The organism is Streptococcus porcorum (genome assembly GCF_053203725.1).
The window spans coordinates 1-57,671 of the sequence record NZ_JBRUDG010000007.1 but is presented as its reverse complement, the minus strand read 5'-3'; the positions used below and the strand labels follow the sequence as shown (position 1 = coordinate 57,671).

The following is a 57,671-nucleotide window of genomic DNA, read 5'->3' as shown; positions in this document are numbered from 1 at the left end:
ATAATAGCAGCTCGGTCTTCTTCCATCATCGGTCTCACAATGCCTTTATCCATAATCCACGGACATAAATCAACTAACTCTTTTGGTGAACCTTTGCTAATAGCTAAATAAGATGTTGATTGAAAAGATCGACTTAGTTGATGAATTGTAGTCATTCGTTTACGACTAGAATCAAAAGGTAACTCCCTGATACGTTTTGCCCAATTCTCATTATCTAAGAGAGACAGACCCGCTTTTTTAGCTAAAACAATAAGACAAGCCTCTGTTGGATCCCCCAGTACACTGTATCTTGAGTGTTGTTCATCAGGTTCTATCACTTTAGCATTGCTACACAATGCTGCAAAACGAACGAGGTACTCTAAGGTTGAATCTTGTGACAATTCTACTATGTCATTAGAGGTCTTTATACTCCCTTCTGGAGTATAACCTAAACCTGTCACTTGATATTCTTGGCGTCTAGTCCAAACATGATTTACAGTCATCTCATTTTGTGTTAAAGTGCCTGTTTTATCAGAGCAAATGACAGATGTTGCTCCCAGAGTTTCAACAGATGATAATTTTTTTTACAAGTGCATGGTCTTTTGCCATTCTCTGAACAGCCATTGCAAGAGATAGGGTAACAGTTGGAAGTAAGCCTTCTGGAATAAAAGCAACTACCATCCCTAAAGCAAAAATGAAAGCTTGGGCTAAAGGTTCTTTCACAAAAACAACAGCTGCTACAAAAAAGAATAGACCTATAGAAACAGCAATCATGGAAATCTGTTTGGTTAAATGATCCAACTCTTTTTGCAAAGGACTTTTTTCATCTGACATAGACTGTGTCAGATGAGCAATTTTGCCAAATTCTGTTGCCATCCCAATTTGACTCACCACCACTTTACCACTACCATTTGAGACACTAGTTCCTGCAAAAACCATATTGTTAAACTCTATTGGAGTGATGTGGTTATCTAAGATAGGTGTCGTCATTTTACGAACAGGGTTAGATTCTCCCGTTAAAGCTGATTGATTAACTTGTAGATCTGTCTCAAATACTACACGCCCATCTGCAGAGATTTTATCACCTTCTTCAATCAGCATGATATCTCCCGGAACAAGCTCCTCAGCCAGTATCTGATCTTCTCTTCCATCTCTCAGAACACGCACATAGGATGGAAGCATTTTTTTCAATGCTTCTGTAGCTCTGCTTGCACGATATTCTTGAAAAAAAGAAAATAAACCATTAATCACATTCACTGACCATATCGCAATTCCTAACTGGGGTGTCTCTGTCAGAAAAGCAACTAAGCCTCCTGCCCAAAGTAAAATCGCCATCATACTAGTAAAATTCTTAATAAAAGTTAACCAAACCGCCTCGTTCTTACTCTCGTTTAGACGATTCGGTCCATAAGTATTTTGCCTAGATTTTACCTCTGCTTGAGTTAAACCCTCTTTGTGACTAGACATAAAAGAATAGACATCTTCAGCGGAGCATTTTTCAATGCCTCGGCTAGGTATTTTCCATCCATTAGCCATTTTTCCTCACCCCGATTTCATTCCATTGAGGACTGGATTATTTATGCCTTTATTATACTCCTTTTAAAAAAAGCTAGCACATTAAACATTGTAAAAAACTAAATTTTTTTACAATAAAAATTGATAGATTTAATCTATATAGTCTTAACTACCCCTGCCTACTTTTATGTATTGGATTCGTAAGGAAATGACAAATTAATAAAATCATACCTAAGCCTATGCTGAGAAAAGCAAAATAAGAAAAAGTTGCGCCAGGCTGTTCACTAAACTGACCAAGTAACTGATCAACAATAGCAGATATCCCCCCGCCTAAATTACATCCAAGTAGAACTAGCGTTGTTGCTGTTATCAACTGATTCCTTGGAATACGCTCTGATATCACTTGAAATACCCTGATTACCCCCAAACAATAAGTAAATCCCGTTATCATAGCCCCTAAGGTTAAATCCCATATAGAATTAGACTGCCACAATAAGGCTAAACCTGTTCCTAGTATTACTAAAACAATTGGTAGCAGATAATTTTTCAGTAATTCCTGGAGCTTATTAAATATCATGCCCGCAAAAATTCCCATCAACATCATTGAGCTTAAAACTAAGCTTGAATCCGTGCTAGTTCCAAAATCTAATTGACTTACGACTTGCGGTATGCGTAATGTAATGACACTATTTATCAAAATAACTAAACCTGCATAGGTTGACATGGCAATAATATAAAGTATTTGTTTAAAAGATAGAGATTTTTTCTCTAGCTGATCCTCCTTTTGATGTTTTTTCTTAAGAGGTGGAACAAATAGTAAATAAAGTAACAAAATAAAAAATCCTATACTATAGACAAGATAAGCCTGCGACCAAGATTGAACCATAAGCTGTCCCACAAAAAATGTTAAACTGGCTGACCCCAACACTTCTGTAGAAGCTCTCATACCAAGCATTTTAATCTTTTCTTTTCCACTATAACGTTCACTAATGATATTAATCGCATGAGCATTAATAAGACCTATACCAATTCCTAAAAAGATCCTTCCTACAAATACTAGATGATATGAACGTGTTAGCACAGGTATACTTCCCCCAACCGAAAGTAACAGTAAACCTAAAATAATAGTTTGATGTTGAGATAAGAACTTACTAATAAAGGGGGTAAGAAGCAAAACCCCTATTACAGCAAAAGAAGGCACTGAAAATAAAAAACTAACCTGACCTGCTGTATAGCCCAATCCTTGATAATACTCTATCATCTTAGGAAGAGCAGGTGAAACTGCAAAGGTGGAAACTAACATAAACGATAAGGAGAGAAGGCTAATCTTCTCTAGCAATTGTTTCATACAAACTCCTAAACTTGTTTTTTCTACTATATTCAGTATAATCAATAGTAGAAACATCACCTATGACATCTGTCACATTTGAGGAGATAACATGAAAGAAATTGAAAAACTATTAAAAGAGTTTCAAGTAGAAACCTTGTTTCCTAAACACTACTTTCCTCACCTTATCCTAAAAGAATTTTCCAAATCCGACTACCTCTGTCATCAAGATGAAGAGCTAACCACTATTTCTTACGTCTTAACAGGACGCATTAAAATCGTTAAAAAGTTAGCAAATGGAAAAGACTATATCTTGGATATCAAAAACCCTCCAACCATTATCGGAGATATTGAACTTCTAACCAACCAAACAGCCTCCTCATCTGTCATCGCTGAAACTAAGGGACTCATGCTCTCTCTTTCATTAAATCAACAAAAAGAGGTCCTTTTATCAGATCCAAGCTTTCTATTGAGATTAGCTAGGGGCCTAGCTAACGCCTTACATGAGCAAAATACCAAAACTTCTACCAACCTCTCTTACACCTTAAAAGAGCGTTTGGCCAGCTATATTCTCACACTTGAGGAAGACAAACCCTTTACTCTACCACTAGCCACCCTAGCAGATTCTTTTGGTGTTAGCTACCGCCATCTTCTGAGAGTTTTAAAAGAACTCATTACCGACGGGGCACTTCGTAAGGAAAACAATCGCTACCGCATCAACGACCGAAAACGCTTAGAAAAATGGCAAATCCATGCTTAGTGGCTCACCCTTTCTTTATCCCCTATTTTGTGATAAACTGAATAAGAAATGAACAAGGAGAAACACATGTCTGTTATAAAAAAACTTACCAAAGCTAGTCATCTTATCGATATGAATGATATCATCCGTGAAGGCAATCCAACACTTCGTGCGGTGGCAAAAGAAGTGAGCCTACCACTTAGTGATGAGGATATCATTTTAGGTGAAAAAATGATGCAATTTTTAAAACATTCTCAAGATCCTGTTATGGCTGAAAAGATGGGATTACGTGGAGGAGTTGGCTTGGCGGCTCCTCAGCTAGATATTTCTAAACGCATTATCGCTGTTTTAGTCCCTAACCTAGAAGATGAAGAGGGAAATCCTCCTGCTGAGGCTTACAGCTTACAGGAAATCATGTATAATCCTAAGATTGTCTCGCATTCTGTTCAAAATGCTGCGCTTTCAGATGGAGAAGGTTGCTTATCTGTTGATCGCCCCGTTGAGGGTTACGTCATCCGCCATTCACGTGTGACCGTGGAGTATGTTGATAAAAATGGTGAAAAACAACGCATTAAATTAAAAGGTTATAACTCAATTGTGGTCCAACATGAAATCGATCATATCAATGGTATCATGTTCTACGATCGTATCAATGAAAAAGAACCTTTCAAAGTTGAAGATGGTCTGCTTTTAATTGACTAAATAAAGGAGCGTCATGACACAATTAGATCTTCTAAATCTCATAGCATCTAATCCTGATTTCATGACTATTTTAAACATCATCGAATCTCTTCAACTTAAGGACTGCTGGCTAGCAGCTGGTAGCATTCGAAATGCTATTTGGAACCATCTCGATCAAAGCCCCCTCTTTGATCAAGAAACAGATTTGGATGTTGTCTTTTTTGACCCTGATCTATCTTATGAGGATACCTTATGTCTTGAGCAAAACCTCATCAAGCGCTATCCTCACTACCATTGGGAATTAAAAAATCAGGTCTATATGCATCACCATAACCCTAACACCAAGCCCTATACTAGTGCTCGTGATGCTATTTCAAAATATCCTGAAAAAGCAACTGCCCTAGCACTACGCCTGACAGCTGGTCAATTGGAACTTTTTGCCCCTTATGGGTTAGAGGATGTTACACACTTTATTTTAAGTCCTACTCCTCACTTTAGCCAAGATTCTGAACGCCTAGCCTTATTTAACAAACGGCTTCAAAAGAAAGATTGGCAGAAAAAATGGCCTAAACTAACGATAATAAATAGCGATTAGAAAAATCTAATCGCTATTTTTATGTAAAACCAGCCTTGTCTTAATCCCATCAACATCGACAAAAGCCACTTTGTGGCTGGACAAGTGAAGATCAAGACCAGCTACTTGAGCTCTTTTAATCACCTCGTGAAAATGGGAGAAATCACTATAATAAATAGTATAGTAAGCTAATCCTGGCATCCCTTCCTCACGCTTGGTTAGATTTTTCCCTCCCCATTCATTGACGGCAAGGTGGTGGTGGTAGTTACCAGAAGCCAACCAAGAGGCAGATGGAACGGTGAAATTATCTCTGACAGCTAGAACTTCTTGGTAAAATTTGCTAGAAGCAGCGCTTTCTCGGACAGATAGATGGACATGGCCCATACGACTACCAGCAGGCATCTGATAGGCTGCGTCAGCTTTTTTCCCTAAAGCATAAATCGTTTCAGCATCCATTGGCTCAGATTTTCCAACAATTTGACCGTCAGCTCGAACATCCCATGCATCTTGTGGCAGGTCACGGTAAACTTCGATGCCATTGCCTTCGGTGTCGGCTAGGTAAATGGCTTCGCTGTAACCGTGGTCGCTGGCGCCTTGGAGGGGAATCTTATTGTCGATAAAGTGACGGAAAATGGTGCCCAAGTCCTCACGGCTAGGTAGGACAATAGCCAAGTGGTAGAGACCGTAGCTTTGGCTAACTTCGCCTTTCTGCTCGGTCTGAATCAGGCGGACAAGGGTGGTTTTTCCAACACCAAGGTCAATCTGGTTGGGGCTTTGGGAGAGAACTTGGAGACCCAAGACTTGTTGGTAAAACAGGCTTTGGAGTTCTAAATTACGGACATTGAGGGCAACATGGCCCAGTTCAAATTGGGAATTATACATGGAAATACCTGACTTTCTTAATTAAATAAAATGTATAAACATCATGAATTATTCATATACTTATTATAGAAGTTACATCTTAAAAAACAAGTACTTAATTTTAGTAAAGCTAGTATCTTTTATGAAGTATTGTGCTAAGATAGGTAATTTGAACGAATATTTTTAACTGAAATACATTCTGTCTGATATTTTCATCAACTGAATAGGTTGCAAGCTACTTGGAAGTTCTTTTCTAAGTCATCTACTGTGCGAACTTGGTGAATCAGATTAAAGAAGTTTCCGTCTTTTTCAAGTAACAAGGTTGGGAAAGAGGTTACCCCCATTTCATAAGCCTTGATAAAGTCTGGATGTAGATTTTCTGCTTGTTTCAAGGCACTTGACAAGCCTTCCATAGCTTTTTGGGGTAACTGATAAGTGTCGAGGATGCTGGCATAACTACCTGCTTGACTGAGGTCTAACCCATCTTCAAAAAACAATGCTTGAATATCTAATGTCAGCTGAGCAAGCTGGTGTGGTTCAACATAGTTTTTCAAAACGGAGTAAGCCCTAGCCGGACCAAGGGAATCCATGGTAAAGTCCTTACTCTTAAACAATTGATTATAAGCTTCACCAAAAGTCATTTGGTAATAGGTTTCGATTTGTTTGTTGATGGTCTGTGCTTGCTTAAAATCAGCCATTTTCTTTTTATTATCTCCGACAAACAAGCCTCCGTTAATGACTTCTATCTCTAGGTCAGGATGGTGTTGCATAAATCTTGTGAAAATGTGGTTAAAGCCGTAGGTCCAACCGCAGTAAGCATCGATGATGTAGTATAGTTTCATATTAAACTTCTTTCCTTATTTTTAATATACAACTAGTATAGTCGATACATTGTTTTTTACAAGTACGATTTTTTTGAAAAGCCAGTATCTTTTTCTAAAGAATTGTTTCATATCAAGGCAAAATTTAGTTTAATTTTTCAAACAAAAAAACTAGAACCTAAGTTCTAGTTGCACCTTATTCTCCTTTTAGATTGGATAGCACGGCTTCAACTGGGACTACTTGCGCAAAGGCATTGCCCCATACTGTTTCATAGTGTTTACGGATGGTTGGTGCAGATATTGTTTCTGTGTCAAAGGTATTAGTCAACCCTTCTGGCACAATGATCTTATAACCATGCTCAAAGGCTACACGAAGAGTGGTGTCCACGCAGTATTCTGTCTGCATTCCAGTGATTAGCAGTTGCTCAATGCCTTGCTGATCCAGATAGTTTTTGAGGTCTGTGTCCTTAAAGCTACTTGCAAATGTTTTATCAATGATCTTTTCATCATTTTGTGGTGCAATCCGATGGTGAACTTGCCATTCAGGTGTACCATTTTTCATATTGTCATCATTGTGACGGACATAGATGACTTCAATGCTTGCTTCACGCGTTTGATGGATAAAAGTCTCAAGTTGATTTAAATAATCTTGAGCCTGATAAGGATTGAGTCCAATTAGAAATTCTTGCACATCAATAACCATAAGGGCAGTTTTAGGGGGGTTATTTGCCATATCTTTTCTCCATTCTTCTTTTCTGCTTTTGCAGTTTATGGTATTATTGTAACAGGTACAACAACTAATACAAATACGTTTTTTTAGACTAGTCACTATCTTTTTGGATAGTATCACGTTAAATAAAGGAGAAATGATGCCAACATTTACATCTCATACCGTGCCAGAGTGTCCTTATGTGGCGACTCAAAGTGTTTTATCAGGGAAATGGAGTATGCTACTTTTGCACCACATCGAAGAAGGACCGATTCGTTTTAATGAATTGCACCGTCGATTAACAGGGATTTCCCAAGCAACCTTGACCAAGCAATTACGTCAATTAGAAGACGATGGCTTAATTACGCGTAAGGTCTATGCGCAAGTTCCACCAAAAGTGGAGTATGAATTAAGCGAGATTGGTCAAGAATTTAAGCTAGTTCTTCAACAAATTGAAAGCTTTGGAGACAAATATATCAACTTTGTTAAATCTAAACAAGATTAACCCCCTAGACTGACAAATAAACTAACAGGTACTATTTTTATGATCAGAAAACTTCCAGGATTTTTATCTTGTCTTCTCTTAGCTCTCCCAGCTTGGATGTTAGGTCAGGTTTTTCCTTTGATAGGAGGGCCTGTTTTTGCGATTTTTATTGGAATGGGAGCTAGCCCTTTTCTAACAAAACAGGATCAGCTAAAAGAGGGCATCGCTTTTTCTTCTAAAATCATTTTGCAATTAGCAGTGGTTTTATTAGGATTTGGACTCAATCTTCAACATATTTTAACAGTTGGTATCAGCTCACTCCCCATTATTTTGACAACTATTCTCACTGCCTTAGGTGTCGCTTATCTCTTTTTTAAAACCAATAAAATCAACTCCCACCTTGCCACACTCATTGGAGTCGGCTCATCTATTTGTGGAGGGTCTGCCATTGCTGCAACGGCTCCTGTCATTGAAGCAGATGAAGAAGAGGTGGCTCAAGCTATTTCTGTCATCTTCCTTTTTAACATCTTGGCCGCTCTGCTTTTTCCAAGTCTTGGGCAAGCCCTAAACCTCTCTCACGAAGGGTTTGCCATCTTTGCTGGAACAGCTGTCAATGATACCTCATCTGTCACAGCCACAGCTAGCGCTTGGGATAGCCTTCATCATAGTCACACTTTGGAAGCTGCCACTATTGTCAAACTAACACGAACTCTTGCCATTATCCCTATCACCTTTGGATTGGCCTTGTTAAAACAAAGAAAAAATCAAGGCTACCAAGGAAAATTTCAGCTCAAGAAAGCATTTCCGAATTTTCTTCTCTATTTTATCTTAGCTTCTCTCACAACCAGTTTATTAAGTGCCCTGGGTTTTGAGTTAACACTTTTTGATTCCCTCAAGACCCTCTCTAAATTTTTTATTGTTGTTGCTATGGTGGCCATTGGAGTGAAAACCAATTTCCCCAAACTTCTTAAAACGGGGTCAACAGCTATCATTCTTGGCGCTTTTTGCTGGCTAGCTATAATCTGTATGGATCTTTTGATCCAATGGTTACTAGGGATTTGGTAAATCAAAAAAACTAGGTCGTCCACCTAGTTTTTTTAATAAGAGAAGATTATGCTTCAATCAATGCTGATGCTTGTTTTTCTAAGCTTTCAATCACATCAGCTGACAATGTCAACTCACCTGTTGCCCAAGCTTCATCATTAACACGGCTAGCGGTAAAGTCACCGACCACTTGAGTACGGATAAATGGAAGAAGGGCTTGATAAGCTGCAAACAATTGATCATGTCCACCATTAGCTACAGAGGATACTGTAACAATTTTATCTTGAAGTGCTGATGCTCCTGTTGTATCTGAAAGATCAAGAGCGCGGCTCAACCAGTCTAATAAGTTTTTCACAACACCTGGAATAGCAAAGTTGTAGATTGGAGAGAAGATCCAAATCGCATCTGCTTCTACCACTGCATCACGCGCTGCTTGAACAGCTGGTAAAACAGGTGTTTCTAAATCTTGGTTAAACAAAGGCACTTCCTTATAGTTCAAATAGCTCACTTGCGCTTTTCCTGCCAAAGCTTTTTCAGCTTCTTTTGCCATTTGGTGGTTGAATGATCCCTCACGAAGTGAACCAACGATAAATAATACTTTTTTCATCTGTTTGTCTCTCATTTCTTTTTATAATATTACTATATAGTAGTATTATAGCTCGAATAAGGTTTTGTAAACTATTTTGCCTCAGATTTTTTAAATTTTTTTAAAATCGTAATCAGACTTGACTTTTCCTCATCTGTCAAATGAGCAAAAACTTGATTAACACTGGCAATATGCTGAGGTAAAATAGCCTCAATCAAATCTCGACCAGTCTCTGTCAATCCTACAACAGACGCCCTACGATCATCTGGTGAAACCTGACGATAGATCCAACCATGACGTTCCATATTTTTAATCACGACTGTCATATTTCCTGATGTCGCCAACATACTATCAATTAAACGACAGATTTTCATCTCTCCCTTAGTATAAAGCACATCTAAAACACCAAATTGAGTAGGCGTAATACCATAATCTTTAAATTCTGAATAAACCTGACTATCAATACTTCTCATCGCTTTACGCAAGACAACCATCGTTTTGACGGATAAATTCTTGTCCAATTCCTCTCCCATGACATCCTCCTTTTTTCTCTTGCTATTCTCTTCTATTATATCATTTATATTACCACTAATTAGTATTAATTACAAGAAAAAGCAAACTGAATTCAGCTTGCTTTTCATTTTTATTCCTGTTAAAGAGGGAGTTAGTTCCCAAAAACTTTAACGCGATCAGAATCTAACATGTATTCTTTTTCTGCTGCTTGGGCTGCAATGCTACCGAATGGTGCTTGGGCACGGAGTTTCCAGTTGGCTGGAATACCGTATTTTTCAGCAACTTGTGCATCTACCAATGGATTGTAGTGTTGGACGTTCATACCAATATTTTTCTCAGCAAATGCCAACCATACAGCGTATAAATTGATACCATGTGCTTGCTCAGACCAGATTGGGAAATTTTCAGCGTAGAGTGGGAAGTTAGCTTGAAGCCCTTCAACAACGGCTTGGTCTTCGAAGAACAAGATAGTACCAGCACCTGCTGCAAAGCTAGCCAAGCGTTCTTTTGTAGCTTCAAAAGCTTCTACAGGAGTTACTTTTTCCAATTCGCTGTAAGCAATTTCGTTCCAGAAAGCGTCTGACTCCGCACCGAAAAGTACAACGGCACGGCTTGATTGTGAGTTGAACGCTGATGGAGATTCTTTCATTGCTTTCTCAACGATAGCCACTACTTCTTCATTTGACACTGGTAGGTCTTTACCAAGTGCATAGATAGAACGGCGTTTTTCTTGTAAATCTGTAAAGTTTGACATAGGATTCCCTCTTTCTTTTTGTACTAATTAGTGATTAAAAATACTATATAGTAATATTACATCTTTTAAAAATATTTGTCAATCGTTTTGACTATTATTTTTTCTTCTTGAAAAAAATGAGTTCCCCTTACTTCCAACCATGGCAGTTAGGGGAACTCGTTGATATCTCTATCTTATAATAGGGCACCGGACTCTCGGCCTCAATCAGCCACCACATTAAGATGGTCACACGGACTCTGAGAAGTGGTGCTAAACTTTTTGACACTACCTCTCTCAGCTATTGCTTTTGAAATTAATGATTTTTACGACGTAATTGTCCAAAACCAAGAACACTTAGCAAGGCCAAGCCCAATGCTCCTAAAGCCGAAGACTGATCTTCACCTGTTTTTGGCAATTGTTTTTCTTTGTTTGATGTAACCAAGTTAGTTGATTGAGATGGTGAACCAAGTGTCTGAACTTTTTTCTCAGATTTTTTAAGACTTGTTAGAGAAGTCACTTGTTGCGGTTCTGTATGACCTTTTTCTTCAAGAACAAGGTCTTCACGGACCAAAGGTCTTTCAGGAGTAGGGGTCTGAGCCACTCCTTCTTCAACAGCTGGCTGATCTTGTGATGGTGTTTCTTTAGGAATCTCTTTAATGACAACTTCATTAAATTTTTGACTAATGGTATTTAAAGATCCCCCACTTGCAATAATAGCTTCCACTTCCTCTGGTGTATAGATAGACTCTAAATACCATAGACTAATACTTTGATTTGGAGTCAAACTTACAGCAGGTGTTAAATAACGAATAGCAGAGTCAACACTGCTTGTCATACGACGATCTGCTGGTAAATTAGCACCCTTAACCTGTTGACCCAAAACACTGCCTCGATTTCTCCAGTTTAATGCATAAGAAGTACCATCTGACAACATACGGGTAGATAAAAATGTTTCTCGATCAGAGAAGTACGCACCTCCACTACCATCAGAATAAAGGTTAATATCATCGTCGGCATTTAACATTGTATCTAGTAAAACATAGTACTGTTGTTTGGCGTAAGTTAAATCGCTCTTATTGGTAAAGGTTGTGCGGTGAATAATGTTACCAGATGTTGTCAAACTAGCAACTTCTTCAATTTGTAGATTAGGAGCTAGTGGATTAGTTGTTAAAATCGTAGATTTGATTAAAGCTGTGCCACTCGTGTTTTTCGCGCTATAATAATCACGATTCACATGTTCCTCACCTACTGCAACAAAACTGCCTTCACCTGAACTGCCTGTTTGTGTCACACCGTATTCAGATGTCCTAGACGAACCATCCAAGTACGAATAAGTGTAAGGTGTTTCTTTGGTTTCAGTGGTCACAAAGTTTGAAAAAAGTGGGTCATCAGATTCAGATGTTTTATGCGCATTCACCGTAAAGTTAGTATTGTTACGATCCACCTCTACACTAACGACGGCTTCGTTGGCACTAGTAGCAGGGTCAACCTTGCTCCAAGTAGCTTGATCAATCTCATTGTTAAAATGATTGATCACTTCCGCATTGGTCTGTAAGGTCACCTCTTTTTCCACATTGGTCACAACTGTTTCTGTTTCTACTGGACTTGTCTCAGTCACAGTAGTCTCAGCTCCAGAACTAGGAACAGCTCCACTATCAGAAACAGTGGTTGAAACTCCCTCAACTGGTGCTGCTACAGGTGCAGAATCAGTTGTTGTACTCGTTGAAGCTACAGCCGGCTGAGAGACTTCTTCTGCTTTAGCAAGGCTCACATTAAGTCCACCAACAGCGACAGTAGCTAATCCTAAAACGGCCCATCTAGATAATTTAGCTGACCGTTTCAAATGATGCCTAAATTTCTTTTCTCTTCTCATAAACACTCCTCCTTTTACTTTCCCCATCATTTTATACTAAGTTTTATAATATGTCCAATAATTTTGTGCTTTTAGCTTTATTTTATTCATATGTATTCGGATACAATTTAATGTTGTGATCTGATAAATAAAAAGCACAACACTTTATTTCAAGTGTTATGCTTTTTAAACCATTTGATTTGGTGCAACTGAGTAACTTATCTCATCAAACGTCTGCTACAAGCTCTGAGAAAATGATAATTTTTCTCTTTGACTTTCTATGCTCTTAGTATCTCATTTTCAAAAGAAGTCATCAAAGAGGCTAAGTTGGTTGTCTTCTGGCATGTTGCCTAGAATGCCCATATCTGACATTTTTTCGACAAGGGTACTTGAGAGACCGCCACGCTTTCTGAGTTCGGTTTTTGATAGGAACTCGCCTTCACTTCTTGCTTTGACCAATTGTTTCGCAACGTTTTCCCCTAAACCATCCATAGCCACAAACGGTGGGATAAGGGTCTTATCCTCAATTTGAAACTCTGTGGCATGGCTCTTATAAAGGTCTAACTTCCCAAACTCGTACCCTCTCTCTAGCATTTCATTAACAAGCTCAAGCGTGGTATAGAGGTCTTGCTCGACATTTGAAGCTTCGTTATTTTTCTTTTTCTCAGCAATTTCTGCCATCTTAGCTTTGACGGCTTCAAGACCGCCACTCATGGTTTTGAGATTAAAGGCTTTGGCACGAATGGAGAAATAAGCACAATAATAATAAATCGGATGATGAACTTTGAAGTAGGCCACGCGTAAGGCCATCATCACATAAGCTGCCGCATGGGCTTTGGGGAACATATACTTGATTTTTCCACAAGACTCGATGTACCAGTCTGGCACATGATTATCTCGCATGGCTTGGATATAACCATCACGCTCTTCTTCAGAGATTTTCAACCACAAGCCTTTTCGCACGCGCTCCATGATGTTAAAGGCCATCTTAGGTGGGAGACCTGCGTGCATCAGATAAACCATAATATCATCACGACAACCGATAACGGTTGACAGGTTGGCAATCCCTTGCTTGATCAAATCCTGTGCATTTCCTAACCAAACATCTGTACCGTGTGACAAGCCTGATAACTGCAAAAGCTCCGCAAAGGTCGTAGGATGTGTCTCATCCACCATTCCACGAACAAAGTTCGTTCCAAACTCTGGAATCCCCAGCATCCCTGTTGAAGTGCCAATTTGCTCTGGTGTGACCCCTAAAACCTCTGTGCCAGAAAAGAGCTGCATCACCCCAGGATCATCAGCTGGAATATCTTTAGGATCAATCCCTGATAAATCCTGTAATTTCCGAATCATGGTCGGATCATCATGTCCCAGAATATCGAGCTTCAAGACGTTTTCATCAATATCGTGGAAGTTAAAGTGGGTCGTCTGCCACTCTGCTGATAAGTCATCAGCTGGGTATTGAACAGGGGTAAAATCATAGACATCCATATAGTTTGGAATAACAACAATCCCCCCTGGGTGCTGACCTGTAGTACGCTTAACCCCCGCAGCTCCCATAGCCAGACGATCAATCTCAGCATCACGGTAAAACTTACCATAATCACGTTCATAGCCTTTAACAAAGCCATAAGCTGTTTTTTCAGCGACCGTACCAACTGTCCCTGCACGAAAGGCATACTCTGCCCCAAAAATATCTCGAACATCCAAATGGGCAGAAGGTTGATCATCCCCTGAAAAGTTCAAGTCAATATCAGGTACCTTGTCCCCATCAAAACCAAGGAAGGTTTCAAAGGGAATATCTTGACCATCTTTTTTATAAAGAGTCCCACAGCTCGGACAGGCTTTATTGGGTAAGTCAAACCCTGATCCGTAGGAGCCATCTGTAATAAACTCTGATGCCTGACAGTTAGGACAGACATAGTGCGGTGGCATGGGGTTAACCTCTGTGATGCCAATCATGGTTGCCACAAAACTTGAGCCAACCGAACCACGAGATCCCACCAGATAACCCCGTTCGTTTGAGCGATTCACCAGCATCTGCGATGCCAGATAGATCACGGCAAAGCCATTCCCCAAGATAGAGGTCAGCTCTTTTTCAATCCTTAAATCAATAATATCAGGTAAAGGATTGCCATAAATCTCAAAGGCTTTTTGATAGGTTAACTCAGCGACCGTTTCTTCTGCTTTTTCAATATAAGGCGTGTAAAGGTCGCCCTTAACCACTTCAACCTCATCAAAACGCTCAAGCATGGCATTGGGATTAGTCACTACCACCTCATAGGCTAACTCTTTTCCTAAAAAGGCAAACTCATCTAACATTTCATTGGTAGTTCTAAAATGCGCTTTAGGCAAAGGAGCTGGTTGGGCATCTTCTCCTCGTCCAATGGTACGGTTAATCATCGCCCCCTGTCCCAGACTACGCACGATAATCTCACGGTAGATTTCTTCTTCAGGATCAAGATAATGGACATTACCTGTTGCTAGAACAGGCTTATCGAGTGTCTTAGCTACCGTGATCAGATCACGGATAATGTTTTGAATCGCTTCTTCATCAGCGACCTGCTCTTTAGCGATAAGAGGAGCATAAAGGGCTGGTGGCATGATTTCAATAAAATCATAATACTTAGCCACTTGGATGGCTTCTTCGACCCCTTTAGATAACACCGCATCAAAAACTTCTCCATCAGCACAAGCTGTCCCTAAAATCAGACCCTCTCGGTGCGCATCTAGGACTGTCCGAGGGATTCGTGCCACACCTTCAAAGTATTTCACGTTAGACAGACTGACAAGCTTGAAGATATTTTTTAAACCAACCTGATTTTGAACATAGATGGTCGCATGTTTAACTCGTGCTTTTTTATAAGAATCCTCAGCCACCAAATCGGTATTCAGCGATAAAAGATTGGTCAGACCACGTTGTTCTCTTGCTTCTTTTAAAAAGATAAAAAGCAAACGTCCTGTCGCTTCGGCATCGTAGTTTGCCATGTGGTGATGTTCCAAGGACACACCAAAGCGTTTGGTCAATGGCCCCAAACCATGTCGCTTGTACTCTGGATATAGATTTCTTGCAAACTCAAGGGTGTCAATCACAGGTTGACTAATCTTAGGCAGACCATAACGCTCATAGTTGGCATCCATGAAGCCAACGTCAAAGGTCGCATTGTGGGCCACCAGTACCGTATCTTGACAAAAGCTCTGAAACTCTGCTAACACCTGTTCAATAGGCTTTGAGCCCTTGACATGCTGATCGGTGATCCCTGTCAACTCGGTTGTAAACTGACTCAGAGGGTGTCCTGGATCAATAAACTCATCAAATTGCTCAACGATATTTCCCTTATACATCTTTGATGCTGCAATCTGAATCAACTGATTGTGCATGGCAGAAAGACCAGTCGTTTCCACGTCAAAGACCACATAAGTCGCCTCATGCAAGTCCAGATCAACCTCATTATAAGTAATAGGGACACGATCCTCAACGATATTGGCTTCTAAACCAAAGAGAGCCTTGATCCCTGCCTTTTTAGCTGCATGATAACCATGTGGGAAAGACTGAACATTACCATGATCGGTGATGGCAATGGCTGGATGTCCCCAACTTGCTGCACGCGCAATCAAGGCTTCAACAGTCGGTAGAGCATCCATGGTGGACATATTGGTATGGGCGTGAAATTCCACACGCTTTTGATCCTCAGGCATCAGGTCCTTACGATCATAGTGGACAATCTCTTTGACATCTTGCACGTTCATGGTCAAGGTCTTGGTAAAGGGATTATTTTCAATATTTCCTCTAACCCGCAACCAAGCACCTTTGGCAATCATGTCATACTTCTTCAGCTCTTCATCATCTTTTGCCCACTTTTGCATGGCAAAGCTTGAAGTATAGTCGGTCATCTTAAAGTTGATGATATGCCGACCTGTCCGTGTGGTTTTCTTTTCAACATCAAAGACCATGCCCTCAAAGACAATGCGGTTCTCCTCCATCTCCACCTCAATCATAGGTGTGATCTCTGCCTTTTCAAAGCCTGCCTGACGTGCCTGCGCCTGCTCTTTATAGTTAAAGCTTAGGCTAGGCTTCTCCTCTTGCGGTGGCATGGAAGCCTCTAGTGATTTCTGAGCTTCTAGGGCCTGATCTACCGCCTCTTGTAAGCGACTCTCTCTTGTTGAAACAAAATCATCCTTCAACTGCTCAGTCATCTCTTGGTCTGACTCCATCAAAAAGCTGACGCTCCCAAAACCAAACTGGTCAAACTGTTGGACAAGTTTTGGCAGATGATTTTTCTTAAAATGCGCATTGTTGACAAACTGGGGAGCAGCAATGATGATTTTTTCCCCATCAAAATGAACCTTCAGCTGACTAAAGGAACTCTTAAAGCTAGCGACCTCACAAAGCGGAAGAGTAAAAGCCTCTTGATAGTAACTTTGAAGCAACTCATCTGAAAAATCTATACGATTGGCCTTAATAGCAAACTCCGCCTTGATCTCAGCCTGCTCAAAAGTCTCCACCAACCGCTGACGCAACTCTCTATAAAGCGCAATAGGCAAAATAGTGTCAAAACGAAAATGAAAATCCCAAACTCGTGTCTTAGGATTCACCTTAACCTCTTCAATCTCTGCAGATGAAAAAGCCTCTGATTCCCTAAGATCCAGTGGCATTTCAATCTGTTCCATCAATTTTTTAAATAAGTCTGACATGGCTTTTCCTCATATTATTCTGACCTTTATTTTACCATATTTTAGGAGAATACGTAAAAATCTTCCTACTCCTAAAGAGTAAGAAGATTTTTTAGGTTATCCTTTACGTTTTCGTAACCCTCCAGCTAAACCAATGACCATTAGTCCCATCAGTGAGAAGATAGCAGTTTGGTCATCTCCTGTGTTTGGCAAACTAGCTGATTTGGCTTGGTAGTTTGCTTGTGGTTTTTCTTTTAGGACTTTAGCTGAGACTTGCTTAGTGACAGCTTTGTTGTAGGCTGTTTGGATAGCTTGTTTCTCATCCACTCTGCCATCAAAATAAGCAACAATAACTCCGTTTTCATCCTTGATAGCTACTGGTTGACCACCGTTTGTGATGATGGCATCACGTTGAGCTTGGACTTCTTGTGTTTGGTATTGAGCAAGCAGAGCTTCATAGATAGCAAGTGCTTCATCTGCGATAGCTTCTAGGTCTGCTAGATTTTCCTCTTCTGTAGCTAAGAGCGCCTCTAACTCTTCTAACTTAGCCTGTGCTTGAGTGAGTTGTTCCACTAGACTTGGTAAGTTAGCTTTAGCAGTTTTCATAGCCTCTAGTTGGGCTTTAGCTGTCTCTAGAGTAGCTTGAGCATTGGTGTAAGCTGTTTTAGCATCTACGGTAGCACTTTGAGCTTGACTAAGTTCTGCTTTTAATTGAGCTAGAGTAGCCTGAGCCGATACAAGAGCTGACTGAGCAAGGGCATCAGCCTCTTTTGCAGAAGTAAGGTTAGCTTGAGCCTTAGAGAGAGCAATAGCCTTGTCAGTAGCACTAGCCTTAGCTAGAGCAAGGGTCTCCTTAGCAGTTTGGATAGCTTGCTCGTCTTGAGATAGGGTTGCTTGAGCTTCGGTAAGGGCTTGTTCATAAGGAGTTAAATCTACAGAACTACTCATTAGTGAAGATAAGTTATTCTCAGCATTTTGTAATTCTGCTTTAGCCTTAGAAACCACTGTTTGTGCCTCGTTGTAACTAGAAAGAGCAGTATCATAAGATGCCTGAGCCTGAGACAAATTAGTTGCTGCAACAGTTTGCTCTGACCTAGCTTGGTTTAAAGAAGTTTGTGCAGTTTTAATGGCAGTCTCTTTTTGATTCATTGTGTTAGTAGTTACTTTGATGAAAGTCGATACTAAACCTTTAGTATCCATAGGGTCTGTACTTTGCTCAGCCCACAAGTTTCGTACAGGATACCATCCAATATTAGCTCTTGTATAAGGGTCATAAGCGTAAGTAGAACCGTTTGAATACCCCTTCAAGACAAGCTCATGCGTACCTCCATACGGTGTGAATTTGTCTTTTTCCACTGCTACCAGTAAAGTATGTCCTTGTTTAAGAGCAGTTTCAACCTCAGATACATTAGCTAAGTTGGTAGGAGTTAACCCCCAATTTTGTAATGCTAAATAAACACCAGTAGATGAAGCTCCTACCCCAGTTTTATTAAATTCATTTGTATTGTTATAAAGGTAGCTTGCTACTTCTGTAGGTATAACAGTTCTGCCAGTTAAACTTGTGATAACATTAGCTACAGATGCAGGCACACACCCTGATAACCCCATAGTAGAAATACCGAAGTACATAGAACTCCAACGTGGGTCAGCCTGATTAAAATAAGACATATTTTGAGGAGCTAGGGAGATACCATCAAGTTAGCAAAGTCATTATTTGCTGAGTTGAGAGCAGATTGACTAGAAGATACCTTGGCATCAGCATTATTTTTATTTGCCTGAGCGGTAGATAAAGAACCTTGAGCAGAAGAAACAACAGAACCTTTGGATGTAGCTTCAATCTCAGCAGTTGCTAAACTAGACTTAGCATCATCTACGGCAACTTTTGCTTGTTCTTGGTTATTTTTCAAAACAGTGCCGTCTTTAGCCGACTCAAGAGCTGACTGGGCAGAAGATACCGCATCTTTGTCGCTAGCTACCTTAGTTGTAAGGTCAGCAACGTTCTGTTCAAGAGCCGTAGTATCTGTAGAACCACTCAAAGTATCAACCTTAGACTGAGCCTCAGCCACCGCACTAGCCGTCTCGCTCGCCTTCGTTTGGGCATCAGCTACTAGGCTTTCTTGGGTTGAAACTTTATCTTGTGCAGTCGTCTCTGTCTCTTGAGCAGTTTTCAAGGCTTCTGAGGTTGCCGTCACCTGTCCTTGTGCGCTCTCAATAGTAGCTTGAGCATTGCTCAAATCTTGCTCTGTCACATTGGCTTTTGCCACTTCTGAGGTAAGAGAAGACACCACGGCTGATTGCGAGGCAACTTCTGATGAAGCTTTCGCTACCACGCTTGCTTGACTGTCTGCACTTGCTTGTGTGCTTGTCACCACCTCTGAGGCTTGCGCTAACACCTCTGTCGTCACCTTGGTCTCAGTTGCTTCCTGAGCGGTTGTTACAGGTGTTTCAGTGGTAATTGGTGCTGTTACCTCTTCTGCTTGGGCATTGGCGCTGATTGCGACCGTCCCTGCAACAAGAGCCAAACCTGATAAAACTTTTGTTTTCTTAGACATATTTTTCTCCATATTAAAAAACTTTTAGAAAGCCTTGGCTGTAAAGTCAAGGCTTGTTATATGTAGTATAACAAGCGATTTGTCAAGTATTTTAATGAAAAAAATGACGATTTTTGAAGATTTTTTTAATCCCTCATCCCTTAAAACTTAAGTTTTACGAAAGGTTGTTTTAAGTCTAACTTAAGCTAGGCAACTTATACTATAAACATCCTAATAAACTTTTCTTTTTCATAAATCTCCTTGATCAGGTAGGGCTTTCAGCTCCTGCCTGATTTTTTTTTACTTACCGCTAGATGACAAAAACACTAGTAAGCAAAAAAACTTCCCTCACAAATGTAAGGGAAGTTAGGAGATTTATGAAAAAGAAAAGTTTTAGGATGACTATAGTATAGCCATAATAACTTAAAACAAGCTTAAAGAATCTAAAAAAGATTTGGTAGCTTTAATTGAACTGTGAGCGGAAGACTGTGAGAAAATGATAGATCTTCCTTGGACTGAAATGTCCTGTGTCAATCTCCTATTTCTTCTTGGTCTTCTTACGCTCTCAGTATCTTATAATTGAACTCGTCCTAAAATCCTTGTGAAAATGATGCTCGCTCTTGTGTCATGTGACACGGCGGTTGAGCCCTATTTTCATACGGATTTTTTACGGGCTTAGTATCTTGGTTTAACGTAAAAGTATCTTATTTTTACTCTACACTTTTTAGGGCTTCGAGCATGTCGATTTTTTTGAGCCATTGGTTGACGATGATGCCTAAAATAATGAGAATCAAGATAACAACACCAGCTGGTACGGCATAGATGAGCCAACCGACTGCGGGGTTAAACATGACCGTATCTGGTGGGATAATGAGAAGCATATAGCTGTGTAAGGCATACCCCATACCAAAGCCTACTAAAATCCCGATTAAGGAAAGGTACATGGTTTCACGATAGATATACATGGTCACTTCCTTATCATAAAAACCAAGTACTTTAATGGTGGATAACTCACGGATGCGCTCTGCTACATTGACATTAGTCAGGTTATAAAGAATGACAACTGCAAGTAAGACAGAGGTAATGATCATAATGTACATAACACGGTTAAGAGAGTCCACAATGGTATTAACTTGCTCTTTAAGAGTGGTATTTTGAACAACACCTTTAACGGCTGCAAGGTCCATAAAATCTGTGGCAACAGCATTGGTGTTTTTAGTAGAGTCATCTTTTAGCATCAGCAGATCAGCGTTGTAGTCAACAGATGTGCCAAAGGCTTTTTCATAATAGTCTTGACTCATAAAGATAAAGTGACTCATGTACATCTCTGCAATACCTGAAATGTTCAGTTTGATACTTTTTCCATCAGCATTCTTAACAGCGAGGGGATCCCCTACTTTAACACCTGTCAAATCAGCTAATTTTTCTGAAATCACCACACCATCTTGGTCTAAATGCAAATCCTTGCCATCTGTACGATTCACCAAATTGATGTATTTTCTAAATGTCGCATCATCTTTCCCATCTGTGACAAGGGTGGTGATGCTTTGTTCATCATTATTGTCTCCTGCGACTTTTGTTAGGGTTTCATAATGAACAGATAAGTGGCTCTTGACATCATCTGAGTTTAACAGTTGATTCAAGTCCTTTTCTTGACTACTACTTAAATGATTATTTTCAGCCACGATCATATCATACTTGATGATGTCATTAAACTGACGATTATTAAGGTCAGCAATAGAAGATCGGACACCCAATCCTGCAAATAAGAGGGCAATGGAGCCACAAACGCCAAAAATGGTCATCAACATCCGTTGTTTATAACGGAAAATATTTCTAGCGGTCACCTTTTGTGTAAAGCTCATACGAGACCAGATCAGTGTAATGCGCTCCATCAAGATTTTTGATCCAGATGCTGGTGGTTTAGGGAGAAGAAGCTGGGCTGGTTTTTCAGCCAACTCTTTACGCGCTACCAACAAGGCTGGTACCACGCTACTCACCAAACCAAGTAGAATAGCTAGCAAGGTTTTTACTGGGTAAAAATGAAGCTCGATTGGAGCAACAACCAACTTAGAGGCGTAGGTACTGTAGATGATACTTGGTAAAAGCAAGTGCCCTGCCAGTGTTCCGATAGCTGTTCCGATCATACTGGTCACAAAACCATAGAGAACAAACTTCCGAACAATAGAGCGGTTATCGTAGCCTAGAGCTTTGAGTGTTCCTGCTTTTAGGCGCTCCTCATCCACAAAGCGTGCCATCGTCGTAAAGGTAACAAGTGCCGCAATGAAATAAAGCACAACAGGGAAGATATTGCCAACTGCGTCAATCACTGAGGCGTTATTTTCATAAGAAACATAGCCTTCTGATCCTGGGATTTCTCGGCGTGTATAGGTTTCATAGGTTGGTTGCTCAAGATCATCTAGGCTGTCTTGCGCCTCCTCTAGAGCAGCTTCTTTTTCAGCTAACTCTTTATCAGCCTGGGCTTTTTTGGTTTGATAAGCCTTTGTTTTTTCTGCTAGACTAACTTTGGCGGCTTGAAGTTGGCTGTCTTGCTCTGCCACGGCAGCTGCACCATAAACAGCTTTAGCAGCATTTAATTGGTTTTCTTGCTCAGTGATTTGCGCTTGTGCCTGATCGAGTTGCGCTTTTGCATCATTGAGTTCTTTTTTAGCAGCTGTGATTTTAGCATACCCTTCATCAATGGTTTTTTGTCCCTCTTCTTTAAGCTCTGCTAAACGAACACTCGGTTGGTTTTCCAAAAGTTTAGCGACAGCTTTTTTATCTTCATAGACTTGATCGATGTAAGTTTGCTCATAAGGGCTAATGCTTCGTAAATCATCATAAGCAACCCGTGCTATCATATAAACATCTGAATCAAAGCTTGTATCAGTCACCACACCGTAACCATTTAGCTCACCACTACCTGCTGTGGTTTGTCCAAGATTAACACGAGACAGCAACTCTGAGGAGTTGACAAAACCAACGATTTTATAACTGTGATCTTTTAAGACCTTTTCCCCATTTTGACCAGCTTTTTCTGTAAAGTCAATGGTATCTCCTATCTTATAATCATCTTGATAGGCTGCAGAAAGGGCGATTTCACCACGTTTTGTTGGTAATTTTCCCTCAGCTAAGTCATAGGTTGATAAGGTTTCTGGTTTTGAAAAAAGGCGAAATGCACTCGTGCTATCTTTAACCACAACATCTTTGAAATAGCCATACTCAACGGTCGCTTCATCATCTAAGCCATCCAAAATTTTGGTGTCTGAGCTATCCAAACCATAATTACTAATAACAAAAAGGTCTGCTGTTTGATGTTCTCTAAAAAAGTCCTCTCCAGTTGTTCTAATATCTGGTCCTGATACTTTAAGCCCAATCAAAGCAAAAGAGCCTAAAGCCATCAAGGAAACTATGGATAACACACGACCTTTTGAAGTTGAGAAGGATTGTCTAAGATCCTTCCAATACGTTTTTCCAACCACTTGACGACCTCCTTAATACTCTAAGTCTTCAATCTTTTGAGGATTAGGATTGATATCAATGCTTTGAACACGCGCATCATGCATCCGAATGACACGATCTGCAATCGGCGCTAAAGCACCATTATGGGTAACAATAATAACGGTTGAACCTTTAACACGTGCCATGTCTTGTAAAATTTTTAAAACTTGTTTACCTGTCTTATAATCTAAGGCACCTGTCGGCTCATCACACAAAAGGATTTTAGGATTTTTAGCAACTGCTCGTGCAATTGCTACCCTTTGTTGCTCCCCACCAGATAATTGCGCTGGAAAGTTATTAATCCTCTGACCAAGACCGACATCTTCTAAAGTTGTTGTTGCATCTCGTGCGTCTTTGACAATCTCAGATGCCAACTCAACATTTTCCTTAGCTGTCAGATTAGATACCAAGTTATAAAATTGAAACACAAAGCCGACATCTTCTCGGCGATAGGTTGTTAACTGCTTGGCATTATAATTAGAAATATCCACCCCATCAATGATGACATTTCCTTCATCGTTTGTGTCCATTCCACCTAAGATATTGAGAACCGTTGACTTACCAGCTCCTGAAGAACCCAAGATAATCACTAGCTCTCCTTTTTCTATGTCAAAATTAATATCATTATTGGCAATGATTTCTGTCTCACCCATCTGATAACGTTTATAAGAATGTTTTACTTCAATGTAAGCCATGATAATCTCCTTAGTTTTATATCGACAACATGTTGATTTAATTACTGAAATAGTATATAATGACTAGAAAGAAAAAGCAACCATCACTTTTGAACAAAGTATTGATTTAAGAGGTTCCTATGCAAAAAAGACAAACACAAACTAAAACCATCATCAAAGACAGCCTAGCTAGCTTATTGTTAGAAGAAAAATTTGAAGATATCTCTGTCAGTAAACTCACCAGAAAATCTGGCATCAACCGAGGTACCTTTTACCTTCACTACATTGATAAATATGACATGATGGATCAGCTCAAAGCAGAGACACTGGCTCAACTGACTCAGATATTAGAAGATACAAACCTTAATCCCAAAGCAACCATAAAAGCAGCGCTAGATTACCTCAAAAATGACTTTACCTTTATCTTCGCCATTTCAAAAAGTAGTTTTACAGACTTCTCTCAGACCATCACCATCTTTTTAAAAAATATGATCGAAAACTCCCCAATGGTCGTTTCAGACTTAGCCAATAGCTACCATATCCCAGAGAAATATGCTCTTGAAATGTTAGTGGCTAGCATTGAGAGTATTATCACCCTCTGGATAGCTGACGGTGCTATAGAAAGCACCGAAGAAATGACTGAGATTATTTTTAATGTCTCATATTTTGACAAATGGCGTTGATGGCGCTTTCATCACTTTTATTGTAACACAGTTGCAAGATTTCCAATCAAAAAATCCTCTTTAACAGAAAGAACAGACAAAAGACTAGAGGCTGGGCAAAAAGTCCAGCCTCTCTTCTCAGAGTTCGTGTCAACATCTCAGCGCAGTGGTTGATTGGCTTTAACAGTCTGGGAGACTGTTAAAGGTAGGAGATAAGATTTGCAAAGCAAATCTCAGCAGTTCGTGTTTCACACTCCAAATCTGACCATTACGACTGTTGCAAACAAAGTTCGCTTCATCTCCAACCTCAAACTGTCTCCCAGACAGTTTGAGCTGTGTGGGGGTGGGATAAAACAGTCTATCCCCAGACTGTTTCAGCTCACCAACTAGAAATAAAGACTTGTTGACAAACTCTTTTTTGACCAGTCAAGTTCTTTCCCACTCCCCAGCCTTTTACATCACTATCACTGCTCTTTCTCACGATAAAAAACAGCTTGGTTGGCAACCGTGACAATCCTATCACGACTAGCATCTGAAGTGGAGTAAGCTATTCCTCTTGGGATAAAATAAAGGGCTTCTATACTCAATCTGTTTTCAGCTACCACAAAACCTGTCGCTCTTCCTTTGACAGCATCGTTAACCGCAAAAGACTCTGGAATAAGGACATGGTCCCCAAGAAAGATCTGGTTTCCTATCAGGTCTGAAAGATGATCTGTAGCCGATTGATGATCAATTGTAAGAAGACCAGCTGCACTAAATTCTAACTGATGCCCATCTTTAGACTCCCACTGTCCTTTGATAGAGGAAAAATCACCTTTTACCATATCATCTACTGCCATGCTCACCAAATCAGAAACATCAAAAGCTGTCCAATGCCCTTGTCTTGTGTCATCATTAGATAAGTGAATCAGATCAGCAGGTAATTTTTTCAAACCGTAAAAAGCAACGGTATAAGCAGCTAACACTTCAACCTCATCTGAACCATCATGAAAGGCAATAATCAACTCATCAATACCGTCCCCTTCTAAATCCATATATTGATAAGAAGGATTGCGACTGGGAGATTGTAGCACTTTCAGATTCACATCACCTGTTGTGGCTTTTAAAGGCAGACCCGTGGCGTATTCCTCAATAGCAGATTGATAATTGTTCAGCACCACTTGATAAAGTGATTTATCATCTACCGTGCTGGCATAGTACTTTTTTAGAAAAGGAAAAAGAACTAAAGAGAAAAGCATCATAGCCACTAAAAGTATTATGACCTTTAATCTAGCCATCAAACAAGCTTTTAGACTCTCCCTATTATCCCAAGACACTCCCGTAAACATATCCTCTCCCAAGTTCAATGTATTTTTACTATTATACCTTATTTCAAATGAGTTTCCAAAAGTTTTTTAATAAAAAAGTGAGAACAACCGTTAACATACGATTTGTTCTCACTTTTTAAAATCCATTTATGACTAGGCTTTAGCCGTCAAAATTTCTAGTGTTTCAATCAAGTTTTCAGCATTAACCTCAATGGTATCACCAGTCGCTTTAATCTTAACTTCAACAATACCTTCGGATGCTTTTTTCCCGATAGTGACACGAATTGGAAGACCAATCAAATCACTATCTGAGAATTTAGAGCCGACACGTTCGTTGCGATCATCTGTCAACACCTCGTATTTAGCAACCATCAGGTCTTTTTCAATACGAGCGGTCAATTCTTGGGCAGCCTCATCTTTGACATTGACAGTAATCAAGTGAACATCAAACGGTGCCAATTCTTCAGGGAAATTAATTCCCCAAGCATAACGGAAATCACCTTTTGGTGTTTTATTAACAAAGATACGAGCGTGTTGCTCTAAGACCGCTGACAAGATACGGCTAACACCGATACCATAACATCCCATAACCATAGGAGTCGCCTTGCCATTTTCATCAAGGATCGTAGCCCCCATACTATCTGAGTAACGTGTCCCTAGTTTGAAGATATGACCAACTTCGATACCACGCGCAAACTTCAAGACACCTTGACCATCTGGTGAGAGCTCTCCTTCACGAACTTCACGAATATCGACATATTCTGCTGTAAAGTCACGTCCTGGGTTAACTCCTGTCAAATGGAAGCCGTCCTCGTTAGCTCCTGTTACAGCATTGCGACTATCCTGTACCTTACGGTCAGCGATAATTTTAACTGTATCTGGTAAGTTAACAGGACCAAGTGAGCCAAAGCTTGCCCCAAAGATGGTTTGTGCTTCTACTTCTGTTGCCGGCTCTAAGAAATCTGCTCCAAGGTAGTTTTTCAACTTCACATCATTGACTTGGTCATTACCCACCAAAAGTGCGACAACTGGCTGACCATCTGCCATAAAGAGAAGAGTTTTGATGGTTTGTGTTTCCTCAACTTCCAAGAAAGCTGCAACATCATCAATAGACTTACAATCTGGTGTGGCAACTTTGACAACTTCTTCTTCTGCCACAACCACTGTACTTGGCTTATAGAGATCTGTCGCCATCTCAAGATTGGCAGCATAATTAGATTCGCTAGAGTAAGCAATGGTGTCCTCACCAGCAACTAACCATGATGTTAGCTCTGCTTTAATCTCATCTAAAACATCTGTCGGGATCTCATCAATAGAGCTAATTGCTTTATCAAGTACCAACCAGTGATCAAGGTCTGTACGATCAGCTGTAATCGCCATAAACTCTTGGCTATCTTTTCCGCCCATAGCACCACCATCACCGATGATTCCTTTAAACTCTAAGCCTGCGCGTGTAAAGATAGCTTCATAAGCCTTTCTATAGTCCTCATAAGTCACATCCAAACTATCATAGTTAGGGTGGAAACTATAGGCATCTTTCATGATAAACTCACGTGTACGGAGCAGACCATAACGTGGACGTTTTTCATCGCGGTATTTTGGCTGAATTTGATAAAGGCTAAGTGGTAATTGCTTATAAGATTTCACCGCATCACGCACAAGAGCGGTAAAAGTCTCTTCGTGGGTTGGACCCAAGATAAAGTCAGACTTGTCTCGGTTTTTTAATTTGTAAAGGTCTTCGCCATAAGTTTCATAGCGCCCTGATTCGCGCCAAAGGTCAGCGGTTAAAAGAGCTGGTGCTAACATCTCGATAGCTCCAATTTTTTCAAACTCTTCTCGCATGATATTCTTTGCTTTTTCAATCACTCGATTAGCAAGTGGAAGATAAGCATAAATCCCTGCTGAAATCTGGCGAACATAGCCCGCACGCACCATCAAGGCATGGCTGATAACTTGGGCATCACTTGGCATTTCGCGAAGTGTTGGAATAAGCATTTGACTTTGTTTCATTGTTTTATTAAATCTCCATTTCACTTTTTTAGAAAAAGGCACGCACAATATCGTTCCATGTCACTGCAACCATCAACAAGACCATAAAAACAACTCCTGCCAAGGTAATATAGGTTTCGGTTTCTTGTTTAAGAGGTTTTTTACGAATGGCTTCTAAGATATTCATCACTAGCTTTCCACCATCAAGGGCTGGAATGGGAAAGAGGTTAAAAATTCCCAAGTTAATGGACAAAAGCCCCATCAAATTCAAAACAGCTATCAATCCTGACTGAGCTGCACTGCTTGTCATCTGATACATGGCAACTGGCCCACCTAATTTGTTAAGATCTGGTTGTAAAATTAAATTTTTAAAAGCATCAAGAATGAGGAAAGCACGATCCCAAGCTAGCGTTATCCCACCAACAATTTTCTCAAAAAATCCTGTTTTCAGACCTGGTGAGACACCTAAGAGATAGCGATCGCCTGATTTTTTAGGAGTAACTTCTATTTCCTTCTCCGTATTGTCAGACTTCACCGTTAAATGAAGCACTTGATCAGACTTCATATTTTTTGTCGTCTCATCTACAGCTGACACGAGATCTTCCCAGTTACTAATTTTAATCCCCTCGATGGCTAATATCTGGTCATTATTTTTAAGACCTGCTTGAGCAAGAGCTCCATTTTCAACTACTTGGACATGGTTTGTGGTCACATCTTGAACCCCACCTTGAGCAAACATCAAAAGGATATAAACCAAAACCCCTAAAATGAAATTATTTAAAGGACCTGCAAAGTTAGTAATCATCCGTCCAAAAACACTAGCATTTTGGTATTGAACATCTAAAGGAGCAATACGAACCTCTGTCCCATCCTCTTCAATAATAGTGGCATCATGATCAACCTGATAGGTCTTTGTTTCTTCTAAGACCAAACCTGTGATAGTCAGTTTATCCTCTAAATCATAAGAGGTGACATTCATCGGCAGAGCAGTTGGATCAATTTGCTTTCCTGATAGGTTAATCCGTGTGACCAAGCCATCTGGATTAACCGTCAAACTTGCGGGTGTTCCTGTCTTAATCTCCGTTTTGTCCTCACCCCATCCAGCCATACGGACATAACCACCTAAAGGCAAGATGCGAATGGTATAAGCTGTGCCATCTTTTCCAATATGGGCAAAGATTTTTGGTCCCATACCGACGGCAAATTCACGCACCAGAATCCCTGATTTTTTGGCAAAATAGAAGTGACCAAACTCATGGACGACTACAATAATACCAAAAACTAATATGAAAGTTAAAATCCCTAACATCAACTGCCTCCTTAAAATAAACCAAAGAAGTGCATAATCGGAAAGACAAAAATCATACTATCAAAACGATCTAAAATTCCACCATGACCTGGGATAAGATTTCCAGAATCCTTCACACCATAGTGACGTTTAATCGCACTTTCAACTAAATCACCAAATTGGGCAAATACTGAAAATAAGGCTACTAAAATTAACATCACAAAAAAGTTATGAGGGGCGTAAACACTCTTATCAACCAACATAAACACAAAAGAGACCAAAACAGCACTGACGATCCCACCAAGACTACCTTCAACTGTCTTGTTAGGAGATACCCTTGGCAATAATTTTCGACGGCCAATTTGTCTCCCAATCATATAAGCGCCTGTATCTGTCGCCCAGACGATGAATAGAGCCAACAGTACCTTATCTAGTCCTGAGATGCGAGCTAGGGCGAGATTATGAAATCCGATACCAACATAAAAGCTCGATGCAATCGCAAAAGTAGCATCATCAAAAGAATACTCTCTGCTATTTAAAACCGTTCCTGCCAAAATCAGAAAAACGACCAAAGCATAACTGATAAAACTACTGTCTGTAGGAAGGAAGGTCAGGTATTGATCCATCGGAATGGTCATCACAATCGCTGCCAACATGGCTAAAATTCCTTCAAATGAAAAGGGCTCTAACTGCTTCATCCTTAACATTTCAAATACACCAATAGCAGCTAAAGCTCCTAATAGTAATTGGAAAGACAGTCCACCAATAAAAACAAATGGCAGGAAAATAGCCAAAGCTATTCCTCCATAAATCACTCTTTGTTGCATGATATCTCCTTAATTAAACCCCACCAAAGCGACGATGGCGTTGATTGAAATCTGAAATAGCTTTTTCTAACTCCTCTGCGTTAAAATCTGGCCACAAAACATCTGTAAAGTAAAACTCACTATAAGCAGTTTGCCAAGGTAAAAAATTACTAAGGCGAAGCTCACCGCTAGTACGAATCACCAAGTCTGGATCACGATAAAGATAAGGCAAATGATTGGTCATCAAATAATTAGCCACCAAGTCCTCATCAATATCTCCAGGATTAAAACGCGCCTCTAAAACATCTTGTGCAATCAACTTAATCGCACTGGTGATCTCAGATCGACCACCATAATTCAAAGCAAAGTTTAACACTAAACCTGAGTTATGTTTGGTTTTCTCAATGGCACGCTCTAAAGCCGATAGAGTTTCTTTGGGTAAGCGATTAAGCTCACCAATCATTTGGACACGAACATTATTGCGATGGAGTTCTGGGACATATTTATCAAAAAATTCCACAGGAAGATTCATAATAAACTTGACCTCATCTTCTGGGCGAGACCAGTTTTCTGTCGAAAAGGCATAAACCGTTAAGACCTTAACACCTAGATCTGAAGCTTTAATGGTCACATTTTGAAGAGCATCCATACCTGCCTTATGCCCAAACACACGAGGTTGCATCCGCTTTTTAGCCCACCGACCATTGCCATCCATAATAATCCCAATATGATGTGGAATGTGTTCTAAATTGAGTATTTTCTTTTTTCTTTTAAAATTAAACATAATCGTGATATCCTAAAATTGTGCTATTGGTATTTTACCATAATTTAGGCGGTTTTGATAATTTTTCTAATGTGATCCCTGAGAAGACTTTCTCTCTTTCTTTTGATAAAATAAAACAAAAAGGAGATGTTATGACAACCTTTGGAATTATCGGATCAAGTCAAACCGCCTTACTACTTTGCCTTGAAATGCAAAAAATGGGGATTTGGGTCAATTGTTTAACGCGGCACCAAAATTCTAGGATTTATCAGGTAGCCGATAGTCGTTATCAGGCACGTGATATCCAATCCATTATTAACTTTGCCATGGATAGTGATAAGGTTTTTATTGTGGATAGGGAGTTACAAGTGGGTATATTAAAAGAGTTGGAAAACCTTACTCAGTTTGTTCAAAATTTAGACCTCTACCATTATCTATCTCAAACAGACACGATTAACCTCAAACTTAATAGTATCTCAGATATTATCACCAAAGGAAATAAAATCCAAAAAGACTTACATATCTTATTTTTAGCAGATATTAGGAGTCAAATTTTAGCCATTAGTCAAAATAGCTACCAGCACCAAGAACTCAAAGAAAGTTTGGTGTCCCCTCCAATCAGCCATACGCTTTATCAAAAGTTGGAGACAAAATTAGCTCACCTAAGCAACCTGCTCAACCTACATGAAGTGATCAGTATTCGAGCGCTTATTTTTGAAGGCGAGGAGGTTATCTTCCAACAGATGATACAAGGTGTCCACCAAAGCTTTGAACCAAGTTACCTTGCTTGGCAAACTAACATTTATCATCTCATGATCAAGCAGGCACTCGATTATCCTATGGATCTCCATCTTAAAAAAGAAAAAAATTACTATGCGACTTGGCTGGATCACACTGAATTAAGCAAGCTCAAAAAACAAATTCCCTATTTCCCTGAATTTCAACTGTATGCTCCCTACCGAGCAACATCAGGCTACCTCGTTTTAAGCGAGCCTTATCTTAGTGATAAACTACAAAAACTCAAAAAACTCATGGACTAGCCATGAGTTTTTACTTATTCTTGAATGGCAGCATCATCTGCTTCAACTTCGCTAGTGACAGCACTTTCTGCAGTGTCACTCGTTTTTTTGACAACGCGTTTAATAGCTGACAATTCAAAGGTCAAATAAACACCTTCAACATCCAAGACAACCTTCTGCGCTTCTTGATCAATCTCATCAATCAAGGCATACATACCACCAATCGTCACTACCTCATCCCCTTTAACGAGGGCATTAAGTTGATTTTGACGCTCTGTTGCCTGTTTTTTTTGTTGGCGTGAGGTGAAATACATCATCCCTACCATCATGACTAAAATAATAATTAAGCTAAAGTTCATCTTATCCTCCAAAATACTAAAGTCATAAACTACTATAGCAAAATTACAGGCTTTGAGCAAGAAGAAGCTCGGTTTCTGATTAATTGATGAAGGCTGTAATAGCTTCCTCAGATAGTGAGGAATCGCAAACAACTTTAACCTGACCAGCTTTTGCAACTAAAAGCCCTGGAACAGTTTTCACACCATAGGCATCACGCAAGGCCTGTGTTTCCACTAAATCAGCTGGATTTTGACTATGTAAAAAATAAACCTTGACGTCGTTTTCTTTAGCCACACGAGATAACTTAGGCGCAAAACGTTGGCAATAAGGACAGGTTTCACGTCCAATAAAGACCACCACATCTTGCTGAGTCGCCAACAGGTCTTTGAGATCCTTGGCTAAAATCGGGGTAAAATCTTGAATCGCTTCTTGAAATGTAAACATCTGCTTTCTCCTTTTTTTATGATAAGTCTATCATATAGAAAATTCTATTAAAGCACAAAAATTTTTAACGAAAATCAAAAAAATTGTGACAAGGCATTAGCTGTCCTTATCACAATTGTCATATGATTATTCTTAGTCTCGGTCATCATAGCCATTTGGATGACTTGAATGCCATGCCCAAGCTGTCTCAATGATTTTCTCAATATCATCAAATTGTGGCTTCCAGCCCAAAACCTCACGTGCCTTAGCTGAGCTTGCAATCAAGGTATCTGGGTCTCCTGGACGACGATCAGCCAGTTCTGCTGGGATTTCTTTTCCAGTTACTCGACGTGCAGCCTCTAGGATTTCAAGGTTTGAAAAACCAGTCGATGATCCTAGGTTAAAGGCTGACGATGGATTTCCTTTACGGAGATAATCCACTGCCAATAGATGAGCATCTGCCAAGTCAAAAGGATGCACATAATCACGCACATTAGTACCATCTGGCGTCTGATAATCATCACCAAAAATCATGATCTTATCACGTTTGCCTTGCGCCACCTGTAAAATAATAGGCAATAAGTGAGTTTCAGGACCGTGATCTTCTCCGATAGAGCCATCTGGTTTTGCACCTGCCACATTAAAGTAACGCAAAGCAACAAAACTGATACCGTAAGCTTCATCTGACCACTTCATGATGGTTTCCATCATGAGCTTACTTTCCCCATAAGGATTGATGGGACGTTGTGGTGTTGTCTCCAAGATAGGAATTTCTTCTGGAATGCCGTAAGTTGCTGCTGTTGATGAAAAGACAATGTGCTTCACACCAAATTCATTCATCACTTCAAGCAATTTGACCATGCCCACTGTATTGTTATCAAAATATTTTAGGGGTTTTTCCATTGATTCAGCAACCAATAAATAAGCCGCAAAGTGAATGACTGCGTCAATATCTGGATTTTCTGTAAAGACTTTACGCATAAAATCTTGGTCAGCCAGGTCGCCTTGATAAAATGTCACATCAGGGTGAAGGGCTGCACGGTGGCCTGTGACCAAATTATCCACTACCACCACGTCTTCTTGACCTTGTTCAATCAAGCGGTCAACCATGTGAGAGCCAATATAACCTGCCCCACCTAAAATCAAAACTGCCATATCTTCTCCTTTTTTCTAGCTACGGCATAGTAGCCCCCATCTGTTTGAGCAAACGGATAACCCCTGCCTGTCCCTCAGCATCCATCTTGTAAACACCCGCATCCTCTAGGACACGCAAGAAACGATAACCGATTTCTTGTTTGACAATAGCAGACACCGTAGCGGCATCACAAGTTGGGTACTTCGCTTTTAAGCTTTCTGCCCAATCCTTATGATAATCTTTAATAGTATTATACTCATCTAAGAGATATTTTTCAACCTCAAGCATCTCATCTTTTAGTCGTGGTGGCAAAATGGCCAATCCCATCACTTCAATCAAGCCGATATTTTCTTTTTTAATATGCTGAACATCCTGATGAGGGTGAAAAACACCATCTGGATAAGCTTCACTGGTGTGATTGTCCCTTAAAACCAGATCAAGCTCATAAAGATTTCCTTTTTTTCGTGCAATCGGGGTAATGGTGTGATGTGGCTGATCTCCTGTATAAGCTAAAATATCCAAAGACAGATCGGAATAATCTTTCCAAACTGCCATAACCTTTTCAGCTAACTGACAAAGAGGCCTCTTATCAGAAGCTTGTAAACGGATCACAGACATAGGCCAATTGAGAATACCTGCCCGCACCTCACTATAACCTTCAAAAACAAACTCTTGTAATAGCTCTGCTTTTTCCATCGGGAAAACATGACGACCTGCTTGATAGTGGTTGTGGCTTAGAATAGAACCTCCTACAATCGGCAAATCGGCATTGCTACCAACAAAATAGCCTGGGAAAATATCCACCAAGTCCAACAACTGAGAAAAAGTCTCTGGAGTAATCACCATTGGTCTATGTCTGGTATCTAATACAATACTATGCTCTGTAAAGTAGGCGTAGGGAGAGTATTGAAAGCCCCATTCTTCGCCATTCAAGTCGAGACGAATCAAGCGATGGTTAGCTCTTGCAGGATGATCTATCCGACCTTGATAACCTTCATTTTCTACGCATAAGAGACAAGTTGGGTAGCTAGAGCTGGTCATGGTTTTTGCTTTTGCGATATCTTTGGGATCTTTTTCGGGTTTAGAAAGATTGATAGTGATTTCTAGATCCCCAAAATCTGTTGGAACTTTATAGGCAATATTTTTAGCAATGGCTTCTTGCTTAATGACATCATTGTCTTGACTCAATTGATAAAAATCTAGTATGGCTTGTTCTGGTGAACTTTGATAGGTAGACCAGAAGTTCTGGTTAACTTGGCTAGGAATTGGGGTAATGAAGTTCATCAACTCCGCCCCCAACATCTCTTTTTCTGCTCCACTATCTTCAATCTTACCATTTTGAATAGCCTGATCAACCAGTACCTCTTTTAACTCCAATAATCTCTTTTCTGAGGTTGATTCCAAGCTAGTTTCTCCTACTAGATGAAAGAGACGATTGACAAGATACACCCGATCCATCTCTTGATACTGGCTTCTTTTGATAATTTCTGTGACAAAGTCTTGCACTACCGTCATCTTCTCTTCTCCTTATTCTAAACGCTTAGCACCTGAAGCAATTTCTGCCAGATAAAAACTTGGCGCATAACCCACGACCTCAGTATAAGTTTTCCCTAATTGCTCTTTAAAATCTTCAACTGCTTCCTTAGCTACAATAGCAATGGCACAACCACCAAAACCAGCACCAGTCATCCGAGCCCCTAAGACCCCTTTTTGTTCCCAAGCAGTATGAACAAGGGTGTCAAGCTCAAGCCCTGTCACTTCATAGTCATGCTCTAAAGAAACATGTGAGGCATTCATCAAGCGACCAAACTGGTCTAAATCCCCTTTTTCTAGCGCTGCTCTAGCTTTTAAGGTCCGTTGATTTTCTAAGACGGCATGGCGAGCCCTTTTCAGACGATTGCTGTCTTTAATTAAATAAGCATATTGATCAAAGCTTGCTTCGTCCAATTCTCCCAAGCTTTTAATGGCTAGCTTACAATTAAGCTCCTCTACGGCTTTTTCACATTCCAAACGACGCTCATTATATTTTGAATCCGCCAATTCACGACGTTTATTGGTATTCATAATAACAATCACATAAGATCCTAACTCAAGTGGAACTAAATCATAGTCTAACGTATTGGTATCTAGATAGATGGCACGCTGGTCTGCTCCCATCCCAATGGCAAACTGGTCCATGATTCCTGAATTTACGCCAATAAAGTCGTTCTCTGTTTTTTTCCCAATTTTAACTAAATCAAGGCGCTCTAGCTTGAGTTCAAATAAACGCTCTAGCATTATCCCTATTAACAGCTCCAAGGAAGCAGAAGAGGATAGGCCTGAACCATTTGGAATATTACCATAAACATAAACATCCATCCCAGACGAAATCTGATGTCCTGCTTCTTGCAAGAACTTGATAACCCCTTTGGGATAATTGGTCCAGGAGTCTTTTTTATCAAAGACCAAGTGGTTAAGATCCACCTCAATGATGCCTTCTTTTTCAAAATTACCAGAATAAAAGCGTAATTTTTGATCTAGACGTTTTTTGGCAGCCCCATAAGTCCCTAAACTAATAGCTGCTGGAAAAACATGTCCACCATTATAGTCTGTATGCTCACCAATAAGATTAATTCGACCGGGTGAAAAGAAGCAAGCATCGGGCTGATAGCCAAAAACTTCCTCAAATTTAGTCTTTAATTCTTCTGTTTTCATAAGCGACCTCCTTTTTGAAAACCCTTTCTTATTTACCTTCATTATATTACAAATGCGTAAACGCGTCAATCGTTTTTAGTAAAATTTTACTAAAAAATTTTACTCATTTTAGAAGATATTGTGTTCAAATATGATATAATAAAGAAAAAATAGTAGAAACGAGGTTATGATGGCAACTCTAAAAGATATTGCTCAGTTAGCTCAGGTCTCTAGTGCGACAGTGTCACGGGTCCTCAATCAAGACCAAACTCTCTCGGTTAGTCCTGAAACCAAAGAAAAGATCCTCAGCATTGCTAGAGACTTAGGATATAGCAAACAAAGGAAAACAACATCAAGACAGAAAAAACGTTCACTAGCTATCGTTCAGTGGTACACTCAAGATGAGGAACTTGATGACCTCTACTACTACTCGATCCGTATCGGTTTAGAAAGACGTGCCCAAGAACTTAATTTCGAGATTTATCGATTTTTCCAAGATCAAAAATGGGACTTAGAGTTGAAAGTAGATGGTATTATTGCCATTGGAAAATTCAGTTTAGAACACATCAACCTCCTAGAGACTTGGTCTTCCCACATCGTTTTTATCGATAGTGACACCCTTTCTCTTGGGCACTCTTGTGTCACAACTGACTTTATTCATTCTGTAGAGGGAGTCATCGATCACTTCTTTAGCAAAAATTTGACAAAAATCGGTATGATTGCCGGAGAGGAAAAATCTAGCGATCATAGAACACCCCTACTAGACCCTCGCTTCCAAGCTTTTCAAAACTATCTTAATAAAAAGCAAGCTTATCAGCCACAGTATATCTTTATTGGGGATTTTTCTAGTCAAGCAGGCTATGATTTAATGAAAAAAGCAATTAATGACTTGAAAGATAATCTCCCTGGTGCTTTTTTCATCGCTAACGACAGCCTTGCTTTAGGTGCCTTAAAAGCTTTACAAGAAGCTAAGATACCTGTCCCTGAACGTGTTAGTTTAATTTCTTTTAACGACACTACGATTACACGTCAAGTCTTCCCCAGCTTATCTAGTGTCACTGTCTTCACAGAAGAAATGGGGAAAAAAGCAGTTGAACTGCTCTATGACGAGCTAAAATCTTCTCCTTTAGTCCCACAACTAATTAGATTAGGAACTAAACTGACATTACGTGATAGTAGTAAATAAACAAAATAGCCATTCAAAGCCTCTACGTAAAAAACGCATGGAATCATTTATTAAGAATGATTCCATGCGTTTTTTAGTAGGAAGATTTATATCTTCTCAATCTCTTTAGGATGAATAGGAGATTAATGTCATCCCTTCTCTAATCATTAGTAAAGAATATTTCTATCTGTTTCCCTGTCAAAAAAGTGAGCTTTGTTTAAATCAAAACCAAAGACCAACTCTTGATTAGGAGCAATATAATCACGCGCATTAACTTTAGCAACAAATTCAGTTTGTCCAACCGTACAATAAAGGTGCGATTCAGCTCCCAATAGCTCTGACAGACCAACTGTTGCCGATACAACTGCTTTGGGAAAGGCTTCTAAAAAAGCAGGTTCCAAATGCAAATCCTCTGCTCTAATCCCCAAAGTTATCGTCTTACCATCATAACCTTTTTCTTTCAAGACCTTAAGACAACCTTCTGGAACCTCTAGTTCAAAGTCATTACCTTTACCTATAACCTTTTCGCCTTTTAAAGTTACCTCAAAGAAATTCATAGCTGGGCTTCCAATAAAGCCTGCAACAAATTTATTAGCTGGTTCATTGTAAAGTTCTTGCGGTGTTCCAATTTGCTCAATACGACCGATAGAGCCCGATTTATCTGGGTTTTTAGTGGCACTCATGATGACAATGCGATCTGCCAAAGTCATTGCTTCTGTTTGGTCATGTGTCACGTAGATGGTTGTCGCCCCAATACGACGGTGAATCTTAGCGATCTCTGCACGCATAGAGACACGCAATTTGGCATCCAAGTTAGACAATGGCTCATCCATCAAGAAAACTTTCGCATCACGAACAATGGCACGCCCCATAGCAACACGTTGACGTTGTCCACCAGATAGATCTGCTGGTTTACGTTGTAAAAATTCTGTCAAACCAAGAATTTCAGCTGCTTCTTTAACACGCTTATCAATTTCATCTTTGGAGTACTTACGTAGTTTTAGACCAAATGCCATATTTTCATAAACACTCATGTGTGGATAGAGGGCATAGTTTTGGAAGACCATAGCGATATCACGATCTTTCGGCGCTTGGTCATTCATGAGTTTACCATCAATATAAAACTCACCTTCGGTAATGTCCTCAAGTCCTGCAATCATACGAAGAGTCGTTGATTTACCACAACCAGATGGGCCAACAAAAACAATAAACTCTTTGTCTTTAATATCAAGATTGAAATCTTCAACAGAGTAATACGTTGCATTTGGATACTTTTTATTGATATGTTTTAAATTTAGTTCAACCATAAAATGCTCTTTCTATTCTTCAAAGTATATATCTTGTCCATTTTCAACCACACGATAAGTTAACTGTTTCAAGTTAATCTCTGCCTGTGCTTGACAAGTTTTCGCCTGATTACTTCGTTTAATCATAATAGTGTTATCGTCTATTTCTTCAATCTCAATATGTCCGTCTAGATCAAAAGCCTCTGACTGATTACGATAAGTAAATAGGTTTAATAAAGCCTTGACAATAGGACGTTGAACTTCACTTGCAATTTCCTCACTAGTGTAGTAATGACGATTGATATTACGTCCTTCTTTAGTTGATTCTAGTAAATCCAGATCATTTTTTCCTGCTAAAAATCCAACATAGTAAACTTGTGGAATCCCAGGGGCAAAAGCTTGAATTAGACGTGCCAAAAAGTATTTTTTATCATTGTCTCCTAGAGCAGAATAGTAGGTTGAGTTAATTTGATAAATATCCAAATTATTATATTCTGCTGAAGAATACTTTCTCTTCACATTAGCTCCAACCTTATAAAGCTCATTTGAAGCAAAATCAATTTCATCATCTGTCAGAATATCTTTAACATCTACTACACCTATGCCATCGTGAGTATCTAAGGTTGTAAACTGTTTCATTGGGCTCATCTTCAGCCACTTAGCCAGACGGTTAACCTTTCCACTATAGAGAGAGTAAAGCGTTACCATTGGGAGAGCAAAATCATAAACATAATAATCATGATCAGCAATCTTAAATTGAATGCTGTAATGTTCATGAATCTCTGGTAATAACTCCACACCTGATGATGCTGCTATGTCCCTAACTTTAGCGAGTAAATCCCAAATATCTGGTTCGACAAAGAAATCATTTGTATCTAATTTTTTGATTGCATAAGCAAAAGCATCCAAGCGAATTAAATCACAACCATTAGCAGCAAGGTGCTCAATTGTTTTCGTTATGAAATCCATCGTCACTGCTTTAGTCACATCTAAATCAATCTGTTCCTCACCAAATGTATTCCACAAGTATTCCTTACTACCGTCTGCAAAAATAATTTCTTGTTTAGGAGCGCGATCCTTACGCTTATATATTAAATCAACATCAGCTACTGTCGGACGATTTTCAGGCCAAAACTTATCCCAGCGCAGGAAAAGATCTGCATATGGACTCTCATCTTTCTTCTCTTGGAAATCTTTATAATACTTCGATTGGCGTGAAATATGATTAATCATAAAATCAAACATTAGATAATATTTTTCACCTAATCGTTTCACATCTTCCCAATCTCCAAAAGCCTCATCAACCTCTTCATAATCTACTGGTGCAAAACCTCTGTCACCTGTTGAGGGAAAGAACGGTAAAAGATGGACACCTCCAACTGCTTCACCAAAATAATTAACCAGATTAGTTTCTAATTCTCTCAAATTTTTTCCTAGACTGTCTGAATAAGTAATTAGCATTGTCTTATTTTCAATTGCCATAATAACTCCTCTATTTTATCCTTATAAACAAATATTCATCTTATTTCACTGCACCATTACTCATCCCAGCAATAATATTTTTTTGGAAAATCAAGTAAACAATCGTAATCGTAATGATTCCAACAATATAAGAAGCAAAACTTGGGCCGTAATCATTAAAATATTGACCTGTATAGTTGTATTGGAAAAGTGGCAGTGACCACATGTTTGAATCTTTATTTAAAATCAAAAGTGGCAACATAAAGTCATTCCAAAACCACAATGCATTGATAATCAATGTTGTTGCATGCATCGGTTTTAACATAGGATAAACAATTTTACTATAGGTTGTGAACTTATCTGCCCCATCAATTTCCGCTGCTTCATCCAAACTATCTGGAACACTCATCTTGATATAGCCGACATATAAAAACAAGGTCTGAGGTACAGCATAGGTTAAATAAAGTAAAATCAATCCCCAGATATTGGCAATCCCAAGTTTATTCATCATCACGGTAATCGGAATCATGATAACTTGGAAAGGAACAAAAATCCCCAATATTAATAAACTATACATGATAGCATAAGCTTTATTTTTAGACATATTTCGTGCAATTGAATACGCTGCTGCAGGGATAAAGGCAATGACTGCTACAATTGAGATGACTGTAATTAGGGTTGAGTTTAAAAAATAATCCCCTATACCATCCGCTAATAGTCGATTATAGTTTTTAAAAGTGACTGGATTTGGTAAAGAAAAGAAGTTCTCTACAATATCTTTTGTTGTTTTAAAAGAACTAGAAACTGTCACTAAAAGAGGGATAAAAATTAAGATAGCACCAACTCCTAAAAGAGCATACTTCCAAAATCGATTAAGCTGTTCTTCTTTTTTCATAAATAGTGACCTCCATCAAATTTCAAAACGCTTTGAGAGTCTAATTTGTAAAATTGAAATTAAACCAATAATTACAAATAAGACAAGAGCAATAGCATTGGCATAACCATATTGATTACTTTTAAAGGCATAATTATAGACTAATAATCCTAAAGAAGTCGTTGCATTATTTGGACCTCCTCCAGTAAGAGCAAAAATTTGGTCAAAAGCTGTCAACCCTGCTTTTAAAGCCATGATAAATACCATAGAAACACTTGGTAAAAGATAAGGTAACTCAATGCTCCAAAATCTTTGCCTACTATTTGCACCATCAATCTCTGCTGCTTCTACAATTTCAGAAGGAATACTTTGCAAACCTGATAAAAAGATAATAATAGGCATTGCAACACCTTGCCAAAGAAGAACGAAGATTACTGCTATCGTTGCCCCAACGTTAGTTCCCAAAAGACTTGTTTCTAAAAAGCTGATTCCTAAAGTTTTCCCTAAAGCTGGTAAACCATAGTTAAATACTTGTTTAAAAATCAAGGACACTGTCAAGCCTGACAACACTGCTGGAAAGAAGAACCACGCCCTAAAGAAAGTTTGACCTTTTAACTTTGTATTCAATGCTTTTGCAATTAAAATTCCTAAGCCAATTTCTCCAACAATTAAACTAACTGTCAAAACGAGTGTAAAGCTAATAGCTTGCATGAATTTAGTATCGGTTAATAAAATGGTATAGTTATTGAGACCAACAAAGTCAAAATTATAGGTTAAACCTGTCCAATTGGTCAAGCTATAAAAAGCTCCCTGAACCATAGGAAAATAAAAGAATATTACCTGTAAAATTAGAGGAACTGCTAAAAAAGTCCAACCCCAATATTTATTTAAAAACGTTCTCATTCCAACCTCCTAGTTGACATCTGATTTCATAGGATTAAAGAAAGCATTTAAATCATTTGCTAGAGCTTTACCATCACCTGTTGATAAATAGTTTGTAGTCAGAGTAAAAAAGTCATTTTCACTATTCCAATGTTGACCCAACCAAACCAAATGGCGATCTGTGAAAGCAAGACTTGTTAAACCACCTAGCTCAGAGTCTGCTCCTCTAGTAACAACACCTTTAACGGCAACAGGCCCCCCATCTACATCATAATATTTTTGCATGGCTTTTGCTGTAGTCATATAAGCTACAAACTTATTAGCTTCTTCCTTATAAGGGGTTTTAGAAGAAATAGATAGCGCCAGATCTCCTGCTCCAATTGTAAAACTTTCTCCTTTTTTCTCACCTGGAAAAGCAAAAGTTCCAATCTCAAAATCAGGTTTCTGTTCCTTGATACTTGGCAAGGCCCATGAACCATTAGGTGTTATTAGGGCTTCTCCTTTAGCAAAAGTCGCTAAGGCGTCCACATACCCTGCACCTTGCCAGTTTTTCTGCATTGCTCCTTTTTGTCGAAGGAGATCAATACGTTCCATATCTTCTTTTAAGACATCGTCTTTAGCAGAGATACTATTTGGTTTTGAAAAACGCAAATATTGGTTAGCTTCATCATCTCCACCAGTAATGGTTGCTAGCGATAGCTGATGGTACCCATTTAAAGTCCAACTCTCAGATCCCGCTATCGCAAACGGTGTTTGCCCATCCTTAATCATTTTAGCTACTAAAGCTTGGAAGTCTGCCCATGTTTCTGGCACATGGTATCCTAACTCTTTGAAAGCTGTCTTATTGTAATAAAAACCATAAGCATTAGCTGTCAAAGGGACATTGTATATTTTGCCTTCTACAGCATATTTAGAGGCGTAATTATTAGCAATATGATCAAGATAATCTTTATTGGTTAAATCTTCAAAGTAACCTGCCTTAGCCCATTCTTGAAAATCAATATTTTGAGGGTAAAGACCAACAACATCTGGAATATCTCCTGCTAACATTCTAGTTTTTAGAACCTCACCAGGCGCAGGAACATCAACTACTTTGACATGAATTTTAGGATTTTCCTTTTCAAAATCTTTAATGATTTCTTTTATCGTAGCCGACATTTCTTTTTTCTGGTTAAAATACTCTATAGTCACTCGCCCATTATCTGATTTCGTCTTTTCTTGACTACAAGCACCTAGACTAATTACAGAAAATGCTAAGAGACCCAATCCTACTAGCTTATGAGACCATTTCATACTGGAATCCTTTCTTTATAGCGCTTGAAAATGTAATTGTTGACTGATATAATCCCCTTGCACAAGAGACATTGTCAGTCCTGCATATATCAACTCTGCTCCTGAGTAAACTTGTCCACTCCCAACCAATTGATAAAGTCTACCTTCCTCTAAATCTTTTAATTTTAGAGTTGTTTCCATTGTCTCAATCTGGGATTGAATGCGCACATAAGTCACAAGAACGTTATCTTGATAATTAAATTGTACAGCTACCTCATTACTTACTTCGTCTGGATTGATAAGACGATAGTGTTGTCCAAATTGAACAATCGGACGAAGTTGTTTATAATGACTCACCTGCGCTTTGATTAATTCTTTTTCTGATTGAGATAGGCTCGTCAAATCCAACTCATACCCAAGATTTCCCATCATAGCAACATGTCCTCTTGTATCTAGAGGTGTAGTTCTTCCCATTTGGTGATTTGGACTGGCTGACACATGGGCTCCCATAGAGATTGTCGGATAAAGATAGCTAGAGCCATATTGGATAGGAAGTCGAGCAATCGCATCAGTATTATCACTCGCCCAAACCTGAGGGAAGTAGCGCATCATTCCTAAGTCATTTCGTCCACCTCCGCCAGCGCAACTCTCAAATAAAACATGAGGATAACTTTCAGTCAAATAACTCACCAACTCATATAGCCCTAACATATAACGATGAGATTGCATCTGAGTTTCTAAATAATAGGAACCATTCCCAATATTAGTAATATTTCGGTTCATATCCCACTTGATGTAATCAATATCATGGTTTGCTAAAAGTGTATCAAATGTTGTCTTTAAATAGGCTACAACCTCTTTATTAGCTAAATTAAGTACAAGTTGATTTCGAGAATAGGTATGAGAACGATTAGGTACTTGTATACACCAGTCAGGATGCTGGCGGTAAAGATCACTATTTTCAGATATCATTTCTGGTTCTACCCACAGACCAAATTTTAACCCTTTCGCATGCACCTCATCAATGAGATTAGCCAAAGTTCCGCCTAATTTTTCTTCATTAACAACCCAATCTCCAAGTGAGCGATTATCATCAAAACGATTCCCAAACCAGCCATCATCTAAAACGAATAACTCTATTCCTAATTGTGCTGCATCATCAGCTAACTCGAGAAGCTTGTCTTTTGTAAAATCAAAATACGTAGCTTCCCAGTTATTAATTAAAACAGGTCGTTCCTGATGTGCATAGACCGGAGACATGATTTCGTCTCTAACAAAGACCTGACTCTCCTGACTTAGCTGTGTTAACCCCTGATTAGAATAAGTGATTAGAGCAAGCGGACTTGAAAAACTAGACTGTGGCTGAAGTTCCCAAGAAAAATTATCATCATTAATACCAATACCTAAACGGACTTCTCCAAGCTGATTCTCCTGAATAAAAGCTTGAAAATTTCCACTATACATCAATTGTAAAGCTAGAGCCTCTCCACTATCTTCTTGGCTCCCCTCTTGACACAAAATTAATGCAGGAGTTTGAGCGTGACCTGAGGCACCACGATTAGATGCAATCGAAAAAATCCCTTGACTAACTTTTTGACGACGGACTGTTTTTTCCCGTGCATAAGCGCCTTGAAACGTTAGCAACTCATAGTTTGATTTAGGTAAGTCTAGCATAGTGCTAAGTTGACGATGAATGACTACCTGATCTGACCCTACATTTTCTAAACGATTAAAGCTAGTGATCGTATCATAGTCTTCATAAGCTGTATAATAAAGGTAAAGACGAAGCTTGGTCACTACATCTTCCAATACTAACTCTAACGTTTCTGCCTTATCTGTGACATAAGGACTAGGAAGTCCCTCAACCTCTAAACTACCTGAAATAATCCGATCAGCCACTAACTTAAACTCTGTTACCGAATGATTGCCACACTCGACAACCAGTGAGGGCTTTCTAAAATCTCCTAGCCCATGTAAGCCAATCACCTGACGTTGTGTATCTAAACTAAAAGTACGGATATTGGGATCTGGATTTCCTGAAAAAGCATGATCGCGTTCATAAATACTATTGGAAAAATGATAACTTCCAATTTTTTTCCCAATATGCTTTAACAATAGGTAACCTTCTCGATTTTCTAAAATCATACTGAATTGTTTAGCTTCAATATAGTATAAATTCTCTTCTTTACGAATTCCCATATTTCTTCTCCTTTATTTCTTCTCTCATTTTACAACATGAAAGCGATAACAAAAATAGAATATTGTTAACTATATATGGTAAAATGTTAGGTAAGGAGGTTCTTTGCACTTATGTTTTCAGAATACCAAACCGGAACAATTGATCTAGCTGTTGACTTTTATGGCTATGAGGACTGTCCAAAAAACTATAGTTTTGGACCAGCTGTTAGGGAGCAGTTTGTTTTACACTATATCAGTAAAGGAAAAGGAAGTTTTCACTATGATAATCAGATTTATCACCTTAAAAAGGGAGATCTCTTTTTATTAAAACCCAACGAATCCACTTTTTATCAAGCAGATGCAAAACAACCTTGGTCTTATTATTGGATTGGGATTAGTGGCACCAAAGCAGAAGACTACTTCCGACTTTCTCAATTATATGAGACTGGTATTATCCAAAATTTAGATACTAGAACTATCGGAAAATTAATTATCCAAAGTATTTCTCAGACCCATGGATTAAAGTCTGACAATCACTTGCATCTCTTAGGACAACTTTACGAACTCCTACATCTTCTGGCCTTGTTGAATCCTACAACAAAACTTAAGCAAGAGAGTCCTACTCAAGAACTCTATCATCGCTCTAAACGTATCATCGAAACTCACTATACTATAGCTGACCTCAGCATTCAAGGGATTGCTGATGAACTAAACGTTAATCGCTCCTACCTCACAACTGTTTTTAAACATTTCAACTCCTCATCTCCAAAAGAATTTCTCCATCATGTTCGCATGGAAAGAGCTAAACAATTATTAGAAACCACATCTGTCCCTGTAAAAACTGTAGCTTTATCCGTTGGCTTTTCCGACCCTTTGTATTTTTCCAAAGCCTTCAAACAATTTTTTCAGTTAACGCCTACTCAAGTACGAGATAGAGCTTAATATTCTAAGAGTAAATTTTGAGAGAGCAGATATACTAATTTTTTCTTAAAAATATAAAAATTGGAGATGTTTGCGAAAGATGACAAGTTATCAAACTCTCAGAATTCTTGATATTCCAATGTTTCTGAGAGCTTTTTATTTTCAACATAAAGAAAAAAAGATTGAAGAAAATTGTCCAAAATGGACTTTTTCTTCAATCTGAAGACTGGACAAAATTTTTGTCCAGTCTTTTCTTTATTTCACTACAATATTAACCAGTTTATTTGGTACTGCAATGACTTTGACAATGGTCTTGCCTGCTGTTTCTTCTTGGATTTTCGTATCAGAAAGGGCTACTTTTTCCAAGTCTTCACGTGACATATCCTTAGCCACGACTAACTTCGCACGGACTTTACCGTTGATTTGAGCAACGATTTCAATCTCGTTTTCAACTAACTTAGCCTCATCCCATGTTGGCCAAGCGACATAGCTGATTGATTCACCAGTATTTACTAGACCTTGCCATAACTCTTCTGCTAAGTGTGGCGCAAATGGGGCAATCAATTGGATAAAGCCTTTAGCGTAGTCAACATAGAGTTTGTCTTCTTTGTTGGCTGCATTGACAAAGACCATAAGCTGAGCGATAGCCGTGTTGAATTTCAAGCTCTCAATCTGCTCAGTGACAGATTTAACTGTTTCATTGTAAACCTTGTCCAAAGCGCCGCTATTTTCTGCCACAATCTCTTTAGTCGTCAAGAGACGGTAAACACGGTCAAGGAACTTACGACTACCTTCAAGACCTTCTTCTGACCAAGCGATTGACGCATCAAGTGGGCCCATAAACATCTCATAGACACGAAGCGTGTCGGCACCAAATTGCTCAACCACATCATCTGGGTTAACCACGTTTTTAAGTGACTTAGACATCTTAGCAGGTGCCTGCTCCAACTCTTCACCAGTTTCGATGTTGAAGAAAGAACCATCACGTTTTTCAACCTTATCTGTCGCTACAAGGGCGCCACGGCTATCGCGGTAGCTCGTTCCCAAAATCATGCCTTGATTAAAAAGTTTTTGGAATGGCTCTTTGGTCGGCACAACACCAAGGTCGTAAAGGAACTTATGCCAGAAGCGAGCATAAAGTAAGTGAAGAACCGCATGCTCCGCACCACCGATGTAGATATCCACTGGCAACCAAGCCTTGAGAAGCTCCTCGTCTGCCAATTTCTCATCGTTGTGCGGGTCGATATAGCGAAGATAGTACCAGCTAGAACCCGCCCATTGTGGCATGGTGTTGGTCTCACGGCGACCTTTGACGCCGTCTTCACGTGTCACTTCTAACCAGTCTGTCAAGTTAGCAAGTGGTGATTCACCTGTACCTGACGGCTTGATGTCTGAGGTTTTTGGCAATACTAGAGGTAACTCATTTTCAGGTACTGCTGTGGAAGTGCCATCTTCCCAGTGGATGATTGGAATTGGCTCACCCCAATAACGTTGACGGCTGAAGAGCCAGTCACGGAGGCGGTAAGAAATCTTCTCTTGACCTACACCATTTTCTTCCAACCAAGCCACCATTTTGGCAATAGCTTCTTCCTTGTTAAGACCGTCTAAGAAGTCAGAGTTGATATGAATGCCGTCTTCTGTATAAGGGGCTTCTTCTACATTTCCACCTTCCAGAACGGGAATAATCTCCAAATTAAACTGTTTAGCAAATTCCCAGTCACGCTCGTCGTGAGCAGGAACAGCCATGATAGCACCTGTTCCGTAGCTTGCCAGCACATAGTCGGCAATCCAGATTGGAATTTCTTTACCGTTGACAGGGTTGATGGCATAAGCACCTGTCCAAACACCTGTCTTGTCTTTTGCTAGGTCTGTACGGGCTAGGTCTGATTTAAGAGAAGCTTGGCGTTTGTACTCTGCCACAGCTTCTGCTTGTTCAGCTGATGTGATACTATCTACCAAGTCGTGTTCAGGGGCAAGGACAGCGTAGGTCGCACCAAAAAGAGTATCTGGACGGGTAGTAAAGACTGTGAAGTCCTTGTCTGTGTCCTTGATCTTGAAAGTCACATTGGCACCAATTGACTTGCCAATCCAGTTGCGTTGCATGTCTTTGATAGACTCTGGCCAATCAACTTCTTCCAAGTCATTAAGCAGACGCTCTGCATAGGCTGTGATTTTCAACATCCATTGACGCATTGGCTTGCGGACAACTGGATAACCACCACGTTCAGACGTTCCGTCAGGAAGGACCTCTTCGTTGGCGATAGCTGTTCCCAATTCCTCCACCCAGTTTACAGGCACTTCTGCCTCGTAGGCTAGGCCTTTTTCATACAACTTAGTGAAAATCCACTGGGTCCACTTGTAGTAGTTAGGGTCTGTCGTATTGACCTCACGGTCCCAGTCGTAAGAAAAGCCAAGGGCGTTAATCTGACGTTTGAAGTTGGCGATATTTTCTGCTGTAAAGTCAGCTGGGTCATTTCCCGTGTCCATAGCGTATTGCTCTGCTGGCAAACCAAAGGCATCCCACCCCATTGGGTGAAGAACGTTGTAGCCTTGGGCACGCTTGTAACGGCTGAGAATGTCCGTCGCCGTATAGCCCTCAGGGTGACCAACGTGCAAGCCTGCACCAGATGGATAAGGGAACATGTCTAGGGCATAAAAGTTTGGCTTTTCTGCATCTGTTCCTGTCTTAAAGGTGTGGTTTTTTGCCCAAAATTCCTGCCATTTGGGCTCGATTTCCTTGTGATTGTAGAAGCTCATATCATTTCTCCATGTCAATAAATTATCTTCACTATTATATCACGAAAACAGGAAAGAAAAAAGATAGAAAACTAGGCTGACAGACTTAAACTCGAAAACCCTCTGAACAGCATAACGTTACCAATCGATCGCTTCTTCCTCACTCACAAGCAAGATGGATAGTTTTACTCCTTAAAAAATACCCCAATCATTAGGCGGTAAACCTAACCATTGAGGTATCAAACGATGTCGAAAACTTAGAGATTTAATGATTTGACTAGCTCACCTAACTCCTCTCACAAGAGGGGATCACATTATTTTTCATCACGTCTGCGACGTCTCTTCGCAAGTAATCCTGCACCAAAGAGCAAGCCTAGTCCTGACAAAAGACCTGTGTTATTTTCTTCTGTACCAGTATTTGGGAGACGGCGTTTAGCTTTTTCTGACATAGACTCAGAGACAGAGGCGATAACTGATTCTGAAACTGACTCAGATACGGATTCTGAGATAGATTCACTAATAGACGTTGAGGTTGAAGCCGAGGCACTTTCTGAAAGCGACACTGATGTTGATGCGGATACCGAATCAGACAAGGAAATGCTCATTGACTCTGACGCAAAAACAGATAAGCTTGTTGAAGCTGAAGTAGATACACTTGTGGTGTCAGCTGCTTCTGTTGTCGTTATTATCGTAGCGGTTGTTGCTGATGCTGTATCTGTTGAAGATACTGTTGTGTCAGACAAGACTATCGTATCAGTAGTCGCTAAGGTACTCGTGCTAGTCTCTGAGGCGATAGTAGTTTCTTCTGCAAAAGCATTCTCAGTCACCATCGTACCACCAGCCAAGGCACCTGCTGAGGCTAGACCACGTAAAAGAGCTGTCGGAACAGAGTAGTTCGTTACCTCTTTTTCTAGACGTTCAACCTTAACCTCATGTTAACCTGAATCACCCTTAAACAGGCGAACAAGGTTAATCTGTGACATAACTGTACGAACCCAGTGTTTCCCAGATTTGTGCATCTTAACACGGCTCTTACACGACGATTCCGTATAGTCACGATTAGAGTTTTTTCTTCTCATCTTGTGGTCAATCTCCTCTTAATATTTACTTTAAGTTAGTATAGATAGATTATTTTAATTTAAATAATCATCAGTTTTTATCAGAAATTTTCTAATATTTTAATTTAAAATTTTCTATCAAAACTATCACATACTATAATATATATTGTCAAGGTTTATCTGACTAATTCTATCATATAATCATTGATTTTTTAGTTGTTATTTTAATGTTTCATTTTTATTTTCATCATAACTCACAATATCCTCCAGATTATGTTGTATCTGAAGATAGAAAAAAATCCCGCTTGCGCGAGATTTAAAGATTTTTATAGCTCTGCAATTTGGTAAAGTTCAACTTCTGCAGCCGTCTCTGAACCAAACATATTGATCATAATCTTAACTTTATTGTTTTCAATTTCCACAACACGCCCTTCTTGTCCCATAAAGGCGCCATCGATGATTTGAACCACATCGCCCTCTTTGATATTGGTATCAAAGACATCTACAGTTTGTCCCATTGACAATAAGATTGTACGAATCTCTTCTTCAAGAAGTGGAGTTGGTTTAGAACGGTTACCATGTGAGCCGACAAATCCTGTAACGTTTGGAGTATTACGAACCACAAACCAAGCTTCATCTGTCATCACCATCTCAACCAAAACATAACCTGGGAAACGATTTTCTTCTACTTCTTTTGTTTTCCCATTTTTTTCAATATTCACAGTCTGGGTTGGAATCTCCACGCGCAAAATATTATCCAACATATTATAAGTTTGCGCACGCTGTAAAAGATTTTCCTTAACCTTGTTTTCATAACCTGAATAAGTTTGTAAAACAAACCAGCCTTTATCAAAACTATCTAACATCTACTTTTTCCTTTCATTATAAAAAAGCCGTTAAAACGGCTTTCTTGATTTCTTACCTGTATTATACCACAAAAGCCTTGAAAGTGTGCTATTTTAGAAAATATTTATCAATTCGATTAGACCTAACGTCAACAATTTATCGAAGATAAAGATAATCACTGTAAAAAAGGCAGTGTATTCAAGAATTGCGATATAGTCGCGCCAAACTTGCTTACGCGTTGGCCAAGTTGTGTCCTTCAATACTTTGAAGATCCCAGCGATAAACTTCACTTTCTCTCTCCTATCTTGTTTCTTTATGTAGGGTGTACTGTTTGCAATATTTACAAAACTTCTTAACTTCTAGACGTGTTGGTTTAGGGTTGCTACTTACTGAAATAGAATAGTTACGAGACCCACAATCCGTACACGCTAAACTTGCTTTTTTCTGTGCCATAACGCCTCCGTAACCTTTATTTTATCATTTTTTTATAAGACTGACAAGCTATCTGAAATAGTTAACAACATTATCCCATAACTCTTGGGCTTTTTGACCGATATTAGCATTTTCGACAGCATCGGTCACTTGTTGTGAGGCCGACTGGGCAGATTCTCGTAAGCTATCTAAGATAGACTTAGACTCCGTGTTGGTAACTTCCTCGCTACCACCGTAATCAAGGGCGATACCATTAGCTGTATAAGCATTTTCAACTGAGAAAGTGTTGCCGTCAGTATAAGGAAGGATATAGCTTGCTTGGGTACTAAAGATGTAAGAAGCTGTTCCAGCACTTGAGTCTGATAAATAGTGATTCTCATCGGTCTTATCAAAACCAACCCACTGACTGATGACAACATCAGGCGTATAACCGATCACCCACTGATCACTTGAAACATCTGCATTAAACTCTGCTTCAGCCGTTCCTGTCTTTCCAGCTAGCGTATAACCATAGACATTAGCGTTCACTCCCGTTCCATTTGAAAATGTTCCTAACATCATGCTGGTCATTTTATCTGCTACTGATTGACTGATAACCCTTTTAGCCTTGTTTTCAAAGGTTTTTAAAACCTTACCATTAGCTGTTTCGATACGAGTAATGAGGTGAGCTGTGTTCATCACCCCGCCATTAGCAAAAGTGGCATAGGCTTGTGCCATCTCAAGTGGGTTAGTCGTCACGCTACCACCCAGAGCAACTCCCAGCTCTTGATTAGCAGAATCCATATTCAAGCCAAAACGTTTGCCATAACTAAACGCCTTATCAATTCCAAGCTTATCAATCGTATAAACAGCAGGAATATTATAGGAATTCGCTAAAGCTTGATACATCGGAACGCTCTCAGACTCAAAACCACCATAGTTATGTGGCTGATAACCATTAAAGTTGGTCAGCATATTAGGTAGCTCTTTATTCATGGACCAACCAGATGCAATAGCAGGTGTGTAAACCACCAGAGGTTTAATGGTCGAGGCTGGGCTACGTTTGGATTGCGTAGCATAGTTAAAACTTCTAAAGGTAGGATCCTCTGTGCTATTAACCCGACCCACTAAACCACGAACTGCCCCTGTTTTAGGATCTAAGGCAACACTGGCAGCTTGAGCTGTTGTGCCATCATACTCTGATACAGGAAATAAATCATCGTTATCAAACGTCAACTGCATACCAGCCTGATAATTTTGATCCAGTTCAGTATAAATTTTATACCCATTATTGACAATATCTTTTTCCGTCAGACCATATTTTGAAATCGCTTCATTAATTACTGCATCAAAATAAGACGGGTACTTGTAATCATCAACCTTACCTGCATAGGTGTCATTCAGAACGCTTGCCATATCTACAGCCTTATACTGATCAGCTTGTTCTTGAGTCAATGTTCCTGCATCTACCATAACTTGCAAAATCGTATCACGACGATTAGTCGCATTTTCTATCGAATAAAGCGGATTATAAATCTCAGGACCTTTCAACATTCCAGCCAAAGTAGCCGCTTCATCAACGGTTAATTGACTAGCGGAGACGCCAAAGTATTTTTGACTCGCATCCTCAACACCCCAGACACCATTTCCAAAGTAAGCATTATTGAGATACATGGTCAAAATCTCATCCTTACTATACTTTTTGGTCAACTCCAGCGCCAAGAAAAACTCACGCGCCTTACGCTTAATCGTCTGATCTTGACTCAAGTAAGCATTTTTAGCTAACTGCTGCGTAATGGTTGAGCCACCACCTGAACGCCCCAGCGTTAAAATCGCCAACAAATAACGTTTGATATTGATTCCATTATTTTCGTAAAACGTGCGGTCTTCTGTATCAATCACTGCTTTTTCCAAATCATCAGAAATAGCATCTAGCTCAACATAGGTCCCTTTTTGCCCACTCAGACTACCAGCCTCAGCTTCATTTTTGTCATAAATAACGGTCGTTGCCTTTAATGCAGCTTGCAAGTCAGAGACATTAGCTGTTTTAGCCAGATAAAAGAGGTAGGTCCCTGTTAACAAAACAAAAACCCCAATCATAATCAATAAGATCTTTGTTAGGTGAAAGCGACGCCAGAAACGACGAAACCAATGATTCTTAGGAAGACGCAACTTGGATAAAAAGACCAAGATAGGATGACGTTTCTTGTCAGGTACTTTTTCTTCCTTTTGACGACTACGATGATAGTGAGCCGCCTCCTGATCTAACTCTTCTTTAACGTCATCATCGTCAAATTGAAACGAAATAGTATCTTCTAAATCTTGTTCATCTTCAATTGTTTTCTTTCGGCCAAAAGGCCATTTTTTCCATTTATCTTTCATACTCATATCCTCATTATACCAATTTTGTCAAAAATGCTATAATATTAGCATGTTAATCGAGATTGAAATTCCTAAAAAAATGCCTGAAACCACTGTTAAAACCCTCTTAGAAGAGTATTTTCTAATTCCTCGTAAGATTCGTCATTTTTTAAGAACTAAAAAACATGTCCTTGTCAACGGGCAGGCTATTAACTGGCAGAGCCCTATCAAAGCTGGTGACCTCTTACAGCTTACCTTTGATCAAGACGATTATCCTCTAAAGACGATTCCTTTGGGCAACCCTTCCTTGGTGGACTGTCTTTATGAAGACGAACACCTTATCATCGTCAACAAGGCTGAAGGGATGAAAACCCACGGTAATGACCCCACAGAAATTGCCCTCTTAAATCATGTCTCTGCCTATGTTGGGCAGACCTGCTATGTCGTCCACAGACTAGATATGGAGACTAGCGGTGCAATTTTATTTGCTAAGAATCCTTTTATTCTTCCTATTCTAAATCGTCTTCTTGAAGATCGAAAAATATCACGTCAATATTGGGCTATTGCAAAAGGCCATTTCTCAAAAAAGGAGTTAACTTACACTGACATGATTGGAAGAGACCGACATGATCGTCGCAAACGACGTGTGGACGCTCATCATGGACAGAAAGCCACCACTTTGGTGACTGTTAAAAAAGTACTTCCTCGCCATAGCCTCGTTAATTGTCGCCTTAAAACAGGGCGCACACATCAAATTCGTGTCCACCTTTCTCATCATGGTCATGCAATTTTAGGAGACCCTCTTTACAGCAATGAAAAAGCTCCTCGACTCCTCCTACACGCTCACAGACTTAGTTTCACTCACCCCTTAACCTTAAAAGACATCACCGTTAATGCCTCATCAGAAAGTTTTGAAAGCCACCTCAACAGCCTTAAATAGAACCTAACAGCTTATTTTTCATTTAAGTTTTATGAAAGGTTACGTTAAGCATCCTTTAAGCTGAGCAACTTATACTATAAACATCCTAATAAACTTTTACTGGGCATAGCCCAGTATCGTCATCTCTAAGGGCTAAAGCCCAAAGAGCTGGCATATCTTTTTCATAAATCTCCTACAGCTCCTCTTAACGAGGGGTTATTTTTGTAACAAGATGACCTTTAAGTTTCACGAAAGGCTACGTTAAGTATCCTTTAAGCTAAGCAACTTATACTATAAACATCCTAATAAACTTTCTTTCTCATAAATCTCCTACAGCTCCTCATTCTGAGGGGCTGTTTTTGTAACAAGATGAACTTTAAGTTTTATGAAAGGTTACGTTAAGTCTTGGTTAAGCTAAGCAACTTATACTATAAACATCCTAAAACTTTTCTTTTTCATAAATCTCCTACAGCTCTTCATTATGAGGGGCTGTTTTTGGTGCAAATGACTTTAAGTAACCCCACTCTCTTCTTTGTGACTTAGAAGTTTTAGGGTTTATGGGGAAATAAAAAGACCAAGTAGAACTTTCACGTCCTACCTGATCAGGAGATTTATGAAAAAGAAAAGTTTTAGGATAAATATAGTATAGCTGTGAGAACTTAAAAGAAACTTAAAGAATTCATTTTTATAAAAAGAATATCATCAGGCAAAAATATTAGTCTGATACACGATAAAAAATATTTGGATCATTAGCGCGTTCAACATAGGCTCCGACAACAATCCTATCACGACTAACGTCGTTACTTTGTCCTTGCATCACAACACCAGCCGGAATAAACTGAATATAATCACTCGTATTAGGAGTTGTCCCTCCAGATCGCTTATAATTAGTATTCCAAACACCTATGGCCTGACCTGTCGAATCCAATTTAACATCATTAATAGCCGTTCTCTCTGAAGTATCAGACCACGAAAATGTACCACTCTCACCAATTTCAAACTGTCGATAACTATTTTTCCAAGTCCCTGCAATACTAGAAAAATCCCCCAAAACAAGAGCATTCAAATTCATATTTTTAAGCTGTGCTTCTTGAATTGAACTAGAGCTAGTTGGCACAATAAAGATTCCTTCATCAGGATTAGAAGAAGATTCTGATAAACTACTTGACATGATTGACAAAGAGCTAGTGCTAGAAGGCTGGATTTTAAAGAAACCATAATAAGTTCCCCCTACTACTAATACTAGAAAAAAGGCAAGCATACTAAAACTTTTAAGCTTGTGAACTTTTCCATCAATGTGGTGAATCTCCCTTGATAAAATCGCTTGCTTCAACTCCTCAGGTTCTGGTTTGCGACCATAAATCTCTTCAAAATAAGCTATCCATTCTTCTTGATTCATTTTATCTCCTTTTAAAAAATCCACTCCCCATATCACCGAGAGTGGATTAATTTCATCAAAATTTTAACACTTGTTCCTAAAACTTACGCTTCAAACTAATTCCTGCAAGACCTAAAACAGACAATCCCAGAAGTGTAAAGACAGCTGTATTAGCTTCTCCTGTATTTGGAAGTGTAGCAGTGCTAGTTGAATTAGTAACTGCTTTATTTTCTTCTAAAAGTTTTGTCGAAACTTGTTGTGTAACAACTTGATTATAGGTCGATTGAATCTTTTGTTTTTGATTTTCTTTAGCATCAAATTGACCAGTCACCTTATTTGACTCCGTCTGTACACTAGCTACTCTTGTTTCTGACGCTTCATCTTCTCCTACTGTTAATGTATTGTCTTGACCTAATACAAGAGCTGATAATCTAGCCAACTCTAATTTTAGTTGGACTAATTTCTCCTCCTCAACATTATAGCTTTCTTCTAATGTTTCAATCTCTTTTTTCAATTCTTGAATACGGATAGCCTTTTCATCATCTTGAAGAGTATTTAGCTTTAGGGCACTAACATCGTCAACACTTCTCCATCCCCAGTCATCAGTAGATACAATCATACTTTTCAGTTGAGCAATGATATCATTAGAGACTACTTTTCCTGTTCGTTCTCCTCCAGTAAAATCTTCAGTAACTAGTTCCTCATTAACGCGAGTTTCTAAATACGAAGCTTTTTCACTGAAGCCATCAACAGAATCATAAGTAAATACGCTGTAAGTATGAAGATATGCTCCTCCTGATCCTACTTCCAAAAACGTTCCATCTGATAACGGATAAAATTGTGCTCTTGCAAGGGAACTTCCCATTACACCATTTCCATTAGTACCAAACTGAGTCACTTGATTATCCTCAGAAATAGTATATAGGCGGACAATATCATTATCTTGTTTAACTGAACCAATAAAGAGTTCTCGTGTCCCATCACTATCAATATCACGAAGTGCATAGACAAAACTATCATCTGTAGAATCTGTAATTCTACCATCTTGTGTTTGATATTGCTGAGCTAGGACTTCTTTATAGGCAGACTCATCTGTTTGATTTTCCTCCAAAGAAACCAATTCTTCTTTAGCAGAATTAAGTTGATTTGCTACGTCACCTACTACTTGAGATTGTTGATTAACCAAAATCTCTTGATTAGCCAAAGCTTCTTGAACATTAATCTCCTCTTGTTCAGATACCTCTTCTTTAGTCGCTTGATCAACCACAGGTGTTTCTATAGTTGAAGTTAAGACTTCGTTTGTAGTATTTTCCGTAACCTCTGTTTGAACTGCAGTATTCTCTGTTACACCATTGGAGGTTGCTTCCAATGCAGTTGAATCTGTATTAGAAGTTAGAACAGCACTTCTTTGTTCAGATTCGACCATTGTTTCTTCAGCTTTTGCTGTCATTCCAATTAAGGTTGTTCCAGCTACGAGTGTTAAACCTGTTAAAACTTTTACTTTTTTTGACATAATAATCTCCTAATGTTTAAGTATAGTGTTTAATCTATTTTATCATTAAAAAGTTTAGTTTGCAATACTTTTTGATGGTAATGTAGCGTTACAATAGATGTGAGACTTCTAGAAGTCAAAAAAGAAGATTCCCTGATATGATAAGAGTACCACCACTCATCAAAAAAGGAATCTTCTCATGACTAGTATATCACAAAATCTTCGCTAT

At 39.3% G+C, this 57,671-nt stretch carries 48 protein-coding genes and 2 pseudogenes (1 of these 50 running past the window's edge); 10 read left to right on the top strand and 40 right to left on the bottom strand.

Features of this window, described 5'->3' with window-relative positions:
• Positions 1-1,515: pseudogene (locus ACVRWY_RS03055) on the bottom strand (cation-translocating P-type ATPase) (it extends 1,282 nt beyond the left edge of the window).
• 148 nt (positions 1,516-1,663) lie between these two features.
• Positions 1,664-2,842 carry an MFS transporter gene (locus ACVRWY_RS03050; protein ID WP_354367571.1) on the bottom strand — a complete coding sequence of 393 codons (1,179 nt, stop codon included), beginning with the start codon at positions 2,840-2,842 and terminating at the stop codon, positions 1,664-1,666.
• A 91-nt stretch (positions 2,843-2,933) separates the two neighbouring features.
• On the opposite strand from ACVRWY_RS03050, the gene ACVRWY_RS03045 reads away from it, so the two are divergent.
• The 3 genes from ACVRWY_RS03045 to ACVRWY_RS03035 all read left to right on the top strand — a co-directional run bounded on the left by ACVRWY_RS03045 (position 2,934) and on the right by ACVRWY_RS03035 (position 4,836).
• On the top strand, positions 2,934-3,581 hold the full coding sequence (locus tag ACVRWY_RS03045) for a cyclic nucleotide-binding domain-containing protein (RefSeq protein ID WP_354367569.1): 648 nt from the start codon (positions 2,934-2,936) through the stop codon (positions 3,579-3,581).
• 66 nt (positions 3,582-3,647) lie between these two features.
• Positions 3,648-4,262 (top strand): peptide deformylase, encoded by a 615-nt coding sequence (gene def / locus ACVRWY_RS03040; RefSeq protein ID WP_354367567.1) that lies wholly within the window; start codon positions 3,648-3,650, stop codon positions 4,260-4,262.
• Between the two features lie 13 nt (positions 4,263-4,275).
• The gene (locus ACVRWY_RS03035) at positions 4,276-4,836 is read left to right on the top strand and encodes a nucleotidyltransferase family protein (protein WP_354367565.1); all 561 of its coding nucleotides are present in this window, start codon (positions 4,276-4,278) and stop codon (positions 4,834-4,836) included.
• Positions 4,837-4,842: 6 nt separating this feature from the next.
• On the opposite strand, the gene ACVRWY_RS03030 is transcribed toward ACVRWY_RS03035, so the two are convergent.
• From ACVRWY_RS03030 to ACVRWY_RS03020, 3 genes are all read right to left on the bottom strand, one after another.
• Positions 4,843-5,697, bottom strand: a complete 855-nt coding sequence (locus tag ACVRWY_RS03030) for a VOC family protein (RefSeq protein WP_354367563.1) — start codon at positions 5,695-5,697, stop codon at positions 4,843-4,845.
• Between the two features lie 194 nt (positions 5,698-5,891).
• Positions 5,892-6,518 (bottom strand): thioredoxin, encoded by a 627-nt coding sequence (locus ACVRWY_RS03025; protein ID WP_354367561.1) that lies wholly within the window; start codon positions 6,516-6,518, stop codon positions 5,892-5,894.
• A 175-nt stretch (positions 6,519-6,693) separates the two neighbouring features.
• Complete coding sequence (locus ACVRWY_RS03020; RefSeq protein WP_354367559.1) at positions 6,694-7,230, bottom strand: cysteine hydrolase family protein; 537 nt, start codon at positions 7,228-7,230, stop codon at positions 6,694-6,696.
• A 136-nt stretch (positions 7,231-7,366) separates the two neighbouring features.
• On the opposite strand from ACVRWY_RS03020, the gene ACVRWY_RS03015 reads away from it, so the two are divergent.
• Together ACVRWY_RS03015 and ACVRWY_RS03010 are read left to right on the top strand one after the other, a co-directional pair.
• Positions 7,367-7,711: a winged helix-turn-helix transcriptional regulator gene (locus tag ACVRWY_RS03015; protein WP_354367557.1), complete on the top strand. Its 345-nt coding sequence runs from the start codon at positions 7,367-7,369 to the stop codon at positions 7,709-7,711.
• A gap of 39 nt (positions 7,712-7,750) precedes the next feature.
• The gene (locus ACVRWY_RS03010) at positions 7,751-8,755 is read left to right on the top strand and encodes a YeiH family protein (protein WP_354367555.1); all 1,005 of its coding nucleotides are present in this window, start codon (positions 7,751-7,753) and stop codon (positions 8,753-8,755) included.
• Between the two features lie 46 nt (positions 8,756-8,801).
• Here ACVRWY_RS03010 and ACVRWY_RS03005 read toward each other — a convergent pair whose 3' ends face one another.
• The 9 genes from ACVRWY_RS03005 to ACVRWY_RS02965 form a co-directional block, all read right to left on the bottom strand.
• On the bottom strand, positions 8,802-9,341 hold the full coding sequence (locus ACVRWY_RS03005) for an NADPH-dependent FMN reductase (protein WP_354367553.1): 540 nt from the start codon (positions 9,339-9,341) through the stop codon (positions 8,802-8,804).
• Positions 9,342-9,412: 71 nt separating this feature from the next.
• Positions 9,413-9,853 carry a MarR family winged helix-turn-helix transcriptional regulator gene (locus tag ACVRWY_RS03000; protein ID WP_354367551.1) on the bottom strand — a complete coding sequence of 147 codons (441 nt, stop codon included), beginning with the start codon at positions 9,851-9,853 and terminating at the stop codon, positions 9,413-9,415.
• Between the two features lie 131 nt (positions 9,854-9,984).
• A complete protein-coding gene (locus ACVRWY_RS02995) occupies positions 9,985-10,587 on the bottom strand; it encodes a nitroreductase family protein (protein ID WP_354367549.1) in 603 nt (200 codons plus the stop codon).
• A gap of 292 nt (positions 10,588-10,879) precedes the next feature.
• Positions 10,880-12,439, bottom strand: a complete 1,560-nt coding sequence (locus tag ACVRWY_RS02990; protein ID WP_354367547.1) for an LPXTG cell wall anchor domain-containing protein — start codon at positions 12,437-12,439, stop codon at positions 10,880-10,882.
• A 279-nt stretch (positions 12,440-12,718) separates the two neighbouring features.
• Positions 12,719-17,113 carry a PolC-type DNA polymerase III gene (locus tag ACVRWY_RS02985; protein ID WP_354367545.1) on the bottom strand — a complete coding sequence of 1,465 codons (4,395 nt, stop codon included), beginning with the start codon at positions 17,111-17,113 and terminating at the stop codon, positions 12,719-12,721.
• Between the two features lie 96 nt (positions 17,114-17,209).
• On the bottom strand, positions 17,210-18,721 hold the full coding sequence (locus ACVRWY_RS02980) for an LPXTG cell wall anchor domain-containing protein (protein WP_354367543.1): 1,512 nt from the start codon (positions 18,719-18,721) through the stop codon (positions 17,210-17,212).
• A gap of 50 nt (positions 18,722-18,771) precedes the next feature.
• The gene (locus ACVRWY_RS02975; protein ID WP_354367541.1) at positions 18,772-19,644 is read right to left on the bottom strand and encodes a hypothetical protein; all 873 of its coding nucleotides are present in this window, start codon (positions 19,642-19,644) and stop codon (positions 18,772-18,774) included.
• A gap of 689 nt (positions 19,645-20,333) precedes the next feature.
• Entirely contained in the window at positions 20,334-23,105 is a 2,772-nt protein-coding gene (locus ACVRWY_RS02970; RefSeq protein WP_354367539.1) for an FtsX-like permease family protein, read from the bottom strand.
• A gap of 12 nt (positions 23,106-23,117) precedes the next feature.
• Positions 23,118-23,819, bottom strand: a complete 702-nt coding sequence (locus tag ACVRWY_RS02965) for an ABC transporter ATP-binding protein (RefSeq protein WP_354367537.1) — start codon at positions 23,817-23,819, stop codon at positions 23,118-23,120.
• A 119-nt stretch (positions 23,820-23,938) separates the two neighbouring features.
• Between ACVRWY_RS02965 and ACVRWY_RS02960 the strand changes: the two genes are divergently transcribed.
• On the top strand, positions 23,939-24,481 hold the full coding sequence (locus ACVRWY_RS02960) for a TetR/AcrR family transcriptional regulator (protein WP_354367535.1): 543 nt from the start codon (positions 23,939-23,941) through the stop codon (positions 24,479-24,481).
• 443 nt (positions 24,482-24,924) lie between these two features.
• Here the strand turns inward: ACVRWY_RS02960 and ACVRWY_RS02955 are convergent, their stop codons facing one another.
• The 5 genes from ACVRWY_RS02955 to uppS all read right to left on the bottom strand — a co-directional run bounded on the left by ACVRWY_RS02955 (position 24,925) and on the right by uppS (position 30,634).
• Complete coding sequence (locus tag ACVRWY_RS02955) at positions 24,925-25,788, bottom strand: DUF6287 domain-containing protein (RefSeq protein WP_354367533.1); 864 nt, start codon at positions 25,786-25,788, stop codon at positions 24,925-24,927.
• Positions 25,789-25,920: 132 nt separating this feature from the next.
• Positions 25,921-27,777 carry a proline--tRNA ligase gene (locus ACVRWY_RS02950; protein ID WP_354367531.1) on the bottom strand — a complete coding sequence of 619 codons (1,857 nt, stop codon included), beginning with the start codon at positions 27,775-27,777 and terminating at the stop codon, positions 25,921-25,923.
• Between the two features lie 28 nt (positions 27,778-27,805).
• Entirely contained in the window at positions 27,806-29,065 is a 1,260-nt protein-coding gene (gene rseP / locus ACVRWY_RS02945) for an RIP metalloprotease RseP (RefSeq protein WP_354367529.1), read from the bottom strand.
• Positions 29,066-29,076: 11 nt separating this feature from the next.
• On the bottom strand, positions 29,077-29,871 hold the full coding sequence (locus ACVRWY_RS02940; RefSeq protein WP_354367527.1) for a phosphatidate cytidylyltransferase: 795 nt from the start codon (positions 29,869-29,871) through the stop codon (positions 29,077-29,079).
• Positions 29,872-29,884: 13 nt separating this feature from the next.
• A complete protein-coding gene (gene uppS, locus ACVRWY_RS02935) occupies positions 29,885-30,634 on the bottom strand; it encodes an undecaprenyl pyrophosphate synthase (RefSeq protein ID WP_354367526.1) in 750 nt (249 codons plus the stop codon).
• A 131-nt stretch (positions 30,635-30,765) separates the two neighbouring features.
• Here uppS and ACVRWY_RS02930 point away from each other — a divergent pair, with 131 nt between their 5' ends.
• Positions 30,766-31,653, top strand: a complete 888-nt coding sequence (locus ACVRWY_RS02930; protein ID WP_354367525.1) for a hypothetical protein — start codon at positions 30,766-30,768, stop codon at positions 31,651-31,653.
• 14 nt (positions 31,654-31,667) lie between these two features.
• Here the strand turns inward: ACVRWY_RS02930 and yajC are convergent, their stop codons facing one another.
• The 5 genes from yajC to ACVRWY_RS02905 all read right to left on the bottom strand — a co-directional run bounded on the left by yajC (position 31,668) and on the right by ACVRWY_RS02905 (position 36,223).
• A complete protein-coding gene (gene yajC / locus ACVRWY_RS02925) occupies positions 31,668-31,991 on the bottom strand; it encodes a preprotein translocase subunit YajC (protein WP_354367524.1) in 324 nt (107 codons plus the stop codon).
• A 79-nt stretch (positions 31,992-32,070) separates the two neighbouring features.
• Positions 32,071-32,415 carry a DUF6568 family protein gene (locus ACVRWY_RS02920; protein WP_354367522.1) on the bottom strand — a complete coding sequence of 115 codons (345 nt, stop codon included), beginning with the start codon at positions 32,413-32,415 and terminating at the stop codon, positions 32,071-32,073.
• Between the two features lie 132 nt (positions 32,416-32,547).
• Complete coding sequence (galE, locus tag ACVRWY_RS02915) at positions 32,548-33,549, bottom strand: UDP-glucose 4-epimerase GalE (RefSeq protein WP_354367520.1); 1,002 nt, start codon at positions 33,547-33,549, stop codon at positions 32,548-32,550.
• A 19-nt stretch (positions 33,550-33,568) separates the two neighbouring features.
• Positions 33,569-35,044, bottom strand: a complete 1,476-nt coding sequence (galT, locus tag ACVRWY_RS02910) for a UDP-glucose--hexose-1-phosphate uridylyltransferase (RefSeq protein WP_354367518.1) — start codon at positions 35,042-35,044, stop codon at positions 33,569-33,571.
• Positions 35,045-35,056: 12 nt separating this feature from the next.
• A complete protein-coding gene (locus ACVRWY_RS02905) occupies positions 35,057-36,223 on the bottom strand; it encodes a galactokinase (RefSeq protein ID WP_354367516.1) in 1,167 nt (388 codons plus the stop codon).
• Positions 36,224-36,392: 169 nt separating this feature from the next.
• Here ACVRWY_RS02905 and ACVRWY_RS02900 point away from each other — a divergent pair, with 169 nt between their 5' ends.
• A complete protein-coding gene (locus ACVRWY_RS02900) occupies positions 36,393-37,388 on the top strand; it encodes a LacI family DNA-binding transcriptional regulator (protein ID WP_354367514.1) in 996 nt (331 codons plus the stop codon).
• Between the two features lie 146 nt (positions 37,389-37,534).
• Here ACVRWY_RS02900 and ACVRWY_RS02895 read toward each other — a convergent pair whose 3' ends face one another.
• Genes ACVRWY_RS02895 through ACVRWY_RS02870 form a run of 6 tightly spaced genes read right to left on the bottom strand, consistent with a single transcriptional unit; the run spans position 37,535 to position 45,341 of the window.
• Positions 37,535-38,674, bottom strand: coding sequence for an ABC transporter ATP-binding protein (locus ACVRWY_RS02895; RefSeq protein WP_354367512.1), 1,140 nt, complete (start codon positions 38,672-38,674; stop codon positions 37,535-37,537).
• A gap of 12 nt (positions 38,675-38,686) precedes the next feature.
• Positions 38,687-40,135, bottom strand: a complete 1,449-nt coding sequence (gtfA, locus tag ACVRWY_RS02890; protein WP_354367510.1) for a sucrose phosphorylase — start codon at positions 40,133-40,135, stop codon at positions 38,687-38,689.
• 40 nt (positions 40,136-40,175) lie between these two features.
• On the bottom strand, positions 40,176-41,009 hold the full coding sequence (locus ACVRWY_RS02885; RefSeq protein ID WP_354367508.1) for a carbohydrate ABC transporter permease: 834 nt from the start codon (positions 41,007-41,009) through the stop codon (positions 40,176-40,178).
• A 15-nt stretch (positions 41,010-41,024) separates the two neighbouring features.
• Entirely contained in the window at positions 41,025-41,891 is an 867-nt protein-coding gene (locus ACVRWY_RS02880; RefSeq protein ID WP_354367506.1) for a carbohydrate ABC transporter permease, read from the bottom strand.
• 9 nt (positions 41,892-41,900) lie between these two features.
• Positions 41,901-43,163 (bottom strand): extracellular solute-binding protein, encoded by a 1,263-nt coding sequence (locus ACVRWY_RS02875; RefSeq protein WP_354367504.1) that lies wholly within the window; start codon positions 43,161-43,163, stop codon positions 41,901-41,903.
• Positions 43,164-43,178: 15 nt separating this feature from the next.
• Positions 43,179-45,341: an alpha-galactosidase gene (locus ACVRWY_RS02870; protein ID WP_354367502.1), complete on the bottom strand. Its 2,163-nt coding sequence runs from the start codon at positions 45,339-45,341 to the stop codon at positions 43,179-43,181.
• Between the two features lie 111 nt (positions 45,342-45,452).
• On the opposite strand from ACVRWY_RS02870, the gene ACVRWY_RS02865 reads away from it, so the two are divergent.
• Positions 45,453-46,262, top strand: a complete 810-nt coding sequence (locus tag ACVRWY_RS02865; RefSeq protein ID WP_354367500.1) for an AraC family transcriptional regulator — start codon at positions 45,453-45,455, stop codon at positions 46,260-46,262.
• 234 nt (positions 46,263-46,496) lie between these two features.
• On the opposite strand, the gene leuS is transcribed toward ACVRWY_RS02865, so the two are convergent.
• The 8 genes and pseudogenes from leuS to pbp2a all read right to left on the bottom strand — a co-directional run bounded on the left by leuS (position 46,497) and on the right by pbp2a (position 53,680).
• Positions 46,497-48,998, bottom strand: a complete 2,502-nt coding sequence (gene leuS, locus ACVRWY_RS02860; protein WP_354367498.1) for a leucine--tRNA ligase — start codon at positions 48,996-48,998, stop codon at positions 46,497-46,499.
• 293 nt (positions 48,999-49,291) lie between these two features.
• On the bottom strand, positions 49,292-49,807 hold the full coding sequence (locus tag ACVRWY_RS02855; protein ID WP_354367496.1) for an LPXTG cell wall anchor domain-containing protein: 516 nt from the start codon (positions 49,805-49,807) through the stop codon (positions 49,292-49,294).
• Positions 49,808-49,813: 6 nt separating this feature from the next.
• Positions 49,814-49,897: pseudogene (locus tag ACVRWY_RS02850) on the bottom strand (hypothetical protein); the annotation flags it as partial.
• Between the two features lie 15 nt (positions 49,898-49,912).
• Positions 49,913-50,056: a KxYKxGKxW signal peptide domain-containing protein gene (locus ACVRWY_RS02845; RefSeq protein WP_354367494.1), complete on the bottom strand. Its 144-nt coding sequence runs from the start codon at positions 50,054-50,056 to the stop codon at positions 49,913-49,915.
• A 305-nt stretch (positions 50,057-50,361) separates the two neighbouring features.
• Positions 50,362-50,901 (bottom strand): transcription termination/antitermination protein NusG, encoded by a 540-nt coding sequence (gene nusG / locus ACVRWY_RS02840; RefSeq protein WP_354367492.1) that lies wholly within the window; start codon positions 50,899-50,901, stop codon positions 50,362-50,364.
• A 93-nt stretch (positions 50,902-50,994) separates the two neighbouring features.
• Positions 50,995-51,171: a preprotein translocase subunit SecE gene (gene secE / locus ACVRWY_RS02835; RefSeq protein ID WP_354367490.1), complete on the bottom strand. Its 177-nt coding sequence runs from the start codon at positions 51,169-51,171 to the stop codon at positions 50,995-50,997.
• A gap of 10 nt (positions 51,172-51,181) precedes the next feature.
• Entirely contained in the window at positions 51,182-51,334 is a 153-nt protein-coding gene (gene rpmG, locus ACVRWY_RS02830; protein WP_354367488.1) for a 50S ribosomal protein L33, read from the bottom strand.
• A gap of 48 nt (positions 51,335-51,382) precedes the next feature.
• The gene (gene pbp2a / locus ACVRWY_RS02825; protein WP_435533028.1) at positions 51,383-53,680 is read right to left on the bottom strand and encodes a penicillin-binding protein PBP2A; all 2,298 of its coding nucleotides are present in this window, start codon (positions 53,678-53,680) and stop codon (positions 51,383-51,385) included.
• A 43-nt stretch (positions 53,681-53,723) separates the two neighbouring features.
• Between pbp2a and ACVRWY_RS02820 the strand changes: the two genes are divergently transcribed.
• Positions 53,724-54,593, top strand: coding sequence for an RluA family pseudouridine synthase (locus ACVRWY_RS02820; RefSeq protein WP_354367486.1), 870 nt, complete (start codon positions 53,724-53,726; stop codon positions 54,591-54,593).
• Positions 54,594-55,287: 694 nt separating this feature from the next.
• Here the strand turns inward: ACVRWY_RS02820 and ACVRWY_RS02815 are convergent.
• Together ACVRWY_RS02815 and ACVRWY_RS02810 are read right to left on the bottom strand one after the other, a co-directional pair.
• Entirely contained in the window at positions 55,288-55,971 is a 684-nt protein-coding gene (locus ACVRWY_RS02815; protein WP_354367484.1) for a DUF6287 domain-containing protein, read from the bottom strand.
• Between the two features lie 76 nt (positions 55,972-56,047).
• Positions 56,048-57,463 carry an LPXTG cell wall anchor domain-containing protein gene (locus ACVRWY_RS02810; protein ID WP_354367482.1) on the bottom strand — a complete coding sequence of 472 codons (1,416 nt, stop codon included), beginning with the start codon at positions 57,461-57,463 and terminating at the stop codon, positions 56,048-56,050.
• Positions 57,464-57,671: the final 208 nt, after the last annotated feature.

Excerpts from the sequence above, each read along its gene's own strand:
- ACVRWY_RS03050 (WP_354367571.1), bottom strand. The coding sequence starts at position 2,842 with ATGAAACAATTGCTAGAGAAGATTAGCCTTCTCTCCTTATCGTTTATG.
- ACVRWY_RS03045 (WP_354367569.1), top strand. The coding sequence starts at position 2,934 with ATGAAAGAAATTGAAAAACTATTAAAAGAGTTTCAAGTAGAAACCTTG.
- def (WP_354367567.1), top strand. The coding sequence starts at position 3,648 with ATGTCTGTTATAAAAAAACTTACCAAAGCTAGTCATCTTATCGATATG.
- ACVRWY_RS03035 (WP_354367565.1), top strand. The coding sequence starts at position 4,276 with ATGACACAATTAGATCTTCTAAATCTCATAGCATCTAATCCTGATTTC.
- ACVRWY_RS03030 (WP_354367563.1), bottom strand. The coding sequence starts at position 5,697 with ATGTATAATTCCCAATTTGAACTGGGCCATGTTGCCCTCAATGTCCGT.
- ACVRWY_RS03025 (WP_354367561.1), bottom strand. The coding sequence starts at position 6,518 with ATGAAACTATACTACATCATCGATGCTTACTGCGGTTGGACCTACGGC.
- ACVRWY_RS03020 (WP_354367559.1), bottom strand. The coding sequence starts at position 7,230 with ATGGCAAATAACCCCCCTAAAACTGCCCTTATGGTTATTGATGTGCAA.
- ACVRWY_RS03015 (WP_354367557.1), top strand. The coding sequence starts at position 7,367 with ATGCCAACATTTACATCTCATACCGTGCCAGAGTGTCCTTATGTGGCG.
- ACVRWY_RS03010 (WP_354367555.1), top strand. The coding sequence starts at position 7,751 with ATGATCAGAAAACTTCCAGGATTTTTATCTTGTCTTCTCTTAGCTCTC.
- ACVRWY_RS03005 (WP_354367553.1), bottom strand. The coding sequence starts at position 9,341 with ATGAAAAAAGTATTATTTATCGTTGGTTCACTTCGTGAGGGATCATTC.
- ACVRWY_RS03000 (WP_354367551.1), bottom strand. The coding sequence starts at position 9,853 with ATGGGAGAGGAATTGGACAAGAATTTATCCGTCAAAACGATGGTTGTC.
- ACVRWY_RS02995 (WP_354367549.1), bottom strand. The coding sequence starts at position 10,587 with ATGTCAAACTTTACAGATTTACAAGAAAAACGCCGTTCTATCTATGCA.
- ACVRWY_RS02990 (WP_354367547.1), bottom strand. The coding sequence starts at position 12,439 with ATGAGAAGAGAAAAGAAATTTAGGCATCATTTGAAACGGTCAGCTAAA.
- ACVRWY_RS02985 (WP_354367545.1), bottom strand. The coding sequence starts at position 17,113 with ATGTCAGACTTATTTAAAAAATTGATGGAACAGATTGAAATGCCACTG.
- ACVRWY_RS02980 (WP_354367543.1), bottom strand. The coding sequence starts at position 18,721 with ATGTACTTCGGTATTTCTACTATGGGGTTATCAGGGTGTGTGCCTGCA.
- ACVRWY_RS02975 (WP_354367541.1), bottom strand. The coding sequence starts at position 19,644 with ATGTCTAAGAAAACAAAAGTTTTATCAGGTTTGGCTCTTGTTGCAGGG.
- ACVRWY_RS02965 (WP_354367537.1), bottom strand. The coding sequence starts at position 23,819 with ATGGCTTACATTGAAGTAAAACATTCTTATAAACGTTATCAGATGGGT.
- ACVRWY_RS02960 (WP_354367535.1), top strand. The coding sequence starts at position 23,939 with ATGCAAAAAAGACAAACACAAACTAAAACCATCATCAAAGACAGCCTA.
- ACVRWY_RS02955 (WP_354367533.1), bottom strand. The coding sequence starts at position 25,788 with ATGTTTACGGGAGTGTCTTGGGATAATAGGGAGAGTCTAAAAGCTTGT.
- ACVRWY_RS02950 (WP_354367531.1), bottom strand. The coding sequence starts at position 27,777 with ATGAAACAAAGTCAAATGCTTATTCCAACACTTCGCGAAATGCCAAGT.
- rseP (WP_354367529.1), bottom strand. The coding sequence starts at position 29,065 with ATGTTAGGGATTTTAACTTTCATATTAGTTTTTGGTATTATTGTAGTC.
- ACVRWY_RS02940 (WP_354367527.1), bottom strand. The coding sequence starts at position 29,871 with ATGCAACAAAGAGTGATTTATGGAGGAATAGCTTTGGCTATTTTCCTG.
- uppS (WP_354367526.1), bottom strand. The coding sequence starts at position 30,634 with ATGTTTAATTTTAAAAGAAAAAAGAAAATACTCAATTTAGAACACATT.
- ACVRWY_RS02930 (WP_354367525.1), top strand. The coding sequence starts at position 30,766 with ATGACAACCTTTGGAATTATCGGATCAAGTCAAACCGCCTTACTACTT.
- yajC (WP_354367524.1), bottom strand. The coding sequence starts at position 31,991 with ATGAACTTTAGCTTAATTATTATTTTAGTCATGATGGTAGGGATGATG.
- ACVRWY_RS02920 (WP_354367522.1), bottom strand. The coding sequence starts at position 32,415 with ATGTTTACATTTCAAGAAGCGATTCAAGATTTTACCCCGATTTTAGCC.
- galE (WP_354367520.1), bottom strand. The coding sequence starts at position 33,549 with ATGGCAGTTTTGATTTTAGGTGGGGCAGGTTATATTGGCTCTCACATG.
- galT (WP_354367518.1), bottom strand. The coding sequence starts at position 35,044 with ATGACGGTAGTGCAAGACTTTGTCACAGAAATTATCAAAAGAAGCCAG.
- ACVRWY_RS02905 (WP_354367516.1), bottom strand. The coding sequence starts at position 36,223 with ATGAAAACAGAAGAATTAAAGACTAAATTTGAGGAAGTTTTTGGCTAT.
- ACVRWY_RS02900 (WP_354367514.1), top strand. The coding sequence starts at position 36,393 with ATGGCAACTCTAAAAGATATTGCTCAGTTAGCTCAGGTCTCTAGTGCG.
- ACVRWY_RS02895 (WP_354367512.1), bottom strand. The coding sequence starts at position 38,674 with ATGGTTGAACTAAATTTAAAACATATCAATAAAAAGTATCCAAATGCA.
- gtfA (WP_354367510.1), bottom strand. The coding sequence starts at position 40,135 with ATGGCAATTGAAAATAAGACAATGCTAATTACTTATTCAGACAGTCTA.
- ACVRWY_RS02885 (WP_354367508.1), bottom strand. The coding sequence starts at position 41,009 with ATGAAAAAAGAAGAACAGCTTAATCGATTTTGGAAGTATGCTCTTTTA.
- ACVRWY_RS02880 (WP_354367506.1), bottom strand. The coding sequence starts at position 41,891 with ATGAGAACGTTTTTAAATAAATATTGGGGTTGGACTTTTTTAGCAGTT.
- ACVRWY_RS02875 (WP_354367504.1), bottom strand. The coding sequence starts at position 43,163 with ATGAAATGGTCTCATAAGCTAGTAGGATTGGGTCTCTTAGCATTTTCT.
- ACVRWY_RS02870 (WP_354367502.1), bottom strand. The coding sequence starts at position 45,341 with ATGGGAATTCGTAAAGAAGAGAATTTATACTATATTGAAGCTAAACAA.
- ACVRWY_RS02865 (WP_354367500.1), top strand. The coding sequence starts at position 45,453 with ATGTTTTCAGAATACCAAACCGGAACAATTGATCTAGCTGTTGACTTT.
- leuS (WP_354367498.1), bottom strand. The coding sequence starts at position 48,998 with ATGAGCTTCTACAATCACAAGGAAATCGAGCCCAAATGGCAGGAATTT.
- ACVRWY_RS02855 (WP_354367496.1), bottom strand. The coding sequence starts at position 49,807 with ATGGTGACTGAGAATGCTTTTGCAGAAGAAACTACTATCGCCTCAGAG.
- ACVRWY_RS02845 (WP_354367494.1), bottom strand. The coding sequence starts at position 50,056 with ATGAGAAGAAAAAACTCTAATCGTGACTATACGGAATCGTCGTGTAAG.
- nusG (WP_354367492.1), bottom strand. The coding sequence starts at position 50,901 with ATGTTAGATAGTTTTGATAAAGGCTGGTTTGTTTTACAAACTTATTCA.
- rpmG (WP_354367488.1), bottom strand. The coding sequence starts at position 51,334 with ATGGCACAGAAAAAAGCAAGTTTAGCGTGTACGGATTGTGGGTCTCGT.
- pbp2a (WP_435533028.1), bottom strand. The coding sequence starts at position 53,680 with ATGAGTATGAAAGATAAATGGAAAAAATGGCCTTTTGGCCGAAAGAAA.
- ACVRWY_RS02820 (WP_354367486.1), top strand. The coding sequence starts at position 53,724 with ATGTTAATCGAGATTGAAATTCCTAAAAAAATGCCTGAAACCACTGTT.
- ACVRWY_RS02815 (WP_354367484.1), bottom strand. The coding sequence starts at position 55,971 with ATGAATCAAGAAGAATGGATAGCTTATTTTGAAGAGATTTATGGTCGC.
- ACVRWY_RS02810 (WP_354367482.1), bottom strand. The coding sequence starts at position 57,463 with ATGTCAAAAAAAGTAAAAGTTTTAACAGGTTTAACACTCGTAGCTGGA.